Genomic DNA, 57,671 nt, shown 5'->3' with positions numbered 1-57,671 from the left:
AGCAAAAACCATTTGTACACCTAGTAATATTAATAGACCCCCGCCTAATAAAGTCGCGATTGTTCCAAAGGTGTCACTTAATACTCTGCCAATTAACATTCCTGCTAATGGCATCCAGATATGAAAAATACCAATTGTAATACCTATGTATAAAATCTGTCTGGCCCTTAGTCTGATTAATCCCATTCCGAGTCCAACAGAAAATGCATCCATTCCTAAAGCCAGTGCCATTATTAATAATGTAAGTAGTTCTCCCAAGATCGCTTCAACATTCATAAATACCCTCCTCGGACACGCCTACTTAACTTTATGCGTACCCGATTTGGATTAGAACTTAGAATAATGATAGGAGATTAGGCTTGTTTTTTTCTTAATTGAATATGAAGAAAAGAATAAAATAACTTCCTCTCCTTGCAAATTGGTTCAATACTCTTCGATCACCTGATTACCTGCAGCTTTAAGTAAGCGATTCATAATCGCCTCGCCAACTCCAATCTGGGGAAAGCTTTCACTAAAAATGATATCCACTTCTTCATCATCAAATTTTCTTAGTACATCATAAAGCTCTGCTGCAACTGTCTGCAAATTTGCACGGCGCCCACAAGCAATGACCTTATTTGCCTGCAGCTGGTTAATGTTTTCTTCAGTTGTTAACACACCAACCTTCTTTCCTTCTTTTTGATGCTTGTTGATAATCTTCTGCAAAAATTCAAGTCGACCATTTACGAGCACGACAGGAGCATTAGGCGCATAATGAGTATATTTCATTCCAGGAGATTTCGGTGCAAGCCCTTCTTCGATAAGAGCTTGATCTAGTTGCACTTCTCCGATAACAGATTCTAGTTGCTCTTTCGTAACACCGCCTGGTCGCAAAATCGTTGGAACAGTTGACGAACAATCTAGTACAGTTGATTCAACGCCAACTCCAGTCGCACCTCCATCAATAATCCCGCTTATTTTCCCATTCAGATCATGATAAACATGTGAGGCATGGGTTGGGCTTGGTTTTCCTGACTGATTCGCACTAGGTGCTGCAATTGGTACATCTGCCTCACGTATAAGTGAAAGCGCAATTGGATGGCTTGGCATTCTCACACCAACTGTTTCAAGACCTGCTGTTACAAGTGTGGATAGCCGATCCCCTTTTTTCGGTAAAATTAGTGTTAACGGACCTGGCCAAAATTCATTTATTAATTTGTAAGCATAATCGGGGATATCTTTAACAATTTCATCTAGCTTGTTAACAGATGCAATGTGGACAATCAGTGGATTATCACTAGGTCTCCCTTTTGCCTGATAAATTTTACGAACAGCTTCGTCTGAACAAGCATTTGCTCCTAAGCCGTAAACTGTTTCAGTTGGAAAAGCAACCACTTCATTTTCTCTCAATAAATGGGCTGCCTGTGTAATATGTGGGTAAGTTGTGGATAAGTTAGTAATTTTGTCCACAACCCATAACTTTGTATTCATATGTTCTAACTCCCTTGTTTACCGATCATTTTTACCAATACTTTTCACTATCATTAGGTGAATAACTCCTTGAAAGTATATAAAAAGAATACCAACAAAACAAGCCTTATCCACAATTTGTGGATAAGGCTGTGGTTTTTGTGGAAAACTATGTGGATATATCCACTTTATGAAGACTTTACCATGATCATTACATTGGTTTGTTCAAGAGATCCCTTCATATGCTCCAATGTTAGTAGTTGATTGGGGATAGATGACTGATTGATCTCTTCAAAGCCCATTAGCGATAGAAACTGAACAGAAGCCTCTTTATTTGTAATTAAAAATAAATGCTTGATTCCCTTTTGCTCTGCTAACGTTTGAATGCTTTGAAAAAGTGTTAAAATATGCGCCTGTTTTAGCTTGTCCGACACAACAAGCGAACGCAATAAACCATATTCACCCACCGGCTCTACACCAATACAAGCTACAACCTCATGCTCACCATTTTCCATCATGACAAAATAATCTATTAAACTTTCAAACCCTTCCGAACTAACCCCTGCCTTTTCAACAAAGCCAATTAGCTTCCCAAGGTCCTTTTCTTCCGCAATCTTTAATTGATAAAACATATTTTATCTTCACCCCATTTTATATTCCTACATCAACTCTATGAGGGGGGAAGTAAATTTATTCTTTTTATTTTGGGGACATTATTTTGGGGACATATTTTGGGGACAGTCCCCGAAACACTTCATATTCGCAACTTTCTTATCACAAAAGCTGTTAAAAGAGGCATGAAAAAAGGTGGGGACTGTCCCCCACCTTTCAACCGCACCTTAAGAAAATAAACCTTCGAACCATTCTACAATAAAGAATTTCACTTCTACTTCTTCTTTTTCTTCCTCTTCGTCCACAACGAGTGAGGCAAGTTTTTCATTAGTTTTATCTTTGTCGTTCACTGTTTCAGTTTCTACTTCTTCTGCTTCAGCTGCTTGTACAGCTTCACCATTTGAGAAGTCTAAGAAGCATAGTGGCGGAAATAGCACACACCACCAATTTGCACCTTTCGCTTCACCTAAACTAATTAAAATCGCTTCATATTCACCTGCTGGATAAATGAAATTACCATATAGCTTTGTTGGAAAGCTTACATTATCAAAATTAACTGAGTATGATTGCGGTTTGTTTTCTCTTTCTAATACATCTTCAACGATTGCTTCAATGTCAGGAAGTCTTGACTGAATTAATTGTCTAGCAGTTTCAACTGAAGTTAACTCTGCAACCCATTGCGTAATTTCTTTGTTTACTTCATCACGAATCATTCTTTTTAACTCTTGATCTTCATCAGAATTACTATTTGCTAGAATACGTAAACGTATCGCCTCATCAGGAATAACAACTGGCTCCTGTGTACTCGCAGCCACCGGTTCTCTATATACGTTCACAATTGCTCCTATTAATAATAAGAATATATATATAAATGCTAATTGTTGTTTTTTCATCTTCTCTCACGCTCCCTTGGTAAACAGTATGGACAGCATGAGAGATTCTTAAACTATGTTTTTGAAAAAATAGTTTACTAGTTTGGGGACTGTCCCCAAAACGATGTTAAAACGACTTCCCATTGTCTTGAAATTGGTAATCTATATATAAATTATTGGATGGGGGACTGTCCCCCATTTTTTGATTTCTCCATCATGAGAGACATTCCACCTAAGAATGGGGACTGTCCCCATTACTTTGTCCCCATTCCTTCACTCCACTCACTCTTATAAAGTCGCAAACACCATTCGATCTTTCCTATTTATATCATATACAATTTCAACTTCAGCCATTGGTAGGGCTTGTGTGAGTAGGTTTTTTACGTCTTGGCCTTGTCCAGCTCCGATTTCAAAGGCGATGATTGCTGCCCCGTTTAGTAGTGGTTGCATGTCTTTAATGAGCCTTCTGTAAAAGTCTAATCCGTCTTTTCCGCCTGCTAAGGCACGCATTGGTTCGTGATCTTTTACGACTGGGGATAGTGTTTCTATTTCCCAATCAGGGATGTAGGGCGGGTTTGATACTAGTATATCGATCTTTTTCATTTTAGAATCTTTTGAAATGGGCTCTAGTAAATCACCGTGCAGCCATTGAACATTTGCTTGTAGTTCATTCGCGTTTTTCTCAGCAACTTGTAAGGATTCCTTTGCAATATCAATTGCACTTACGCGGAATCTGGGATTTTCCAACGCTAATGTAATAGCTATAGCTCCACTACCTGTCCCAACATCTACTACGTGTAGTTCATCATTTCCGTGAAAATAATTAGCAGCACGCTGAAGGATCCCTTCGACGAGTTCTTCTGTTTCAGGTCGAGGAATGAGCACTTCTTCATTCACATTAAACCGCCTGCCGTAGAATTCTTCATAGCCAATTAAGTATTGAACAGGAGTTCCCTCAGCATGTTTTATGACATCAGACTTAAAAGCTTGTAGTTGTTCGTTTGAGAGGACCAGTCTCAAGTTTGAAAGAAGTGTTGCTCGTTCCATGTTTAAATGGTGACGCAACAGTAGTTCACCCGCATTTTCATCTCTTTCCGCTTCCTTTAAAAAAGAAGAAGCCCATTTGAGGGCTTCAAATACATAGTTCATATTGTTTACTCTTCCGCATCTTGAAGTCTGCTTGATTGATCTTCAACGATCAATGTTTCAACAATCTCATCAAGCTTTCCTTCAAGAATTTGATCTAGCTTTTGAATCGTTAAGCCAATTCTGTGGTCCGTTACTCGGTTTTGCGGGAAGTTATATGTTCTAATACGTTCTGATCGGTCACCTGTACCAACTGCAAGCTTACGGGTTTGATCATACTCAGCCTGTGCTTCGCGTTGGAACTTATCATAAACACGCGCACGTAATACTTTCATCGCTTTTTCCTTGTTTTTGATCTGCGATTTTTCATCCTGACACGAAACAACTGTCCCTGTTGGTAAATGTGTTAATCGTACAGCTGACATTGTCGTATTAACACTTTGTCCGCCTGGACCACTTGATGTAAAGGTATCTACACGTACATCCTTGTCATGAATTTCAACCTCTACCTCTTCTGCCTCAGGTAAAACAGCAACAGTTGCTGTTGACGTATGAATACGTCCACCTGACTCCGTTTCAGGTACACGTTGAACACGATGGGCACCATTTTCGAACTTTAATTTCGAATATGCGCCTTTACCATTAATCATAAAGATAATTTCCTTATATCCGCCTGTACCTGTATGGCTAGCTTCCATTACTTCAGTTTTCCAGCCTTGCACCTCTGCAAATTTGCTATACATACGATATAAATTCGCCGCAAATAAAGCAGCCTCTTCTCCACCAGCAGCTCCACGGATCTCCATAATAACGTTTTTATCATCGTTCGGGTCCTTAGGTACAAGAAGGATTTTTAGACGTGCTACTAATTCTCCTTGACGAGCCTCTAATTCAGAAAGCTCTTCTTTCGCCATTTCACGCATTTCAGCATCAAGCTTTTCATCAAGCATTGATTTTGTATCAGAAATTTGGTCGCGAACCTCTTTATATTCACGATATACTTCAACTGTTTCCTGTATATCAGATTGTTCTTTTGAATATTCGCGCAGCTTTTTAGAATCACTAATAATATCTGGATCCATCAAAAGCTGATTTAATTTTTCATAACGGTCTTCTACCGATTGTAAACGATCTAACACACATGTTCACCTCAATTTTCATGCATAACGTTTTAATTATAGTATAGGTCACATAAAGCGTCAAAAGCAAATTGAATTAGAAAAGCGCAAGCGACCGTTTAGCGGCGTATGGACTAAGAGTGCGACCATTAAGGACTCGATACTGGAGCAAAACCTAGAAACTAAGTACAATAAATACTGATACTAAAACGAAAAGAGGTCATCACATTGAACATCAATAAAATCCATCATGTTGCCATTATCTGCTCAAATTATGATCTTTCAAAAACCTTCTATACAAAGACACTCGGTTTTAAAGTGTTAGCTGAGGTTTTTCGTGAAGAACGAAACTCTTACAAATTAGACTTAATGGTCAATGATACTTATCAAATTGAATTATTTTCTTTTCCAAATCCACCAGAGCGGCCTACTACACCCGAAGCCGTTGGACTTAGACATCTAGCTTTTGAAGTTTCTAATATTGATGAAGCAGTCAAAGAACTTATTCAAAAAGGTGTAGCAGTTGAACCGATCAGAGTTGACCCACATACAGATAAAAAATTCACGTTCTTCAAGGACCCAGACGGCTTACCACTTGAACTTTATGAAGCTTAGGTCAAGTATCGACAAAGAGAATTGGTAATATGTAAAACCTCCACTTTCTTTGCCGAATCGATACTTGTTTTGTCTAACGTGAAGGTAACTAGCTTCGGAAGTCGAAAACGTAAAACAGAAGGTCACAAATCGGGATCTGTTCCTTATTTTCATTGTTGACAGTTGGCGTCGTTTTTGGATTGTACTTAAACATTGGGGAGGAATAAAGATATGAGTACAGCAGCCGTTGCAAAGTTACTTGGGGTTTCGAGAAGAACTGTAATGAGATGGGTTAGTCAGTTAAATATGGATTTGGATAAAAATGAACTAGGTCACTATCAATTTACTGAAGCAGATGTTGATCGATTAAAAGAAATACAAGAACAAACAAACTATCAATCACTCCCACAACCTATACAAACGAGTCACACAAGCAGATCAGGTACTTTAAAAAGTGAAACGTCTGTAGATGCGAGTAAAGTCGCTGCACTAAACGAACGAGTGGATGAACTTGAACGGAAAATGCAAAGCAAAGCTGATGATGTTGTTTCCTATCAACTTCTTCAACACCGTAGAGAGATGGAAGAATTGATCAACAAAATTTCCTCTTTAGAGAAAAAAGTTGAAGAGCTTGAAAAATCACAGCAAAAACGTGAACCAATCAAAGACAATGTTTTAGTCTTTGATCAGTCATCTGCACCAAAAAAACCGCGAAGAAAAAATTTAATCAGCTCAATTTTTAGCTTTTGAGGGGTCTTCAGTCCCCTCTTTTATTTTACATCTAAGTCCACATCAATTTGGTATCTTGGCAAAGCACTGACCATTTTGCTGTGAATTTCCCTTATCTTCTGCAGCTTTTGATCTTCTGTCAATTCCTCGGTTGTGTATACTTTTACATTTATGTAATGTCCGATAATGATCATTGGTCCTAATGATAACTCTTCCTCATTCATAATGGCCTCTTCCAGATGAAATTTTAGAACTTCACTTGTTTTTACTAATAGTATGGCTTTTACATCAAAAAACCTTACTCACTAATTAAATGGAGTAAGGTTTTAAACATTAAACTATTATTGATTCAAACTTGTTCTTTTTTGGTGAGAAAGGACTATCGCTATGCCTGTCAAACTATTCAGTAAGCCTATTAGCAGCATATTAACTATATTTGCGGCAGTGCTAGGTAAGTCGAAATGACCAATTCCATTAACAAGTTAGTCTGTACCATCTCATGGCTTATCTTTTCCGTTACCTGGTTTTTCTTTTCCATTACCTGGGTCAGGTTGTTCGCCCTTCCCTTTTGTAAATGTCCAAATATCTGAAACTGCTTTTCCTGTATAATCGTCTTCTGCGACTGCATACCATGAGTACGTATTATTTTTGGAAAGTCCTTTCCACTTAACTTCTGCTTCGGTTCCGCTTTTAACATTTTCTTGTTTGCCAATTTCTGTATCTGTCTTCACATTTACAGAAAAATAATCAGTAGCAACTCGTTTTTCATCAACTTGTAAGTCTAAATTAATGACTAACTCATCTTTACCAGGGAATTCACTTGGGTCATAGAAATTGTAATCATCTAAATACGGTGAATACGTATTGACGATAATTCTGTTATTGTCTTGATCAAAATGAAGCAATTTCATGTAGCCTTGACCGCCTTCAGGGCCACCTTGATAGTCCCCAAGCATTTGATATACTTCGCGGTCTGCAACGCCATCACCATCATCGTCAATTTCACTTACAAGCGTTTCAGAATCGTGATAGTGACCACTTAGTACCGCTACTACGTTTTCATTCGTTTCCACAACTTGCGAGTAAATTTTGTCACCAAGCGGACTGCGATTTCCTGAAACTAAGAGATATTCATGAAAATTAAGAATCGCTTTTCGGTTCGGATATTGTTTTAGAATATCATTTATCCATTCTAAATCTTCATCCTGTACACCCCATCCCATATAGACCATGATAAAATCATTACCGTTAGATGAGATTAGGTCATAGTGTCCTCGGTTGTTTTTGTATGTGTCACCATAATACGATTTGTCTTCAAACCTGTCTGCACCAAAATATTTGCTGTATTCAGTGTAGTCGTTTGATAGTTGATCTACATCATGGTTCCCTGCTAAAACACCATATGGGATATTGTTTTGATCAAGTACTCCCATGTACTCGTCGGCAAATTGCCATTGCTCTACCTTATCAAATTCATCGACAAGGTCTCCTGTATGGAATACATATTTAATTTTCAACTCTTCTTGCTTCTCTGCAATCCAATTTGTTTGTCTTTCAAAAATGTATGGATAGCTTTCAGCGTAATATTGCGTATCTGACATCCAAACAAATGTATAATCATATTCCTCTGGGCTCTTTGGAATCTCATCTTGAATGATTACATTGATTTTCGCGTCTTTTACATACTCATTGACTGCAACAGTTCCTTTTAATTCAAAGTCTTCGGTTCCAGCGATGTTATATGTGATCAATGTCCATTTACCGCTTTGGTGATTCCAAGCGTACATTGATACTTTTCTGCCTTCAAGAGATTTACCACTCCAAGACAGTTCAACAACATCATTTTCATCAATTGTTGGATCAACCTTTACATCGAAACGATGGTATGGGAATTGTGTACTTGAATCAGTCGTTAGGTAGTTGCCATCCTTTTCTGATACTAAAGAGATGTCATCTGCCGAAAAGGCCGCTTCACCTTCTGGAACCATCATTTGCGGTGGTTCAACATCAGTTGCATTCTTAAATGCTTTTACCTCACTAGTATTGCTTGCATCATATTTATACCCTTTATAGAAGGTTACATCTAGGTCGTCACCTGTTGGATCTGTTACCTTGACTTTTAATTTTGGATTACCATTTATAGATGCAGCACCATCAGCTGGTGAAATAAGCTCAGGCTTAGTTGGATTTTCATTATTTACTGAGAATGGAACAGTTAACTCTGCTTTATTTCCAACTTTATCTTCTGCGACAATGATAAGCTTATGCTCACCAGGAGTAAGCTTTGATGATGACGTTTCATATGGCACTTTGATTTGCTCATCATCTAACATGACTTGAACAGAATTGACACCAGCTATTTCGTCCGTAACATCGGTATCAATTGTAAAAGCACCTTTGTATTCTTTTCCTTCAATGATGTTTGTTTTTACAACTGGTGCAGTATTATCAATTAGCACGTTAGAAGTAACTTCATTGTCAGAATCTAAAGCTTTGACAACATGTTTACCATCTTCAACAGTTGTTGTATCCCATATAAACGTTTTTGATGGAGTATGTTGTTCTGTAATCGTAAATGTGAAATCTTCAAATGGTCGGAATGTGCCATCATCACCCATATCATATACTTTCGTTGGATCATTCTTTGCTGGATCTGTTAAAACTGTTCCATCTGCCAAAATTAGACGAACATTTCGCAAGCTATAATCGTCGCGATTTTCTTCATCTTCTTCTAACTGGAATGGCGAGGCTTTATTTCCAGCACGAACGGTGATGATATTTTCTCCGACCTGGAGACGGTCCGCTTCTACTGGTACAGTGAATGTCTTCCAATGTGACAGCCAATCTTTATCCAATAAGTAAAGAATGTCATCACCCATTGTTACTGCGTTTTGGAAATACGTATTAAGACCATTTACTTCAAAAGCAAAGTAGGCCCCATTTTCTATTGCTTTATACGTATCGGCCTGCAATTCTGAGTTATCAATGAATAGCTTCACATTTTCAGCCGGTTCATTCTTAGATGTACCTTTTAGAATTTTTTCACCTGAAAGGATATCATCATCTTTAACATTTAAACGTAGATCAGAATTGTCAATCTCATTATTAATAGAAATCTTATACGTGTCACTTTTTACTTCATTTGAACCATCTGAAACGACAAAGAAATATTCTACATATTCTTTTGCAATAAGGTCTGAAGCGTAAATCATATTTTTATATAAATGAGTTTCTGAATCAAGTCCTAAAAGTGTTTCTTTGAAATCTGCTTGATCATTTGTACGATAATATAACCTAACAGATTTGACGCCTTTATCATCTGATGCTGATGCAGCGATCTCGATATCATCTGTTTGATTAACGTCTGTAACAGCTGTCTTATTTTCAATCGTCGGAGCAACTGTGTCTTCAATAATGTGGATCGGTTGTTTCGGGACCTGGAATGCTTCAACAGCACCTGGTGTAGCGTCTTGGATACCTGCACTTACCTTCATTGATTGGGTTGAACCATCTTCAGGGTACTTGTAAACAATCCCTTTGTTAGGCACAGTATCATCTGTGTTTGCCACTTCGTTATAATAAGAAACTGTGATTTCTTCCTTTGTATTTGTGGCTACGACAAGTCCTCTTGGGCTTCCATTTGCCATACCATCACTATGAATTTTGACGATATCTTTGTTTTCAATTAAGCTTGTACCGAAATTTCCATTAAAATCTGCAACTGTTTGTTCACCATTCATCGAATTGATGATCCAGAATACGAGTGTTCTTTTTGAAGGAATGACAACATCATCTGGTACTGAAGGCCAAACAACATCACTTGCCGGATCTGTTCCATAGCGATATTGAAGTTTATAATCCTTAAAGTTTAAATCCTTGTCTGTATTATTGTAGATCTCAATAAATTCATAGCCATCTGCTGAACCTACATTCTCTGAATCAGGGACAACTTCTGTTACAAGGAATTTAGGCATCTTACTATAATCCACTTCATCTTTCTTAACAGCAATTACATATTCCTCAGTTTTAACTGTATTTGTTCCATCTGCTGCTTCGATATAGTACGTAATGTTTGAATCAACATTAATTCCAGGGATTTCAGCTATGTAACTTGCTGGATCAGCGCTTGCATTCATTGATAAGGAAGTGAATGTTTCATCCCCCTCTTTTTTATAATGCAAGGTAGCAAATGGGACAGCCATGTTATCTGTTATATTTGCTTCAATGCTGATCGGAGAAAATGCATCGGTTTCTGTCAGCGGCGTATGCGTGATCACTGGCGCCTCCGTATCAACAGGTATTTCATCAAGCTCAACTGGCTTTGTTGGGACTTGAACAGCTTCAACTGTACCAAGTGAAGGTGCTGCTAGTACTTTAAGCTTTTCCATTTCCGTACCTTCGCTTGGAAACATATATTGAATAACAGCGCCTGTGTTATCATTGTCAGTTCCAAGATAACTTGCAGAAACAACTTCTGAGCTTGTGTTATCTTTTATCACGATTCCTCGGTTTCCACCATTTGCAAAACCTGGGAAACTATCTTTATATGTAATTACTTGTTCACTTGATAAATTCAATCCAAAATGAGTGTTAAAATCCGCTAGAGTACGATCACCATTATTAAACCAAAAAACAAGTGTTTCTTGAGGATCAATTGTAGTAGCAGGAACTTGAAAGACTAGTTCGTTACCAGTATCCGTATATTTGTAGACAAAGGAATAATTCATTAAGGATAGAGGTTGATTCGTATTATTATAGAGTTCAAAATACTCGTAATAATCCGTTCCACCACCTTCTGTATTTGGTGACAGCTCGGTAATTAATAGCGTTTGTTCGCTATAGGTTTCTTGAGGAATCTCAACAGAAATTGTATATTCCTCACTCTTTGCTTTATTGCTACCATCTGTTGCTTCAATATAGTACGTAATATTTGAATCCACACTAGCGCCTGGAATTTCTGCTGAAAAATTTGTCCAGTCGTCTGAACTTACATTCATTGTGGCAGATGTAAAGGTCTCTTCTTTAGTAGTTTTGTAGTAAAGTGTCAGAGTTGGTATCGCTGCCAAATTATCTGTTACCTTTGCTTCAATCATGACAGAAGAAGCTACTTTGCTTTCTGTAACAGGTGTGTGAGTGATCACCGGTGACTCGTTGTCAGCTGAGATCTCTGTTAGTTCTACCGGCTTTGTTGGAACTTGAACAGAGTCAATTGTTCCTGGAGTTGGTGCTGCCAATACTTGATGCTTGTCCATCGCCGTTTTTGCTAAAGCATATTTAAATTGAACACCTAATCCACTATTATCTGTTTCACCTGGTAAATAACCTGCAGATGTTACTTCATTTCCTTCTTTATCTTTGATAACAGCCGCTCTGTTCCCACTATTTGCAAAACCCGGGAATACATCCTTAAATTCGATGACTTGATCAGATGTTAACTCAAGTCCATAATGTGAATTAAAATCGGCTAAAGAAAGTCCGCCATTATTAAACCAAAATACTAGAGTTTCTTGTGAAGCGATCGTTGTATGAGGGACTTGAAATACTACTTCTTTTCCAGTATCCGTATAACGGTAAATAAACGCATAATTAGTTAAAGATAATGGCTGATTCGTATTATTGTACACTTCAAAAAACTCGTAGTTATCTGTGCCATTTGAGTTTGGCGATACTTCAGTAATTAGTAAGGGTGAATTGCTATTAAAATCTTCTTCTACTAAACTAGCAGAAGTCTCTTGTTGTGCTTTAAGGTCTTCTATTTCTTCTTTTTCCTGCACAATAGGAGCTGACTCTGTTTCCATAGGCTCCTCTACTGTTTGAGTGGAATTTTCGCGTGTAGCATCTGGTTGTTGTGCAGGTGCAGGTTCAGTTTCTTTTGTGACTTCTTCCTTTTCTGCTATAGGTTTTTCTTCTTCAGTAAGAGGTTTTTCATCTAGAGTTGATTCCTCTGCAGGTTCAGTACTTTCTTCATTTTCTTTTTCTATAGCTTCCTCTTGAATAAGGTTAGCTTCATTTTTAGCTTCTTGATCATCCTCAACTGTATCGTTTGTTCCTGTCTCAGCTGGATTTGTAGAATTAGTAGGGTCAATCACTTCTTCTGCATAAATCCTTTTAACAGGAATAACCGTGGTAAAGTTGGATAGTACAATTGAAACCATACATAATAATAAAAACATTTTATTCAATTTTCGTCGAACTTCTCGCTTATTCATGGCTTCCTCCTTTAGTTCTATTACATTCATGTCAATATTAATCGAATTTTGTAAACGAAAATTAAAAGCAGTATTAATTTTTGTTAATATTTCAATTAATTATTAATTTTCTGTAAATAGAATTATCTGATTTTTCAGGAGGAAGATCTTATTTTTTGGTCAAATATACGATTATTTACCTAACTTACTTTTATGATTTTTAATTTATATAGTATAAAAGCATTATTTCATTTGAATTTTTCAAGATTTCATTCAAATCGAAGGAATTAACATTACCTTTACAACTAATAAATAATTCTTTTACAAAATTCTAATAGAATGACACATATGGCGAAATTGGCGAGGTAAAAGGTAGGAGAGATTGAATAGGGTCTTCATTTGATGCATGTATTCCCTTATTAAAGCATTTGCGAATCGCACGCAGGAGACCAATGTTCAACAATGAATTGAAACTCATTTATTTTGTTCCAAATAATAGATGAGGGTGACTCTAAACCAAAGGTAAAAGACCCTTATCTAAAGTCACCCTCAACTATTTATGTTTAATTACAGTAAATCCATTTGTTCGCAACAATATTATCTTCATTCCACTCATCCGGCATTGGCACATCACTCAAGATATAATCAATATCTTGTATATTAGCGATGCGATAGCTTGCTTTTACACCTATCTTTGAATGGTCTAACAATAAAAAGCTCTTTGTTGCATTTTCCAAATAGATTTGTGAAAGCAACGTTTTTTCCAAGTCATAGCTCATGACACCTTTATTAAGGATTAGTCCATCAGCTGATAGAAATACTTTGTCAGGGAAAAATTCTTTTGCCATTTTTTCCGACAATGAGCTTGATGAACGAAAATGATTGAACTGCACTTTTCCACCTATGAAAATTAACTCTCCATTGAACAGCTCTCTATTTGCGTAAGAAATCAACAAAGATGCCGTAGGAAACGAGTTGGTTATGACTGTAATTCCCTTTTTCTCACATAGGCCGTTTACCATTTGGAAGTTGGTCGTTCCTTCATCAAGGACGATGACATCGCCGTCTTCAATAAAATCCAATGCTCGATTGGCAATTAGCTTTTTTTCTTCAATTCGCATTATTTCCCGTTCAAATAAGGAAGGTTCTATCTCTTCGCTTGATACTTTTACCGCTCCACCGTACACTTTTTTCAATTTATTTTCAGCTTCTAAATCTTCAAGATACCTGCGAATTGTCTCTGTTGAAACATTGAATTGCAACGCCAAATCAGCAACTTTTACTTGGTCACTTTCTTCGAGTAGTTCGAGGATAATCTTTTTTCTCTCTTCTGCTAATAAAGACATTTTCAAAACTCCCTAATGACAATTGTTAGACATGAACAGATGATTGTATGACTTCAATGTTCTCATGAACGAGTATACCACGCTTTTCTAATTCGTTAAAAAAGCTTTGTGGATGCTTAAACGCCTCTTCCGGAATGATAATTCCCTTATTTTCCACATAGCCTTTCGCAATCATATCAGTTGCAATCGCAAATGGAATGGCAACATTTCGTGTATATGCGCGCAATTCTTCCCAGCCTGGGACAGAGCCATCTGATTTCGGATGCGTATGAGTAAGTACGTGCCTTACCTTCTGTCCGTCCTTTTCACCAATAACCTCGATGTGAAGGGCATACCCGTACAACTCCGTCTCCGAACCTTCCTTTGATTGATATAAATACTGAGCAATACAATCCATGATGCCGACTTCTGTTCCACCGATTTCAATTGGTACGTTTCTCAAAATTCCATATTCATATAATGCACGAACTAGTTTCATATTTTTCTGTGGCCATGTGCCTCTGACTTCAATTAGGTTCACGCCTTTATGGTGCAAAGCTTTCGCTAATGTTTTCGTTTCGGCATGTGGAATGATATATTGAACCCCTTTCCCATACGGCTCCGGTAATTCAATTTCTCTCGGTCTTGCAAATGGAGGGACTTGAATAAACTCTCCATTTTCATAAACGATTCGGCCAGGTAGGTCTGGATCATATTCATATGTTGTTGTTTCTGTTATCGATTTTGAAAAGGCAATTGGGCGATAAGAACCATGACTAACTCTTACCGTTTCGACCTTGTCTAATTGGTTAGCAGCATGCATAGCCATTAGCTGAGTTAAGCCAGGTGTCATTCCAAATCCCGGTAAGCATGTTTTTCCATTTTCAATAAACAGTTCATGATACTGATCTTCTTCCCCAAAGCCATTTAAGTTAATACCGTGACAGCCCGCTTCAGCAATGCATGCTGTTGTTTTACCATTAAGAGTAATTGTCGTACCATCCATTACGATGTCATAGCCCTTCATTTTCTGAACTGTATCATCATGATCATGTACATTTACTTTGACAAAATCCACACGTGGATCATTTAACCACTCAACGACTTTACGGCCCTCTTCCTCATTAAAATCAGCTACAGTAATTTTCTCAAAGCTTGAATATGTGACTAAATCAAGCACAGCTTCCCTTGCAATTTTTCCAGCGCCACCTAAACAAAAAACCTTCAACATTTTAAATTCTCCCTTAATATTCCCATTTTTTGATTGCTTGTAATAATCTTTCAATATCTTGCATACATACATCACCAATCGTCCCAATCCTAAATGTCGACACTTTCGAGACTTTTCCTGGGTAAATTACAAATCCTTCTTGTTTAAGATGTTGATAGAAAGGCTCAAACTTAAATCGATCATTCGGAAATAAAAATGATGTTATAATTGGCGATTGGTTCTTCCGCTCCACATAAGACTCAAAGCCTAAGTCATACATGCCTTCAACAAGTGTTTGTTGATTTTCAGCATATCTTTCGCTTCTTGCTCTAACACCACCTTCTTGCTCTAGCTCAATAAGTGCTTGATGGAATGCTCTAACAATGTGTGTAGGTGATGTAAATCGCCATTTCCCACTCAATTCCTCCATTGTTTTCCACTGATCATATAAATCCAATGATAGCGAATGGGAGATCCCTTCACATTTCTCGAGCTCCTCTTTTTTCGCAATGACAAACCCAAAACCAGGTACTCCTTGAATGCATTTGTTTGCACTACTAATTAAAAAGTCAATTTGACTTTCATGGACATCCATTTCAATTCCGCCAAAGCTGCTCATTGCATCGACAATCGTTTTCTTGCCATATACTTTTGCTAATTTACATACAGCTTCAACTGGATTTAAAATTCCTGTAGTCGTTTCGCAATGTACGACAATAACATGTGTGATATCTCGATCTGTTTGTAAAATACCTTCCATTTCATGTAGATTAGTAGGTTCTTTTTCGCTTGTCCTGCAGATCACTGTTTGTATGCCCAGAATATTGGCCATTTGTATGATCCGATCTCCATAGGCACCATTCGTGGCAATTAATAGTTTTGAGGAATCCCGTCGTATGACTGATCCGATTACGGACTCAACCGTAAACGTGCCGCTACCTTGCATTAAAACAGACGTATATTCATGACGTTGATGGGTCGCTATATCCACCAAGGTTCGACGGATTTTTTGAACTAATTGCATATATTCTTGATCCCAAGTACACCAATCTTTTTGCATGGCCAATCTAACTGTATCAGTTGTACTTAATGGTCCTGGAGTTAATAATAAATATGGATTATTCATGTTCGCTTCCCCCCGTTAATTAAGCGTGCACAGTCTCTGTAATTGCTTCAATTTTTTCAATTAATTGCGGTAAGTTCTTTATAGAGTCAATGACATAGTGTGCTCCAGCGTCGTAAAGTTCTTTTCTAGCCACTTCCTTTTTTTGCTCCAATAATGCAGCATCCATTGAATTCACTTCTTCTTCGGTTAAACCAAGAGTACTACTGCCTAGTATCACACCAACTGTCCACATCCCTGCGTTTCTTCCTTCGAGCATATCAGTTGTTGTATCGCCGATCTTCATTAAGTGATTCATTGGATATATCCCAAGCTTCATCGCAACGTAGTAACACATCCATGGATATGGTCTGCCTTCCTTAACAAGATCAGATGTTGCGATCACATCTGGAGTATACCCCTTCTTTTTAGCATTTTCAGCTACGATCTCGATCATTTCCCCTGTATATCCAGTTGTAGAGCCGATCTTTATCCCTTTTTTTCGTAACGAATCAATGACAGCTAATACCCCTGGTATAGGTGTTGTAAATTCAGATAAGCTTTTAAACAGTTTTTCTTCAAATTTCAGATACAACTCTTGAACATCGGCTTCTTTAGGAACTGTACCATGAACGTTTTGCCATTCTTGTTTTACTCTCGGCATTTCCAATATGGCGCGGATATGTTCAATTTTTAATAATCCCATTGGTTTTCTTGCTTCATCTAATGTGATGGATACATTCTTTTCTTTAAAAACCTCAATAAAGACATGCAATGGAGCAAAGCATCCATAATCAACTGTTGTTCCTGCCCAATCAAAAATAACACCTTCAATTTTATTCATGTTTATCATCCTTCCCTGCCATTAAGCAGCTTTGATTTTTGTTGTTTTCCATTTTTCCGATTTTGATGTTAAACCCTTGACGGCTGCCTCATACGATACTCTGATAACAATATTTGTGATGACAATTAGGAAACTCATCGCTGCGGCTGAAGCTAAATTTCCCGCATCATCCATATTGACAATTGATATCGCTGCAAGCTTAAAGTCTGCAGTGTACAAAAAGACAACAGCGGAAATAGTCACCATGCTATTCACAAAGTAATACATCGCCATTTCCAAGATAGCAGGCAAACACATAGGTACCGTCACCTTAAAAAATGTCCGATAGAACTGAACACCCATTGACTCTGACACTAGTTCAAATTCTTTATCTAGCTTCTTCAAAGATGTTGTCGCTGTAACAAAGGCGACAGAATAGAAGTGTAAGATATTCGCAATGACGATAATGGCAATCGAGCCATATAGGAAATTCAACGGATTTGTTAATGTCATTCCGAATATAGTAAGTTCAGGCTTGCTAAAGAAGAAGATATAACTTATCCCAATCACCAGTCCCGGTAATGCGAGGGGAATGATGGATAACAAATTCCCAACCTTCCGTAACCCAACATGCTTACGCAGCTTTTCAATTGCATAAGCAAAAATAAATGTAATGATCGTTCCAAAAACTGCCGTTAATGCAGCTGCAATTAAACTATTTTTATAGGCGACTAAACCATCACCTGTAAAACTTGAAAATGTAAAATGATCAAGCGTAAAGCTTAAGTTATATGGCCACATTTTAGTGCAGGCAGCGATCAAAACGGCAAGGATGAGCAATAAGAAAAATCCTGAGATCGCAAAACAATATAAGAAGGCGACCCAATCTCTCCCTTTATTCTTGTTAATTCGATAAGGTATCGATTTTGCTGTGAGGTAAGATGCCTGCTTTTGCTGAGTTATTTGGTCAACCAAAAACGCAAACAGCGCAGGAATCATTAAGATCACACCGACAGTAGCACCCATTGATAAGTTTTGCTGCCCTACAACTTGCTTATAAATATCTGTTGCTAGGACATTGAATTGGCCACCAACTACTTTTGGCGCCCCGTAATCAGTAAAGCTTAACGTAAACACAACAAACATCGAGCTAATTAATCCATATTTGGAGCTGGGCAGTGTAATCGTTAAGAATTGCTTCCACTTATTTGTACCAAGCGTGTTAGCTGCTTCATATAACCGATAATCTGTTTGTTGCAATGTAATATATAAAATTAAAAACGCCTGTGGAAAGGTATAAATAACTTCTGCTATGATAATGCCCGTAGCACCATATAGCTCAATATCAACTCCTGGTAAGTAACCAAAGAACCCGTTCGTTACAATCCCTTGATTACCGAATATGTACATTAAGGCAATTCCATGCATCATCGTAGGAGCAAACAAGGGAAGCAAAGCAATATATCGAAACCATGTTTTCCCTTTTATTTCTGTTCTTGTAAGGCAATACGCATAGTAAAATGCTAAACTCACAGAAATGACCAACGTCATCGTTGAAGTGAATAATGTATTCTTCAAGGACGTGACAAGTGATGGTGTTTGGAAGTACTCAATAAAATTCTGAAGTCCTATAAACTCTCCTTCATTATTTAATACCGTTTGTGAAAACAATGTACTAACCGGTACCACTAATGCAGCAAAAAATGACAGAAGTACAAAGAGAATTAAGACTGTTTGTAGTCTTTCATTCGCACTATTTTTTTGCTTGATCTTTCCAAATGGAACACCATCCTGTGATCTGAAACCCACCGTTAGATCACCGCCTGTTCTTCATATGTTAATAAGTGCGTTTCCGGAAAGTTTAGCGATACAATTGAACCCTTTATTAGCTTAAATTCACTAATCGTCGACGCAGAAACATCCACTTTTATACGTTTATTATTCAAATATGAATTAGCATCCTCCACATGTAGTTGTAGTCGATAAATCGCCCCTCTAAATTCAAGACTTTCTACACGAGCTTTGACTCCACCTTGATGTGAAAGTTGAATATGCTCCGGTCGAATTCCGATCAACTTATTATTTCCTTGTTCTTGCTTCCACATATTGATTGAACCGATAAAATCAGCTACAAATGGATGTTGTGGCTGATTGTAGATGACTTGCGGAGATCCAATCTGCATGATTTTCGCATTGTTCATAACAACCACTTTATCTGCCATTGTTAATGCTTCTTCTTGATCATGCGTAACCATTATTGTTGTGATCCCAAGCTTTTCTTGAATCGCTCGAATTTCATATCTAAGCCTATCTCTTACCTTTGCATCCAGTGCAGAAAGTGGTTCATCTAAAAGTAAGAATTTTGGAGATAATGCAATCGCCCTTGCAAGTGCAACACGCTGTTGCTGACCTCCTGAAAGCTGTGTGGGATATTTCTTCTGAATATTCACTAAATCAACCATCTTAAGAGCTTCATGGACACGCTCTTGTCTTACTGATTTCTTCATATTTCGATTTTTCAACCCATATTCCACGTTTTGATAGGCCGTTAAATTAGGAAAGAGCGCATATGATTGAAAGACAATTCCGAAGTCACGCTTTGAAGGTGGTAAACTCGTAATATCTTTTCCTTCTAGTTTGATATAACCATTGTTAGGCGTATCCAGCCCAGCGATAATTCGTAATAACGTTGTTTTCCCGCAGCCACTTGGACCTAGTAAACAAACAAACTCATTTTTATCGATGGTAAAATGTATATCTTCTAATGCTGTAAAATTCCCATATTGCTTAGAGATTTGACCTATTTCCAAAAAGGGATGTTTCATGAGGAAGATCCTCCTTTTCTACTTTTAATATACTTTTTAAACACCTATTTCAATTTGCATGTAACGATGAATCAACTATGGCAATCTAGAGACTCATGGACTTGGAGATCAAGTCGCCACTTCATTTTTCATCATCAATGCAAGAACGGGGGAGCCCTTGCATTGACTTGTAGGACAAAGTGTTACCTTGGTTGTTTGTGTCTTACATTGTTGTCTTGTCCTTTTTTAAGGTGAACAAATTTAGTAAAAGTCACATTATTTCTTGGTTTTTCCGATTGGAAAACGATATTAAAATCAAAAAATGTGGTTTCTTATTGTTTCACCTATAGTATCTATGTAACACCTTATAAATACAATATAAATCCACAATGTTAAGTTAGTATGAAGACAATGTAAAGATTTTGTATTGTGTTGTTTTTCGGGTGAACTTTTACTATTTTTTGTGGTTTTTTGTGATTTTTCTTAAGCTAGATATGTAAAGCCTTTGTTTACTCCTAACCCTCTGAACAAACAAAATTAAACTAAATACTAATTTAAAGAGCAAAACAGCCTGGAGGATACTCCAGGCTGTAAATGACCGTTCAAATGAATAGCTTCTTCCTTATCGTTTTTCTTCAGCTTTCAGGTTCAGCATAATATCTTTCCCATCTGATGAAGTCACATAAGCTTCAGAAATCGTTAATTTATTTGGTGCATTTTTGTTGTTAGCTGTTTTCAATTCAATTAACGGCTTCTTCAATGATACTGTCGAATCAATCATTGCAACTATTTTAATGGTATCACCATTTTCTTGGGCAGAATGGATTTTCACACCCTTTTGAGACTTGATTTTTTTAATTTCAACATTATTTATATTAATATCTATTTCTACTGCCTTCTGTCCAGTTGAATAAAGCTTATCCATACCATCAAATAACACATGATAAGTCTTTTTATCACGTTGTAGTGTAAGAGTTGGCGCATTTTCATTATTTATATCGCTTTGTTCGACAAACATCCCATCAAGCACAGTTCCGTCACCGATTGTCGGATCGTTTAGATCAAGTCCATATAAAATAGTCGTTGCTACATCTACATTGCTTCCACCAGTAAGAATTTTTTCTCCATTTTCCTCAGTTGCAACGGTACGGCCGTTAGCACCTAAATAAATCGTTTTTGCAAGTTCTGAATCTTGCCCATGAGATCCTTCGCTTGTATTTCCACCCTCTTCTGTTTCAGTACCACCACCATGATCCGAGGTTAATAAGATCAGCGTTTCTTCTCTTATACCAGCTTCATCAATAGCTCCAACGATGGTATTTACATGTTTATCAATATCATTGTTTAATTTTTCGTAATATGCTTTCGAATAGAAGCCATACGTATGACCAACACCATCTAATTCATCAAGCTGAATAAAGATAAGTGAAGTATCTCTCATTTTCTCACTTGTAACGTATTGGCTAACTTGTTGTGCTACTGTTGCATCATTTCCATTATATGTCTCTACCCCTACAGAAGGTTCAATATGACCTTGAGTGATGTTTTTCCAATTTGAAAATGCTGCCATTTTACTATCTGGCATTTGTTCGCGAATTTTTTTGAATACAGTTGGATATTCATTTAGATGATAATACCACTTACCACTCTCGGTGTTATAAATTTGATGCTTATCATAGCCTACCCCAGAAATCATTGCTCCCCAGTTTGGTGATGATGAAGATGGTAAGACAGCTTGAGCGGTATATGAAACAGCCCCTCCCTCAACAAGTGAGCGAATATGCGGGATATTCAAAACATCACCAACCTCTTGTCGAAATGAATTTTTAGTTTCGAAATAAGGTGCTTTCTTATGAATGCCTTCTCCCCCACCGTCTATGCCTATTACCACAACATGTTTATAAGGTTTCGTATCAATATTTTCAGCAATTTGCTGTTTCAGTTCATCCGAAAGATCTGATCCAAAAAGATCGCTGATCGTAATCGAGCCATCTTCATTCTTATCCAATTGGTCCTTCCCATGAATCGTCACTGTCGCACTAGATTGTTCTAAACTCTCAATCTCATATTTTTCATTAGACGTATAAAATTCACTGTCAGTTATTTCAAATTCACCAGTTCCAGTTTCTACTTTTGATTTAAAACGAAGCTCGGCAATTTTTGTATTTGCATAATCATAAGCTAACTTATCATTGAAATTCTTTCCACCATCCACATCAATTTCAAGAACACCTGGTTGTTTTTCAGTTACTCCCTCTGGCCCTGAAACAAATTCGAATTTACTTGCATCAAAGTTTACGAAGGAATGAATTTTATCGACACCGTTTTCCATATTATTCGTACGCAGATGAAGATTTAACGTAAATTCCGCACCATTTACTGTGTGCTCAGCACCTACAAAATCTACTTTCCCATTAAACTTTTCCGTTAATGGCGGATTAGCCGCATCTTTATATTCATTGTACAATGTCTGAACACTTTCCTGATTCAGTACTGTATTTGTTATACCCATTTCATCAATGATCCCATTTTTCAATTGGTAGTGATTGTTTCCATCAGCTCCAATGTTTAATTCCAAACCTGTATTAATGTCACCTTTGCCAGCAATGTTCATTTCATGCTCTAATTGTCCATCTTTATAAAACTTTGCTGTCTGATCCCGGTCATGCGTAACAACAATATGATGCCATTTATTATCAGCTACGACAATTTTCTTTTGTTGTTTTAAATCTAAACGATTTGAATTAGAACCTTTCCAATTCCATAGTAAAAAATTATTCTCAATTCCTATTAACCATCCTTGATTTGCACCAGAATCCCAGTTCTTGTTGGAAATAATGACATCATCGTCCGTAGGAGACGCTTTCAGCCAAAATGAAACACTGAAATCTTGATCTGCTCCAAATTGGAGTTCATTTTTAGGTAATGTGATTTTTCCTCCATTAAAACTTGCTGCTTTTCCAGACAAACCATTAACAAAAGAAATATTTCCAGCTAAAACCCCATGATGATTTTCCCCTGATGAATCAGAGGCATTATCTTCAAACGAATAAGAGGCAATCCGTTGAATTGCTTCGTTATAAACACTTAATTCTTCTGCATAAACATTTACAGGTACTAAATTGCTTAAAGTAACGGATGGAGCTACAACTGCAACACATAAAGAGGATAAAGCTAGTTTTTTCAACAACTTTTTATTCTTCATTATTTCCACTCCTATTTTTTATTCTTATAAGCAGTACTTACTGACACTTCTTTCGCTCGTAAAGTGATATGTACAAGGCTGTTTTCGCAAACTTTGTTGCTTTTAAATAGTATTGGGTTGGTTGATTGGCGCTCCAGGATGCTCGCTTTCCGTGGGGCGGGTGATGAGCCTCCTCAGCGCAAAGCGCCTGCGGGGTCTCATCTATCCCGCTACTCCCACAGGAGTCTCGCATATCCGTTCCAATCAACCTAATCAGTTTTGTTCAAAAACAACAATCTTTTAGAAAAGAGCCATGTACAAAAAAAGGTCATTCATGCGGGAACCGCACCTTTCCTCACATGACTCTTCTTATTTAGCCCTACTCTTCTTGCTCTGCTTTAGCGTTAAATTTGGCATCCCAATCCTTAAGAATAGAATCGCGATTTTCAGCAGCCCAATTCAAATTATTTTCAGAGTACATTTTTTCATCTACATTTGCAGGGAATCCTTCAGGGATTTCAAAATCGTTTTCCATTGTTGAAAATCCATTGGCATCATAATACTTTTTCATAACATCATCCGTAAGTGCCCAATCAAGAAATGCTTTTGCAAGCTCTTCATTTTTTGCATCTTCTTTGTTGATTAATGCATTTGCTTCTACTTCCCATCCAAGTCCTTCAGACGGTAAAATCACCTCTACTGGTGCTCCCTCTTGCTTTTGCTGTACACCACTGTATACTAATGAAATACCAATAGGATATTCACCAGCTGCAGCTAATTTTGCAGGTTTAGAACCTGAGTGAGTATATGTTGCAACGTTTTCATGTAATTTCTCCATATACTCCCAACCCTTCTCTTCGCCCATCATTTGCAGCCAAGCCGATACTGTTAAAAAGCCTGTCCCAGAAGATGCTGGGTGCGGCATAACAATCATATCTTTGTATTCAGGCTTTAATAATTCTTCAAATGTTTTTGGAACAGGGATATTTTTTTTCTTTAATTCTTCTGTATTCACAACAACACCTGTCATAAATGCTGTATTTCCAACCCATTTAAGCGGTTCCTTAGAATCTTTAAAAGAAGCGCCAATTTTGTCACTAGCTTCTGGAGTATAACCAGCAAGCAGATCTTTTTGATCTAACGCAAGCAGACTTGATGCTGCAAGTCCCCACACTACATCTGCACTCGTATTTTTACCTTCTGATAAAAGCTTAGCTGTAATTACCCCCGTCGAATCACGTACAATATTTAATTTTACATCTGGATACTGAGCCTCAAACGTTTCTATATATTGTGGAATAAGTTCCTCCTCAATTGCTGTGTAAACTGTTAATTCACCAGATAAATCACTGCCCTCGTTGTTGTCTAAAGAGGAGGACTGGTTTGAATTTCCACAACCCGCTAAAAGCATTAAAGCTAGTACTAAAACAAATTTCGTAATGTGTTTTATCATTGATTTACACTCCATTTCTTTAACATCGTTTATAAGTACAATATAAACACACAATATTAATTCTGTATGAAGGAAATGTAAAGGTTTTGTATTATGTTGTTTTATCATTAAAAAAACATTGATTCTTGTTGTTTAACTCTGTTCAGCCAACCAAACTAACGAAAAAACACAATAAACTTCATCTAGTTTCTTCTAAAATATGAAAATAAGTAAACTCTACTAAAGGATGGTTTTAATTTGAAGCTTTCACTAAAGGTATTATCTTAGGACATTCACAGTGTTGGTTGGTCATGTAAGGATTCATTTCCATATTTCAAACCAACGAACAAAAGCGCACGCTCCTTAAACATCCCTGACAAGCATAAGACGCTCATGAATAGAAAGTCTTTTTTACCTTCATTTCATGAATGGCTTATGACCTATAGGTGCTAGGCGCTGGATCTGGATGCCTAGCGCTTAGCCACAGTACTAGCATTTTATAATTTTCTAGACAAAAAAAAACACCATGCCAATATAGTCGGCATGGTGTAACTTGTATTATTAATTCATTGCACTATTTTCTTTTTTATAATCCTTCACGGGTGAGCCAGGAACCTCGTGATGATGTCTGCATCTCGGCTCATAGGACTCTGATGCCCCCACAAGAATAATTGGATCATCATATAACGCAGGCTTACCATTAATCAGTCTTTGCGTGCGACTTGCCGGTGATCCACAAACAGAGCAAACAGCTTGAAGCTTTGTGACTAATTCAGCAATTGCCATTAATTGTGGTACAACACTAAAAGGTTCGCCTCTAAAATCTTGATCTAACCCTGCAGCTATTACACGGTAACCTTGATTAGCTAAGAGTGTTAGCACATCACAAATATGTTCATCAAAGAACTGTACTTCATCAACAGCAATAACGTCTGTTTTCTCAGTAATATATTCTAAAATTTCAATAGAGGAAGCCACTGGTTTACTAATAATCGCCGTACCATTATGTGAAACTACCTCTTCTTCACTATAGCGGTTATCTATACTAGGCTTAAACACCTTTACTTCTTGTTTCGCAAATTGCGCACGTCGAACTCTGCGAATGAGTTCCTCTGATTTACCTGAAAACATGCTTCCGCAAATAATTTCAAGCCATCCACTTTGTTTCATTACATACATTAAAACGGCCTCTCCCTTCGTCATCATATTCCCGAGTCGATTGACCGTACCGTTTATATTGGTACTTTACCATCTATATAAAACATGAAACTTCATGCATCACATACGTTCAAAAATCCCTACCAATATATGTAGGATACCCTAAAGTAAAACTTCCACGAGTGAGGTTTCTTTCCACTCTCACCGAAGCTAGATAAACTTATCTAACACTCACTAAAGTGATCAAATTCTCCAAATAATATGGGTTAAAGCCTAAAAATCACAAAAGTTGGCGTGAAAAAACAGGCAAGAGCAGTTTCGTCTTGCCTGTTGGAAAAAGCCTTTATTGTTGCTGTTGCTTAATGCCGTATTTTTTATTGAATTTATCTACACGTCCACCTGCATCTGCAAATTTTTGACGTCCTGTGTAGAATGGATGACACTCAGAACAAACCTCAACTTTGATCTCTTTCATTACAGAGCCAGTTTCGAATTCGTTACCACAAGCGCAGTTCACCATAACCTTATTAAAGTTTGGATGAATTCCTGTTTTCATTCTTTTCATCTCCTTCCGCCCTGAATCATTCGAAACAGAGTTAAATATCTAGGTGTAACTCGTCCGATTGACGAACCATCACTAGAAAAGCACATGATGAAATTATAACAAGTGCCAAGTTTAAAAGCAAGCTGAAGTTAAATATTACTAATTCGAAAAGCGGAAGCGACCGTTTAGCGACGTAGAAAAAAGAGCACTCCGTATGAGATAAAGGAAACACGAAGAGCACTAGCGATTCGATGTTGACTTATCGTAAGGAGGAGTGTGAAGTTCACTAGTCGCTGGGAGCTGGAGCTAGACAATTCGAAAAGCGCAGGTGCCTTGTTCAGCCCCGACAGGCATAAGACACTCACGAATAGAAGGTGTTCTTTACCTTCAATTCGTGAGTGGCTTATGACCCCAAGGGGCTAGGCACCGGAGCTAGACAATTCGAAAAGCGCAGGTGCCTTGCTCCCCGCTAATACTACTTAGTTACTTTCCTAGCTGATTTCATTTCAACATCTAAATTACTAAAGAATTCTTCGTTTGATTTTGTTTGACGAAGCTTTCTTAGGAACTTTTCAACAAAGTCTGGAGAATCTGTCATTGACTTGCGAATTGCCCATAATTTATCAAGATGATCTTTTGGAACAAGCAGCTCTTCTTTTCTTGTACCAGAACGACGGATATCGATTGCTGGGAAGATACGCTTTTCTGCAAGTGAGCGGTCTAAATGAAGCTCCATGTTACCAGTTCCTTTGAATTCCTCATAAATAACGTCATCCATACGAGAACCTGTATCGACTAGCGCTGTTGCAAGGATTGTTAAGCTTCCACCCTCTTCAATGTTACGTGCTGCACCAAAGAAACGTTTAGGGCGATGGAAAGCAGCTGGATCAATACCACCAGATAATGTTCGACCACTTGGAGGAATGACCAGATTGTATGCACGTGCTAAACGTGTAATGCTATCCATTAAAATAATAACATCCTTTTTATGTTCAACAAGACGCATCGCTCGCTCAAGCACTAACTCTGCTACTTTAATATGATTTTCTGGAACTTCATCAAACGTCGAGCTAACCACGTCTCCAGCTACAGAACGTTCAATATCAGTTACTTCTTCAGGTCTCTCATCGATTAATAAAACGATTAGTTCTGCTTCAGGATTGTTCGTTGTAACACTGTTCGCAATTTCTTTTAACAGCATTGTCTTCCCTGCCTTAGGAGGGGCAACAATCAATCCACGTTGACCAAAACCAACTGGTGCGATTAGGTCCATAATTCTTGTGGATAAATAATTTGGTTTTGTTTCTAGGTAAATTTGTCTATCTGGATAGAGAGGAGTTAATGCTGGGAAGTGAACACGTTCCTTTGCCGTCTCTGGATCTTCGCCGTTAACCGCTTCTACATGAAGCAAACCGTAATAGCGTTCATTTTCTTTTGGAGGACGAACCTTACCAGATACTTTGTCCCCATTTCGCAAATCAAAACGCCTAATTTGGGAAGCTGAAATATAAATATCTTCTGAGCTTGGTGAATAGTTAATTGGTCTTAAGAAGCCAAAGCCTTCAGACTGGATGATTTCTAAGACACCTTCCATAAATAATAAATCCTCTTGTTCAGCATTTGCTTTTAATATAGCAAAAATTAATTCTTTTTTCGTCAGCTTGCTGTAATAGGAAACTTTATAATGACGGGCAAGCTCATATAATTCTTTCAGTTTCATATGTTCTAATGAAGAAATTGAAACTTGATTCATAAAAACACCACTCTTTTTAATTTTCAATTTTTTACAATTGTTTTCCATCTATCGATTGTCAAATTCATTTCTACTGGTAATGAAAACGTAATTAGATAGCAAATTTCACATATTAGAAGATTTACCATCAGTTGCATTAATGAAGAAAAAACTATCACGTTTGGATCGAGAAGGAAAATGAAGGTGAGCTTGAAGTAGATTTGCAGTAATTCATGCAGCACTCTTTATTTTTACCCTATTTTAGAGATTTAATCAATCATTTTTGGAAAATCTATTTGAAGTTAGAGGTTTTTATAGAAGGAAAGTGAGATTTTATTCCCTCACTTTCCAAAATGTAGATATCTTTATCTTTTTTTATTAGGCTGACTCGCCAAAATTTGTTGCTATTTACCAAGTAGTGCGGTGGGTTGGTTTTTTCTTAAAGCTATGTGTTCCATCAAATAAACAAGGCGCATGCCCTCTTCTTATGAATTTTGCAGTTGCTCGATTTCTTTATCTGTTAATTTTTCACGCCAGATCGTAGCTCCTAGTCCTGATAGCTTTTCCTCTAACTGACTATATCCACGATCGATATGCTCTAAACCAGTTATTTCTGTTACTCCTTCAGCCATAAGGCCCGCACATACTAAAGCTGCTCCTGCTCGTAAATCACTTGCTTTAACTCTAGCACCTTGAAGTCTTGTTGGGCCAGAGACAATTGCAGAACGGCCTTCAACTTTTATTATAGCGCCCATTCTTCTTAGCTCATCTATATGTTTAAATCTAGCAGAGTAAATTGTATCAGTTACAACACTCGTTCCTGTAGCTCTTGTTAAGAATGAAGTGAACGGCTGTTGAAGATCAGTTGGAAATCCTGGGTAAACGAGGGTTTTAATATCAACAGCCTTTAGTTCCTTTTGACCGCCGATAATTAATATTTGATCATTGCTCGTTTCAATATGAAGACCCATTTCTCTTAGCTTTGCAATTAGTGATTCTAAATGAAGTGGGATGACATTATCGATCATCACTTCTCTTCCCATTGCTGCTCCGATAATCATGTAAGTTCCAGCTTCAATCCGGTCAGGAATAATTGAATGACGGCAGCCATGCAGTCTCTCAACTCCATCGATTCGAATGACGTCTGTTCCTGCCCCTTTAATTTTTGCCCCCATGCTCGTAAGCAATGTTGCTACATCAATAATTTCTGGTTCCTTTGCAGCGTTTTCAATAATCGTTCTACCTTTTGCTAAAACAGCAGCAAGCATAATGTTAATTGTTGCTCCTACACTTACAACATCTAAATAAATTCGCGCACCACGCAGTTCATCTGCCCGCAAATAGATTGCACCTTGTTCATTCGTTATTTGCGCACCTAATGCTTCAAAACCTTTAATATGCTGATCAATTGGTCGCGGTCCTAGATGACAGCCACCAGGAAGGCCAATAACTGCCTTTTTAAAACGACCAAGCATTGCTCCCATTAAATAATAGGATGCACGTAGCTTCTTAACTTTTCCATTCGGCAAAGGCATTGAAATCATCGATGACGGGTCAACAATCATTTCATTATTTTTCAATAGCACCTTTCCACCGATTTCCTCCAATAAATCTCCAAGTATATTTACATCAGAAATGTTTGGTAATCCTTCGATTGTGACTGGTGATTCAGCTAATATGGTTGCAGGAATTAAAGCTACTGCACTATTTTTTGCCCCGCTTATATTTACTGTACCTTTCAGTAAATCTCCACCGGCAACTTTTAACTTTTCCATAATAGTCTCCCTTCTTCAGAAGTTGACTTTCCGGAAAGAACATGGAGGGTGAGCTTTGCGCAATTTTCGCACACATATGTATTCACTTTACACGAAACACGCTTAAACATTCATTAGCCATCATGTTTTCCGAATAATACATCTCTTGTCAACAAATATTTCGGATTTTATTGCTTCGAAAAGCTTGAGGTGTCGCCAAGCTCTAAATGGCGAAAGCCTTTTTCTTTACGATCATCCATTTTGATACAAATTCTGGTGATAGTAAAAAAATACTACCTGTTTATCTCTTTTATTTCCTTTTATGCCTTAGTAAATACATCACAATACTAGATAAGTGAAACTTCCTTTAATGTTGGTTTCTATGATTGCTTTCACCTAGAGTTTAATGATTGACTATTTATAAATAATCTCTCTTATTATTAAACCATCTATTAAGCAGGACAACAATGTTTAAGTTTAAGAATTCTTCTTGGAATTTAGGATGGGTGATGATCACACTAAAGGAGGAGGTATTAACAAAACGGACAAGGCTTATTCTTGTCCGTTACTCTATGAGTCTATTATCTCTAGTCAGCTAGGTTAAGGTTAGAGAAGGTCTTCACACCGCTTGTTAGCGCTTTCTTATTATTCAGAATATAACCGCCTCTTATAAAAGGCGGTTATATGTAAAGCTGTATTATGCTTGGTTTGAAGAACCAAATTCGCGCATTTTGCCGATTACTGTTGCTTTAATAGCGTCACGAGCTGGTCCTAAATATTTACGTGGATCATATTCTTCAGGTTTTGCAGCTAACGTTTCACGAACCGCTTTTGCAGAAGCAATTTGGTTTTCAGTGTTAACGTTGATTTTCGCTGTACCGAAAGAGATAGCTTTTTGGATATCGTGTGTTGGAATACCAGTACCACCGTGAAGTACTAATGGCATATCCGTTAGGTTAGCGATTTCTTCCATCTCTTTGTAGCCTAAGTTTGGTTCACCTTTGTACGGTCCATGAACAGAACCAAGTGCTGGTGCTAAGCAGTCAATACCAGTACGTTGTACAAGTTCATTACATTCTTGTGGATTTGCGTAAATTACGCCTTCTGCTATAACGTCATCTTCTTGTCCACCAACAGTTCCTAACTCAGCTTCAACAGAAACACCTTTTGAATGAGCATATTCAACAACTTGTTTCGTTGTTTCAACATTTTCTTCAAATGGGTGATGTGAAGCATCGATCATAACAGATGTAAATCCAGCATCAATTGCTTCTTTACACTTATCATAGCTTGAACCATGGTCAAGGTGAATCGCTACCGGTACAGTAACTTTGTAATCCTCAAGTAGACCTTCAACCATTTTTACAACAGTTTTAAATCCACCCATGTAGCGTGCTGCACCTTCAGAAACACCAAGAATAACTGGTGACTTCTCTTCTTGAGCTGCTTGTAGGATCGCTTGAGTGAACTCAAGATTATTTAAGTTAAATTGACCTACTGCATATCCTTTGTCTTTTGCTGTTTTCAGCATTTCTGTCATTGAAACTAAAGGCATGTCGAAAAATCCTCCTAATGAACCTTATTTTCTGATACAGAAAAGTATATCATACCTAGCTTGACCAGAATATTCACTAATATGTAGAGTCTGCATGATACTTTTCACATCTAATAGCATACCAATTTCTTCGAAAATCAGCAACAATTCGACAGATATTTGGGTAATATAATGTTTTAGTTCGTTTTTAATGGTAAATATTTCTTTACTGCATCACGAATTTCATCGATATCAAAAGGTTTAGCAAAATGTGTCAATGCACCTAAATCCTTCGCTTCTTGAATCATATCTAATTCCCCATAAGCCGTCATAATGATAACACGAATATCTTGGTCGACAACTTTCATTCGTTTTAAAATTTCAATCCCATCCATACCCGGGATTTTCATATCTAATAATACTAAGTCTGGGGAATGCTTTTCGACGATTTCTAAGGCTTGAAAACCGTTTGCTGCCTGAAATGTTTGATACCCCTCTTTTTGAAAAACTTCATTCAATAAAATTCGAATCCCATATTGATCGTCAACAATTAATATTTTTTCCTTCAACATATCATTACACCTCTTAGTTTATTTTTCCATACTTAATCCCAATGGCATTATGCCATCTTAAAAGCGAAATAAATTTTGTGTTTTGCTTTAAGCACTAGACGTTACAAGCTAGCTATGTACAAAGTTTATCAGCACTTTCTGTTCTTTACTTAATCTAGCTTGCTTCTACTAACCCAGTTTAAGCAATCGGTACTAAAGACCGGAGCTTTTTAACCAATTAACTAGGGTTTTTCATTAACATTCGTCCACTTTGTTGATTAAATTATCTATATCATAACTTAAGTAATTCTTTTCTTACTTATTATTTCCTGCAAAATTACTCGAATCATTTGTCGACAATTTCTGCTTAACATTGTCATATTTTGCTGGATCTAATGACATTTAAGTAATATCTAATCTTCCCCTACAAGTCTCACGGAAAACTGGTTCTCTTTTAGATTTTACTACTTTTCGTTATAATACCTTATACATGTGAAATGTGAAAGGAGATCTTTGCTACTTATGATGAAAATTTTCACGACACAATTAACTGGTCACTTTAATCGAATACTAGACCAAGAAGAAATAAATATAGAAGATAGTGCAAGACTTCTTGCGCAAGCTTTAATCGGAGAAGGAACCCTATATATTTATGGGGTTAACGAGCTTCATGGTATTGTCTTGGAGGCTTTAATGAGTAGTGAGCCCTTTAATCGTGCTGAGGCACTTCTTGATCAAAATGGACAAGTTAAAAAGCTTTCTTCAGAAGATCGAGTGCTTCTTTTTACATATCGATCAACAGATGAAGAAGCAATCTCTATTGCCAAAACTCTTTCAAACCAGGGAGTGCAAACAGTTGGTGTTTCTGCTTTAGTTAAAAATGCTGATCCAGGGTTGGAATCTATTACAGACCTTCATGTAGATGCTAAGCTACGTCAGCCACTAATTCCTGGTGATGACGGGGAAAGATACGGATTCCCTGCGTTAATGACATCGTTATATGTATATTATGCGATCACCTTCACTATTAAAGAGATGTTAAATGAATATGAGGATGAATATTAAGCAATTGGCAATAGCTAGTTGCTTTTTTTATATCTTTATTGCAAAAAGTAAGTTTTTTTTGCAACTTTCATGAGGAATCTTGCAATTTTTAATCAAAATCTTGCAACTTCAGAAAACAATCTTGCAAATTAACATTACACAAAAAAGCTAACTTATCCTTTTAAGATAAGTTAGCTCAATTCCTATACTAAAAAAGCTATTTAACTATTTTTTACCAGTGTATTGTTAATTTTTCCCTGATTCAGATAATGACGCACGAACAAAATCACGGAATAATGGTTGTGGTTTAGTTGGTCTAGATGTGAATTCCGGGTGGAATTGTGATGCCACAAACCATGGATGATCTTTAATTTCAATAATTTCAACAAGGCGTCCATCAGGAGTTGTCCCAGAGAAAACAAAGCCTGCTTCTTCCATTGCTTGACGGTATTCATTGTTAAATTCATAACGATGACGATGACGCTCATACACAACTTCATCTTTGTATGCTTCATAAGCACGTGAGTTCTCGATCAACTTACTTGGAGATAATCCTAGACGCAATGTTCCACCTAAATCTTCAATGTCCTTTTGCTCCGGAAGTAAGTCAATAACAGGGTATTGCGTGTTAGGATCAATTTCAGATGAATTGGCACCTTTTAAGCCTACAACATTACGTGCAAATTCAATTGATGCAACCTGCATACCAAGACAAATTCCTAAGAATGGAACCTTGTTCACACGTGCATATGTTGTAGCAAGGATTTTTCCTTCTACCCCACGGTCACCAAATCCGCCAGGAACTAAAATTCCATCGACATCTTCAAGTTCTTCCTTCACATTGTCTTCATTCAATGTTTCTGCATTAATCCATTTGATCTCAATGTCTGAATCATATTCATAACCCGCATGACGAAGTGCCTCTACAACAGAGATATAAGCGTCTTGTAATTCAACATATTTTCCAACTAGACCAATCTTTGTTGTTTTAGAAAGATTTGTCACACGTTTTACTAGTTCTTTCCACTCAGTCATATCTGCTTCATTACATTGAAGCTTCAAGTGTTTACATACGATAGAATCTAAATGTTGATCTTGTAAAGCCAATGGAATTGAATAAAGTGTTTCTGCATCACGGCACTCGATCACAGCATTTGTATCGATGTCACAGAATAAGGCAATTTTATCCTTCATATCTTGAGAAACCGGCATTTCAGTACGAACAACGATCACGTTTGGTTGAATACCTAAACTACGAAGTTCTTTTACACTATGCTGTGTTGGTTTTGTTTTCATTTCACCTGCTGCTTTGATATATGGAATGAGTGTACAGTGAATGTACATAACATTATCACGGCCGACATCACTCTTAATTTGACGAATTGCTTCTAAAAATGGTAATGATTCGATATCACCAACAGTTCCACCAATTTCAGTAATTACAACGTCTGCACCTGTTTCTTTCCCAGCACGGAAAACACGATCCTTAATTTCGTTCGTGATGTGAGGAATAACTTGAACTGTTCCGCCAAGATAATCGCCACGACGTTCTTTCTTTAATACCGTTGAATATATTCTACCTGTTGTCACATTGTTAAACTTAGTTAGATTAACATCAATAAAACGCTCATAGTGACCTAAATCAAGATCAGTCTCAGCGCCATCACCTGTTACAAAAACCTCACCATGCTGATAGGGACTCATTGTTCCTGGATCCACATTTATGTAAGGATCAAACTTTTGAATTGTCACACTTACACCGCGGTTTTTCAATAATCTACCTAATGAAGCAGCTGTTATTCCTTTTCCTAATGATGATACAACTCCACCTGTTACAAAAATATACTTTGTCATGATTTTCCCCCTAAAGAAGCTATATATGTTATTTTGTACAAAAACTTAAAAATCTTACTAGAAAAGCGAAAAGCGCCTTGCTCAGCCTCATGCAAATTGGCTTATGACCTCAAGGGTCTAGGGTCTAGACACTAGAGCTAAATAAAAAACTAAGCTCAAAATCCTCATTTTCCACATAAAAATAGAAAGCCCCCTTCCAAACAAGTTGAAAGGGAGCTGTAAATGTATAATAAATACAAAACGATTGCTTTTTTAAGAGCCCAAAATAGATTCTACCTAGTTGAAAAAAGAAAGTCAAGACGATTTACGCTTATTTTTCTTCCTCTTCATCATCTAGTTCATCTTCATCATCGTCTTCATCATCATCTAAATCATAATCTTCATCGTCATCATCAATGAGATCATCATCATCATCGTCGTCTAAATCTACATCGTCTATATCATCGAAATCATCATCATCGTCGTCATCGTCAGTCGTGTCATCAAAGTCATCGTAATCTAGATCTTCATCAATAACATCGAAGTCATCCTCAAGATCATCCTCGACACCTTTTTTCGCCTTTTTCTTTTTAGGCTTCGCAACTGGCACAATTTCTTCTTCAATTTGCTCATAAGGATACCAAGTACGTAATCCCCACATGTTTTCTCCTACACAAATAAAACGGCCATCAATATTAATATCTGTATAGAATTGAGCGATTTTATCTTCTACTTGTTTTTTTGTTAACCCAAGAAGCGAAGAAACTTCCTCTACTAATTCACTAAAAATGTACGGTTTTTTACCTTCTACAAAAAGTTCATAGGCAACCTCTACCATTGCCATTTCTTTTATTTGTTCGTCTGTTAATTGCTTTAGACTCAAAGCTCGGCACTCCCTTTCTAGGTAAATCATCTATTTAATACGTAAATATGTATAAATCTAAAGTCAAGTCTGCAAATCATACCATTCATTATAAACAAATTCTAGCAGTTTATGCCACATTTATCACGTAAAAAATATTCAAAAGAACTTTTTGCGCTTTGAATTTAATAGAAGGTCACATAATCTGGCCTCTAACCTCTAAATTCGGGGTGTTCTTGCAACTTTGAAGTGGAATCTTGCAACTTTATGTACTTATTTTGCAACTATAGAAGAGAATTTTGCAAGTTTGGGTAATAATCTTGCAATTTTTTCATTTAAACTACGATTAAAAACTCATGATTAGCAGCCTGCTAATCATGAGCTAGATATATTACTACATATTCCGTCTATACTGTCCGCCAACTTCGTAGAGTGCTTGTGTTATTTGACCAAGACTTGCTACCTTTACTGTTTCCATAAGCTCTGCAAAGATATTACCATTTTCAATTGCGGTTTTCTTTAATCTTAGTAACGCCTCATCGACTTTCTTGGCATTTGCTTGCTGGAAAGCACTTAAATTATTTATTTGGGTTTCTTTCTCCTCTTTTGTTGCACGAGCAAGCTCCATATTATCAACCGATTCCTGTGATGGTGGATTTGGATTAAGGTACGTATTGACGCCAATAATCGGCAGTTCACCAGTGTGTTTTTTCATTTCGTAATGCATTGATTCATCCTGGATTTTCCCCCGCTGATATTGGGTTTCCATGGCGCCAAGTACACCGCCGCGTTCATTGATTCGATCAAATTCCTGAAGAACTGCTTCCTCTACTAAATCCGTTAATTCCTCGATAATAAAAGAGCCTTGCAGCGGATTTTCATTTTTGGTTAAGCCGTGTTCTTTTGTAATAATCATTTGGATCGCCATTGCTCTACGAACAGATTCTTCTGTCGGAGTTGTAATTGCTTCATCGTAAGCATTTGTGTGAAGGGAGTTACAGTTATCATGTAACGCCATTAGAGCCTGTAATGTCGTACGAATATCATTAAAATCAATTTCTTGAGCATGTAAAGAACGCCCTGATGTTTGAACATGATATTTAAGCTTTTGACTTCGTTCATTTGCACCATACTTATCTCTCATAACAGTAGCCCATATTCTTCTTGCGACCCGACCAATTACTGTATATTCTGGATCAAGTCCATTACTAAAGAAGAAGGACAGGTTTGGCGCAAATGAGTTTATATCCATGCCTCTACTTAAATAATATTCCACATACGTAAAGCCATTTGATAGTGTAAACGCTAGCTGAGAAATTGGGTTTGCCCCAGCTTCTGCGATATGATAGCCAGAAATCGAGACAGAATAATAATTTCTCACCTTTTGATCAATGAAATATTGTTGAATATCCCCCATGAGCCTCAATGCGAATTCTGTTGAGAAAATACATGTATTTTGTCCTTGGTCTTCTTTTAAAATATCTGCTTGGACTGTTCCTCTAACAGTTTGTAGGGTTAAGGATTTTACTGCATCATATTCGTGCTCGGTAAGGGAGCGATTATGCTCTACTTCTTTTTTCTCTACTTGCTGTTCAATTGCCGCATTCATAAACATTGCTAAGATGATCGGTGCCGGACCATTTATCGTCATCGACACTGATGTAGAAGGAGCACAAAGGTCAAAGCCGCTATATAGCTTTTTCATATCATCTAATGTACAAATGCTTACTCCACTCTCACCAATTTTCCCATAAATATCTGGGCGATGTGCTGGATCTTCGCCATATAAAGTCACCGAATCAAAAGCTGTACTTAACCGTTTTGCAGTATCATCCTTTGATAAATAATGGAAACGGCGATTTGTTCGTTCCGGCGTTCCTTCACCTGCAAATTGTCGTTTTGGGTCTTCACCTTCGCGTTTAAAAGGGAATACTCCAGCAGTGTAAGGGAAAGAACCTGGTACATTTTCTTTATAAAGCCAGGATAAAATGTCGCCATCATTCTTATATTTAGGTAGTGACACCTTTGGGATGGATAAACCGGATAATGAAACAGTCTTTAATTTAGTAACAATTTCTCTGTCTCGAATAACAGTTGTAAACTCATTTTGAGCATATTTCTCTTTCATTTCTTCCCATTGTTTTAGATGTGTTTTAGATTGTGTCGTTAAATTTTCTTCAAGTCTTGCTTGTAATTCCTGTAAAGAGCGGATCACTTCTTCGTTTCCTTCTTGGCTTGCAAGAGTCTCTACTGTTCCTTTTACTTGAAAGAGCTTTGTTGCTGCATTTGCTTGTTCTTCTGATTGCTTGTGGTAGCTTCTTACTGTTTCACTAATTTCTCGTAAATAATATCTTCTTTCTGGGGGAATAATTACGTTTTGCTTTTCAACATCATCCGCGACTGGCAAGGACGTTTGCCACTTTTTATTTGCCTTTTCATTAATTAACTCCAAAAGTCTAGCAAATAATGTGTTTGTGCCAAGGTCATTGAATTGACTAGCAATTGTTCCAAACACTGGCATAGCATCTAGCGGCTGATCAAATAATTGCCGACTTCGTTGATATTGCTTCTGCACCTGGCGTTTTGCATCCTCAGAGCCTTTGCGCTCAAATTTATTAATGACGATTAAATCTGCATAGTCGATCATATCGATTTTTTCTAGCTGTGATGGTGCACCGAACTCACTTGTCATGACGTAGAGAGATAGATCACAAATTTCCGCTATTTCAGCATCTCCTTGACCAATTCCGCTCGTCTCAACAATAACTAAGCCAAAGCCAGCACCTTTTACAACTGAAATGGCGTCTTGGATCGCTAAGGAAAGCTCGGTTTTTGATTTCCGAGTCGCTAGGCTCCTCATATACACTCTTGGTGAAAAAATCGCATTCATTCGGATTCGATCTCCTAAAAGCGCACCACCCGTTTTTTGCTTAGTCGGATCAACAGAAAGCACAGCAATTTTCAATTCAGGTACTTCATTTAGAAACCTTCTGATTAATTCATCGGTTAATGAGCTTTTTCCAGCTCCTCCTGTACCCGTTATACCGATAACTGGTGCTTTTGATTCGAGTTGATTAACTTGCTTAAAAAGTGATTCAACACCAGCAGATGCTTCATTATGAAGAACCTTTGCTTCTGCATAGGAAATGAACGTTGCAACAGCTTTAGGCTCTCCTATTTTCAGGTTCTCAAGGTCCATGTCACTTTCATTTACAGTTGAAAAATCACATTCCTTTAACATATAATTGATCATTCCTTGCAGACCTAATTCCCTACCATCCTCAGGTGAAAAGATCTTTGCAATCCCATACTCATGTAATTCTCTTATTTCCCGAGGAATGATGACGCCACCGCCGCCACCAAAAAGACGTATATGCCCGGCTCCTCTTTCAGCTAAAAGATCATACATATATTTGAAAAATTCAACATGTCCCCCTTGATACGAGGAAATGGCAATTCCTTGTGCATCCTCTTGAATAGCAGCTGATACAATTTCTTCTACTGATCTGTTATGACCAAGATGAATGACCTCAGCACCACTCCCTTGTAGAATACGACGCATAATATTTATCGAAGCATCATGTCCATCAAATAAGCTTGATGCCGTTACAAAGCGAACTGGGTGCTTCGGTTTGTAGATTTCGATTGTTGCCATCTATATACCCCCCTTTTATTTTCAATTGTGTAAAATTAATTTTTTTAGTTCGGATGAATTGTAGCTCTTGATGTGAAAGGCTAGGATGAAATTTGGTGATATCGGCGAACTTCGATATCTTTTCATGGCATTCTGTGAGAAATGAATACTATTTCTCACCAACGCCTTGTAAAATCACCTTTGTTTGCAGCTCAATATATTGGTCAATCGTATAGTTTTTTTGAATCGTCCATCTTCTAAAAGCCCACATTTGCCCTTGAACGATTATGTTATGGGAGATTAGTTCTGATTCTTGCTCTGTTAGTGTTAATTCACCATTTTTGATGCAGCTTTCAATAATCTTCTTAAACATTGCAGCCATTTCAGCTTCTTTTTTCAATACATATGGAAGTGCATCTTTTGATAAGGACTTTGCTTCTTGGTACATAACAAGAACTTCATCCTGCATGTCATCGACTACTTTAAAATAATTTTTTATCGCTAGCTTTAAGCTTTCGATTGTTCCTTGCTTCATATCAATATCCTGTTCAAGCCGGATGTGTACCTGATCATAGATCGTATCACAAACTAAGTACAACACATCCTCTTTTTGCCGAATGTATTCATATAATGTCCCGATACTAAAACCTGCAGAGCGAGCAATTTCTCTAGTAGTTGTCCGGTGAAACCCCTTTTCTTTAAAAAGGGTTACCGCACCTTTAACCATCTGATCCCGTCGCTTTTCTATTAATCTCTCATCCTTGACAGATGCAAGCACCTCACGCTTTTTCATCTACCTCCCACCAATCTTATAGAGGTAAGTGGCCGGATCCGCTTTACCTCTTTTTATAAAGCTAAAATTGTTCCACAAACTTAATGTTTTCACCCTAGAACACTTTGTTTATTTCGTTAACATACGGGAAATAACCAGGCGTTGGATTTCCTGTGTACCTTCGTAAATTTGCGTAATCTTCGCATCCCTCATATAACGTTCAACGGGATAATCCTTTGTATAACCATAGCCGCCAAATACTTGGACCGCTTCAGTCGTTACTTTCATCGCAGTATCCCCAGAGAATAGCTTTGACATCGCTGATTCTTTGCCATATGGTAGGCCAACGGATTCAAGCCATGCCGCTTGATAGGTTAAGAGCCGTGCCGCTTCGATATTTGTTGCCATATCAGCAAGCTTAAAGCTGATTCCCTGTTGTGCGGCAATTGGTTTTCCGAACTGCTCTCGCTCCTTCGCATAAGCAACAGCTGCATCTAATGCTCCTTGCGCAATTCCAACTGCTTGGGCGGCAATTCCATTTCGACCGCCATCTAATGTCATCATCGCAATTTTAAAGCCTTCTCCTATTTCGCCTAACACATTTTCCTTTGGTACCTTACATTCTTCAAAAATGATTTCTGTTGTTGGTGAAGATCGAATCCCGAGCTTGCTCTCTTTTTTCCCTACAGAGAATCCTTTAAAGTCTTTTTCAATGATAAAGGCTGTTGTTCCTTTATGCTTACTAGAAGGATCTGTTATCGCAAACACGATATAAATATCAGCAATACCACCATTTGTAATGAAAATCTTCGAGCCATTTAAGACATAATGGTCTCCTTCTAATCTAGCATTTGTTCTCATTCCGCCAGCATCAGAACCCGAGCTAGGCTCTGTTAAACCGTACGCACCAATTTTCTCCCCTAAAGCCATTGGTTTTAAGTATTTTTGCTTTTGCTCTTCTGTTCCAAACTTGAATAAAGGAAAGCACGCTAAAGATGTGTGGGCAGATAGTGTCACACCAGTTGAAGCACAGACTCTTGATAGCTCCTCAACAGCAATGACATATGCTAAATAATCACTACCGATGCCGCCATACTCCTCTGGCCACGGAATCCCTAGCAATCCTAAATCAGCCATTTTTCTGAAAATGTCCATATCAAAACGTTCCTGCTCATCACGCTCAGCTGCCGTTGGTTCTACTTCCTTTTTCGCAAAGTCTCTAACCATCTTTCTTAACATTTCGTGTTCATCAGATAAATTAAAATACATGTGATCATCCCCCGAGTCATCATACTTTTCTTTTGGTTCTGTTAAACTTGGTTGTTGATTTCCGCGGGCGGTACGTGAGCCTCCAATCAACAAAGTGCAAGAAACAACAGTGAGCTTTAACTGAACCTTTCTTTTAGTAGGTGCTTACTGATAACAATTCGTTGTATTTCACTCGTACCTTCATAAATTTCACATACCTTTGCATCGCGAAAATATCGTTCTACCGGATAATCCTTTGTATAGCCATAGCCACCGAAGATTTGGACAGCTTCAGTCGCTACCTCCATCGCTGTTTTAGAAGCAAATAGCTTTGCCATTGCTGCCTGTTTTCCACATGGCAGGTTATTTCCCTTTAAGTATGCAGCTTGATAGACTAATAGTTTTGCCGCTTCCACATTTGTCGCCATATCTGCTAGTTTAAAAGCAATACCTTGTTGGCTAGCAATTGGTTTTCCAAATTGATGTCGCTCTTTTGCATATAATGTTGCCTTTTCAAGCGCCGCCTCAGCAATTCCAAGCGACTGTGCTGCGATGCCAATTCTGCCACCGTCAAGGTTTGCCATCGCAATTTTAAACCCTTGACCCTCTTCACCAAGAAGATTTTCTATAGGTACCTGGGCATTCTCAAAGATCAATTGAACGGTTCTAGAGCCATTCAATCCCATTTTGTGTTCGTCTTTCCCAATTATTAATCCTTGAGCATCCTTATCAACAATAAATGCGGAAATCCCAGCGCTTCCAGATCCACTCGAAGTTCTTGCAAAAACAATGTACGTATCGGCTTCACCGCCATTTGTGATAAACATTTTTGAGCCATTTAATAGATAATGATTTCCACTTTTAACTGCACGTGTTTTCATGCTAGCGGCATCTGAGCCAGAGCTTGGTTCCGTTAGGCAAAACGCTGCCAATTTCTCACCCTTTGCTAGCTTCGTCACATAGTTTTTCTTTTGCTTTTCTGATCCGAACGCTAAAATCGGGAGGGTTCCAACTGATGTATGAACAGAAAGAATCACTCCTAGTGCTGCACTTACTTTTGAAATTTCATGGATTGCGATCATATATGAAGTAAAGTCCATGCCAGCGCCCTCGTACTCTTCAGGAATAGGGATTCCCATTAGCCCAAGCTCTCCCATCTTTTTTAGGATTACTCGCGGGAATACTCCTTTTTCCATACTTTCAACAAACGGCTCTATCTCAGACTTTGCAAATTCGCGAACCATCTTCCGCATCATGATTTGTTCTTCTGTAAAATGTAATTTCACTTGATGCCACCCCTTTGGAATAGGTCAAACCTTACTTTTCGAATTCAAAAAGCCGACAAACTAGAAGCAAGCAGGGCACGACAGTTTTCGGACATTTTATCCGCAAAAACCGAGTAACCCGGTGCTATGCTGCTTATCATTTAGTGACTTTTTTGAATAACCTCTAATAGCTATAAAATCCTCTACCTGCCTTCTTCCCTAACCATCCTGCCTTGACGTATTTACGAAGTAATGGGCATGGTCGGTATTTATCATCACCAAAGCCCTCGTGAAGTGTTTCCATAATAAAAAGACATGTATCTAGACCAATAAAGTCGGCCAATGTAAGTGGCCCCATTGGATGATTCATCCCAAGCTTCATGACCTCGTCGACTGCCTCTGGTGAAGCAACCCCTTCATAAACGGTATAAATTGCTTCATTAATCATTGGCATTAAGATTCGATTGGATACAAAGCCTGGAAAATCATTTACTTCAACTGGGACTTTATTTAATTTTTTCGTCAAGTCGTAGATGTTCTGAAATACCTCATCAGCTGTTGCAAGCCCGCGAATAATTTCAACTAGCTTCATGACTGGCACTGGATTCATAAAATGCATACCAATTACTTTTTCTGGGCGCTTTGTTGCCGCAGCAATTTCAGTAATCGGCAATGATGATGTGTTGGTTGCTAAAATGGCATGGTCTGGTGCTAATTGATCAAGCTCATGAAAAAGGGTTGTTTTCACATCCATTTTTTCAATAACTGCTTCAATGGCGATGTCGACAAAACGTGCGTTTGAGATTTCTACAGAGGGTGTAATTCTTTGAAGTGTTTCATCTTTTTCTTGTGGTGTTAGTCGGCCTTTTTCCACTTGCCTTTGCAGCTGTTTTTCAATGGAGTGATAGCCTTTATTTACAAATTCCTCTTTTATATCATGTAAAATGACATCGAAGCCCGCACTTGCACATACCTGGGCAATACCTGAGCCCATTTGCCCAGCCCCGATGACCATTATCTTTTGAATCTCCATATCCATCCCCCTTGGTTTTAAATGGGGGACTGTCCCCACAGAGCAATTGGGGACTGTCCCCATCGCTAGATTACACTTCAATCATAATTGCGTCGCCTTGACCTCCGCCGCTGCAAATCGCCGCAACACCAATTCCTCCGCCTTTGCGCTTTAATTCATGAATAAGGGTAATAATGATTCTTGCCCCACTTGCGCCAATCGGATGTCCTAGCGCTACAGCTCCACCGTTTACATTGACCTTTTCTGGATCAAGATTTGAAATTTGGTTAGCTGCTAATGCTACTGTTGCAAATGCTTCATTAATTTCAAATAAGTCAATATCGCTGACGGTTTTTCCTGTTTTCTTTAAAAGCTCATTAATGACAAGTCCCGGTGTTTTTGGAAAATCCTTCGCTTCTACTGCAACTGCTGTATGTCCAATGATGGTAGCTAGCGGAATATGCCCTTCCTTTTGCGCTTTTTCATCACTCATGAGAACAAGTGCTGCAGCTCCATCATTAATTCCAGGGGCATTACCTGCTGTAATTGTACCGTCATGATCAAAAACAGGGGCAAGACTTGAGAGACGCTCAATTGATGTATCTTTACGTGGTGCTTCATCTTTTTCAACTACAATTGGTTCACCTTTACGCTGTGGAACCGCTACTGGTACAATCTCTTCACTTAGTAAACCAGACTCTTGTGCATGAACGGCACGCTGATGGCTTCTTAGTGCCCATTCATCCTGTTGTTCTCGAGTAAGATTTAATTCTGCTGATGTGCTATTACCGTATGTGCCCATATGAACACCTGTGAAACTACAAGTTAGCCCATCATGGATCATTAAATCCTTTACAGTACCATCACCCATTCTTAGTCCAAAGCGTGCCTTTGGTAAAAGGTATGGTGCATTGCTCATCGATTCCATCCCACCAGCTACGATAACCTCCTCATCCCCGGCTCGGATGATTTGATCTGCTAAAGTGACACTTCTTAATCCTGATGCACAAACTTTATTAATTGTCTCCGTTTTTACATTCCACGGGAGGCCTGCTTGCCGCGCAGCTTGGCGTGACGGGATTTGTCCTTGCCCACCTTGAAGAACATTTCCAAAAATCACTTCATTAACTTGTTCGCCAGCAACATTAGCACGTTTTAGCGCTTCTTTTATAGCGATACCACCAAGCTCAGATGCCGTTAACGTTGAAAGTGATCCACCAAATTTCCCTACCGGTGTTCTTACTCCACTTAAAATCACTGTTTTTGCCATGTTATCTCTCCCCTTTTTGATTATTGGGGACTGTCCCCAAACATTGTATTGTTGATTGTTGGGGACTGTCCCCGAAATCTGTCAAACTTATTATTTAAATTCCCACTCGATATTTCAGTAACCGTTTACAATCCTAGCTTGACTGACCGAACGCTCGCTCAACTTGTACTCATTGTCAAAGAGGGGACTGTCCCCCTCTTCTTAAAGAATTGATTTCTCCAATAGTTCTGCTACGTCATATGTGCTTACTTGCTCTTCTACTTCTTTAGCTTTTGTTCCGTCGCTAAGCATTGTTAAGCAGTATGGGCATCCTGAGCTGATGACAGTTGGGTTTGCAGCTAGGGCTTGCTCTGTTCTTGCTACGTTTATGCGACTTCCTGTGTCTTCCTCCATCCACATCAAGCCACCGCCTGCACCACAGCACATTCCCTTTTCACGATTGCGTTCCATTTCAACGAGTTTTACACCAGGAATCGCTTTTAAAATTGTTCGAGGTGCCTCGTATACTTCATTGTATCTTCCAAGATAACAGGAATCGTGGAAGGTAATGGTTTCATTGACAGGCTGTTGTGGATTCAATCTTCCTTCCTCCACTAATTTTGCAAGTAGTTCTGTATGATGATAGACTTCAGCTTCTAGACCAAAGTCAGGGTACTCATTTTTAAAGATGTTATAGGCATGCGGATCGATGGTGACAATCTTTTTCACATCATTTTTCGCAAATTCATCAATGTTTTTAGTCGCAAGCTCTTGGAATAAAAACTCATTTCCGAGACGACGTGGTGTATCACCAGAGTTCTTTTCCTTATTACCTAGAATGGCAAATGTCACTCCTGCTTTATTTAGAAGCTTTGCGAATGATAAGGCTATTTTTTGGCTGCGATTATCATATGAGCCCATTGAGCCGACCCAGAATAGATATTCAAACTCTTCACCAGCCTTGTTCATTTCTTTTACGGTAGGTACGATAACATCTTCACGAGCCTCACGCCATGTTTCACGCTCTTTGCGGTTTAATCCCCATGGGTTGCCTTGACGTTCAATATTTGTCATTGCACGCTTTCCATCAGCATCCATTTTTCCTTCTGTTAACACAAGATATCTCCGCATATCGATGATTTTATCAACATGCTCATTCATTACTGGGCATTGATCTTCACAGTTCCGACAAGTTGTACAGGCCCAGATTTCTTCTTCTGTGATGACATCACCGATTAAGGATGGATTGTAATCAACAGCTGCTGCTGCAGACTCTTGTGCGCCAGAACCTGCTGCCATCATCGCAATTTGGTTCCCCTTTGTATTGTTAAATGCTACAGCTGGTACCCATGGCTGTTTTTGTGTAACAGCAGCACCGGTAAGGGTTAAATGATCGCGAAGCTTAAGAATTAAGTCCATTGGCGAAAGAATTTTCCCAGTTCCTGTAGCAGGACACATATTTGTACAACGTCCACATTCAACACATGCATACAAATCAATTAATTGTGGCTGAGTAAAGTCTTGAATTTTCCCAACACCAAATGTTTCTTGTGTTTCGTCTTCAAAATCAATTTTTTCAAGTTTGCCAGGATTTGAAACTCTGTTAAAATACACATTTGCTGGTCCTGCAATTAGATGGGCATGCTTTGATTGCGGCACATATACTAGGAATGTTAGTAAGAATAATAAGTGAATCCACCATGCTATGTAGAAGACGACAATTGATCCAGTATCTCCTACAAAGCTAAGTAAAAAGGCTAATGATGAGGCAATTGGTTCTGACCATGTAAGCTCATGTCCATGCCAGATAATCCCCATTCCATTACCAAGAAGGACAGATAACATAAGTCCGCCAATAAAAATTAAGACTAATCCTGATTTAAAGCCACGTTTTAGTCGAACAAGCTTTTCAACATAGCGCCGATGAAACGCCCAAACGACAGCTACTAAAATCATGAACGTAACCATCTCTTGAAAAAAGGTGAAAGCCGGATAGAGCGGTCCAAGTGGTAAATGAGCACCAGGAATCAGCCCTTTTACAATAAAATCAATCGCTCCAAATTGAACAAGGATAAACCCATAGAAAAACATTACGTGGATGATCCCGCTCTTCTTATCCTTTAACAACTTTTTCTGTCCAAAAACATTCACCCATATTTTTTGAAGTCTCTCTTTTACCTCACCATCGAATTCAACTTTTTTCCCTAGCTTAATGTAGGCCATTCTCGTTCGAATTAAGTAGATAAATAAGTGTACTGCGTAAGCGGTTACAATTAAGAATGCAATAAAATTAACCCATAGTAATGCATCCATTCCTTTTCCCCCAATCTCCCAGTTGTTGCAGGCCATTTTTTACTTGGTAATTCTCCCCTTTGGTCATAACGCTTCTAAAATTCTGCATTTACATTATACTACTATGATAATAAATGAATGAGCATTCAGTCAATACTTTTTCATACTGAATGTATAAATGATTGTTCCAAATGTATTCAATTAAAAACAAAATATGCGTCGTGTGGATCAATACATAAAAAATGCACCTCAAGCCAAGACTATTGTAAATATAGCTTGCTACTAGGAGGAATGAAATTTGGCTATCTTCATTACCATATGTTTGATATTAGTGGCACTTATTTGTTGGTTCACAATCGACTATCATCTTGGAAGAAGAGATCATCTTTCCAAATCCAAATATACTCAATATCCTTTGAGGAAAAGTGAGATTAACCTGTTTATCGACGGGGAAAAACTATATGAGGACTTATTTGAGCGAATTAAAAATAGTCAACATAGCATTCATGTTTTATTTTTTATTGTAAAAAATGATGAGGTTAGTAACGAATTTCTTTCATTATTAGGTGAAAAGGCAAATCAAGGAATTGAAGTACGCCTATTACTTGATTATGTAGGATGCTTTAAGCTTAAAAAACACAAAATTAACGAACTAAAGGATAAAGGTGTTAACTTTGCCTATTCACACAAAGTAAAATTCCCTTATTTTTTTTACACACTTCAAGCTAGAAATCATCGTAAAATAACTGTTATTGATGGGAAATTCGCCTATTCAGGAGGATTTAATATTGCAAGAGAGTATATTGGAAAGGATCCTAAATTCGGTTATTGGAGAGATTATCATCTTAAAATTACTGGCACAGGGGTAAACGATTTACAAGAACAATTTTTTAAGGATTGGTATGATGCTACTGAGGAAGATAAACGTAAGGATACTCGTTATTTCCCTAGTCAGCCTGAGGGGACAAAGACACATAAGTTCATTTCAACTTATGGCGAACATTTAAATGACCATTTTATTTCATTCATTAGAGATGCCCAACAGGAAATCATTATTTGCTCCCCCTATTTTATTCCAGGTAAAACAATACTTAATGAACTGTTAGCCGCAATCGCAAGAGGAGTAAACGTAAAAATTATGGTGCCGATGAAAGAGGATCATCCCCTTGTTCAGGAAGCCTCCTACCCTTACTTTGGCAAGCTTTTACTTGCAGGCTGTGAAATTTATCAATTTTACTATGGATTTTATCATTCGAAGTGCATCGTAATCGATGACCATCTTTGTGACATTGGAACAGCTAATTTTGATAAACGAAGCTTATATTTGAACGATGAAATGAATTGTTTAATCTTTGATCAAGAGTTTATCCAAATTGTTAAAAAACAAATCAGTGAAGATTTTCGTCGATCTGAGCTTTTAACCTATGAGGCTTATAAAAAGCGTTCCTATCTAAAACGAGGCAAAGAAGTATTTGCAACGATAATTTCTCACTTTTTATAAAGAGTCTCTTGATTAGTATACAAGGGGGAATTGGATGATTATTCGATTTGGATATGTTTCACATGCACTTTCTCTTTGGGATTGCTCTCCAGCAAAAGCATTAACGTTTACTCGCTGGAAAAAACTTGATGAAAATGAGAGAAAACAGCAGCTTCTTTATGTGACGAGAAAAAATCTTGAGCACACGCTACGAATGATTCATTATAATATTGCTCAAGAAATTTATTTGTACCGCTTTTCATCATCGATTGTGCCGTTAGCAACACATCCTGAGGTGCTTTGGGATTACAGAACTCCTTTTAAGGATTTACTGTCTGAAATTGGACAACTTGTGAAAAAACATAAGCTTCGTACTAGTTTTCATCCAAATCAATTTACCCTGTTTACGAGTGATAAACCACATATCACTGACAATGCAGTTGGTGATATGACATACCATTATGACGTTTTAGAGGCAATGGGACTTGCCAATGAAGCGATTATTAATATCCATGTTGGTGGTGCATATGGAAACAAGCAGGCTGCAACCGAACGTTTTCACACCAATATTAAGAAACTCCCTAATTATATTAAGAAGCGCATGACACTTGAAAACGATGATAAAACCTATACTGCAACCGAAACGTTAGCTATATGTAAAAAAGAGAGAATCCCTTTGCTTTTTGACTATCATCATTTTATGGCTAATAAAGAGGATGATGAGGCTGTTGAAGACTTATTACCTGACATTTTTAAAACATGGTCTTGGATTGGCATCCAGCCCAAAATTCATGTATCCTCACCTAAATCTGAAAAGGAATACAGAAGTCATTCCGACTATGTCGATGCTGAATTTTTGCTGCCTTTAGTGAAGGTGTTGAAGGAAATGAATGTGGATTTAGACTTTATGATTGAAGCAAAGCAAAAGGATAAAGCCGCTCTTAGACTTTGTGAGGATCTTAGCAAGATTAGAGGTGTAAAACGGGTTGGGGGTGCTACGATTCAGTTTTAGATGTATAGAATTTGGTAGTTGCAAGATTATTTGGTTAAGTTGCAAAATTCCTCTTTGGATTTGCAAGATTATTTGGCCAAGTTGCAAAATCACTCTTTAGATTTGCAAGATTAGTCGCTAAGATTGCAAAATCACTCTTCTATCTTGAAAAACTAGTGGCTATTTTGCCAAAATTCATCTTCATACTTGCAAAAATATTGACCAAGATTGCAAAGTCACCATTAAATTTTACATAAAAAAACTCAGATGAGAATTCTCATCTGAGTTTTTACCTAATTACATTTTTTCAGGCGACGAAACGCCAATCAATGTAAGAGCGTTCTGTAATGTTGTTTGTGTTGCTTTCATTAAACCGAGTCTTGCACGACTTTTCTCTGTATTTTCAGGATCTAACACCTTTTCAGCATTGTAAAAGCTGTGTAGTGTTGAAGCTAAATCGTAAATATAATTTGTGATGCGATGTGGGATTCGTTTTTGTGCTGCTTCTGCAACTGCTTGAGGGAACTCACCTAGCTTCTTCAAAAGGTCAAATTCCTTTTCAGATGAAATTTCATCAAGTTTTAAGTTATCGTCAAATGTTAAGCCTTGCTCTTCCCCTTGGCGAAGCATGCTGCAAATACGCGCATGTGCATATTGAGCATAGTAAACAGGGTTTTCATTTGATTTTGAAACAGCAAGATCTAGATCAAAATCCATATGTGTATCAGCACTTCTCATCGCGAAGAAGTAGCGAACTGCGTCAAGACCAACCTCTTCAATTAAATCTCTCATTGTAACTGCTTTACCAGTACGCTTACTCATTTTCATTTTTTCACCGTTTTTATATAGGTGAACAAGTTGAATAATCTCTACTTCAAGTGTTTCCTTGCCATAGCCAAGCGCCTCAATGGCAGCTTTCATACGTGGGATATAGCCATGGTGATCTGCTCCCCATACGTTGATAAGCTTTGTAAATCCGCGGTCAAGCTTGTCCTTGTGGTAAGCAATATCTGGTGTTAAATACGTATAAGAACCGTCATTTTTGATGAGTACACGGTCTTTGTCATCTCCAAATGTTGTTGAGCGGAACCAAGTTGCGCCTTCTTCTTCATAGATATGGCCTTTTTCCTTAAGTGCCGCCAGAGCTTCATCAATTTTCCCATTATGGTAAAGCGATGTTTCTGAATACCAAACATCAAATGCGACACGGAACTCTTCTAGGTCTGCTTTTAGCTTGCCCATTTCATATTTTAAGCCATATTCTCTAAAGAATCCTAAACGTTCCTCACTGTCCTGCTCAGCAAATCTGTCGTCAAATTCTTCAGCAAGCTTTTTCCCAATTCCGATAATATCTGCACCATGATAGCCATCCTCAGGCATTTCAGCGTCCTTACCTAAAGCTTGTAAATAACGCGCTTCAACTGAACGAGCTAGGTTGTTAATTTGATTTCCAGCGTCATTGATGTAATATTCACGTGACACATCATAGCCTGCTTTTGTTAGAACATTACATAAGGAATCGCCAACTGCAGCACCACGAGCATGACCTAGATGAAGGTCACCTGTTGGGTTTGCAGAAACAAATTCAACTTGAACCTTTTCTTTGTTCCCAATATTTGTTTCACCATAGTTAGCCCCTGCTTTTAAAATAGATGGGACTAATTCTGTTAAATAGCTATTGTTCATATAAAAATTAATAAAGCCTGGACCAGCGATTTCAATCTTTTCAATCGACCCTTTTTCTTTATCAAAATTTGCGACAATGTCATCCGCGATCATACGTGGTGCTTTTTTTGCTATACGAGCCAATTGCATCGCCATGTTTGTCGAATAATCCCCATGTGCTTTTTCTTTTGGAATTTCTAAAAGAACGTCAGGTACCTGTGCTTCTTCTGCAAGACCTGCTTTGATCACAGCGGCCTTGATTTCATCCTTTAATCGTTCTTTAACTTGTTCAACGATATTCATTTTTGTTCCTCCTTATATGTCAACATTAGTTTATGTACATGCTTCTCTTTTTCATCTATTTGCAAATCATATAAAATAACGAGCTTACCTTCAAGCTCATGTGTTTCAAATGATAGCGATTTTGTATTTGTTTCTAGTTGAAGCCTGCCAAAAGGTGTAGAGTAGTTTGTTAAGGTTTGCGCATCTTGAATAAAGCGTTGCTTCATTGTTACAGCTCCTGAGCGCATCACAACAACCTCATTTTGCGTTACTTTTACTGTTGTTTTTACAAAGCCAAGCTCATGCTCTTCTTCATATCGTAAATAAATGGTCTTTCCCTTTAGGACATGCTCTCCTGTTGTATGGACCTCAATTATTTCTTTTTCATGATCATGCTCATTGTGGATTTCCGATATAACATGGATTTGAACAGGTGTGCTTTCTGACATGTAGACACTCCCTTTTCATCATTCTTCTATAACTTTACTATTGTAAAGAACCATTTGCAACAACGCAAGAGATAACTTCTTACACACTATAAAAAATATAGGTTTGTCCCTTGCTTTAAGCCACTTTTGTTTCTATTTATTTAAGAATTGATAATGTTAAATTCTCAAATGAACTTCGGTACAGTTTTATGTAAATTCTAATAATAATGATCACTTTACTTCACTTCAATGCCCTTTATACCTTCTTTCCCTAATAATTGATCCCTCAAAGGGAATATTAGCTAATATATATTGAATCTAGGAGGCTATAATCTTGAGCACAAAAGAGAATGTATTATCTATTTTCGCTTTAGGTGGCTTAAATGAAGTTGGAAAGAACATGTATGCAATTGAATATTCCAATTATATTGTGATTATCGACTGTGGTAATAAGTTCCCAGATGAAAGTTTATTAGGAATTGATTTGATTATTCCTGATATTACCTACTTACTAGAAAATAAAGATAAAATAACAGCATTAATCGTTACTCATGGACATGAAGATCATATCGGAGGAATCCCGTTCTTCTTAAAAAAATTAAATGTACCCGTATATGCAACACGTTTCACACTAGGTTTAATTGAATTAAAATTAGAAGAACATAAACTCTTAAGGGATACTGAACTGATTGAAATTGACTCTAGCTCAAATTTAAATTTCGATGACATCAATGTAACTTTTTTCAAAGTAAATCATAGTATTCCTGATTGCTTAGGGGTTGTTTTTAACACACCAGAGGGAAAAATCGTACATACTGGAGACTTCAAGTTCGATTTGACCCCCGCGAATAATGAACATTCGGATATTCATAAAATGGCAGAAATCGGAAGAGATGGCGTCTTCCTTCTACTATCTGAAAGTACCAACTCAGAACGTCCTGGTTTAACCCCATCAGAGCAAATGGTAGGTAAACATGTTGAGGACGCCTTCATGAAAGCAGAACGCAAAGTAATTCTTTCAACGTTCGCTTCTAATATTAATCGCATTCAGCAAGTTGTGGATGCTGCAAAAAAAACAAATCGAAAGATATCGTTACTTGGACGCAGTATGGTAAATGTAGTGGATATTGCAATTGAACGTGGTTATTTAACAGTTCCTGATGGGATGATCATTGAACAACATGAAATCAATGAATTGGCCCCTGAAAAGGTAGCCATCTTATGTACGGGGAGCCAAGGCGAACCTTTAGCAGCCCTTGCCCGATTATCTACTGGAAACTTTCGGGGTGTTGACATTTTACCAGAGGATACGGTTATTTTTGCAGCAGGTCCAATACCAGGGAATGAACGGAATGTCACACGGATCGTAGACAACTTACTCACACTTGGAGCCAAAGTGATTTACGGAACGGGAAGTACATCAGGAATGCATGTATCTGGCCATGGCTATCAAGAAGATTTAAAACTAATGCTTACACTAATGAAGCCAAAATACTTTATACCCATCCACGGTGAGTATAGAATGTTACACCATCATCGATTATTAGCCGAATCTGTTGGAGTAGAACAAGGAAACACATTTATTATGAACAATGGTGATGTTGTAGATATTACAAATTCTATTGCCCGCCAAACTCGCAAAATACCAGCAGGCAATACCTATGTGGATGGAATAGGTGTAGGTGATGTCGGGGACATGGTGTTAAGAGATCGCAAACAACTTTCTGAAGACGGAATGCTCGTGATTGTTTTAACGATGAGTAAAAGGGAAGGAAAGCTAGTTTCTGAACCAGACACCATTTCACGTGGGTTCGTGTTTAATAGAGATTCTGAGGAACTCATAAGAGAAGTTAATCGCCTTATTACAAAAACTGTTAACGATCTACAAAAAGGGAATAAAATTCAGTGGAACGTGATTAAACAAAGCATAAAAAAATCAGTAGGCCAATATTTATTTACTCAAACTAAGAGAAAGCCAATGATCCTTCCTATAATTATTGAAATTTAACAGGATAAATTTTCGTTAAACCGAAGAAACCCTTAGACATATTCTGTAGAACAAATGGCATAAAAAGAGAGCTGGTCAAATGAATATCTAGACTAAAAAAAGAGTCAGCCTTTGCTAACTCTTTTTGATTTGCCTGGCAACGTCCTACTCTCACAGGGGGAAACCCCCAACTACCATCGGCGCTGAAAGCTTAACTTCCGTGTTCGGATATCGGCTTGCGATAAGCGGCGAATCTCTTCGTCAGCTTGTTCATTCAGATCCTCATGTGGCAAGAACGCACATTCCGATCTTCACTCTCTGCGCTTTCTCACTTGCACAGGATGTGCTGACTTCTACGTTGCCACAGGACGTGGCGGTTTTTAGTAGAAGTTCCTTTATATGCTTCTCCCAAGCCTCAGGCTAGTAGGTTAAATTTGTCTTCAGTTTTAAATAATAAACCTTTCGGTTTAAAAAATATTAAAAAAGATCAGTATCTCTACTGATCTTTTTCTCTCTTACCTGGCAACGTCCTACTCTCACAGGGGGAAACCCCCAACTACCATCGGCGCTGAAGAGCTTAACTTCCGTGTTCGGCATGGGAACGGGTGTGGCCTCTTCGCCATCATTACCAGATAATTTATGAAATTGAAGGGTTATTCCTTCAAAACTAGATAACGATTCACAATTCAATTCACTAAGCTTCTCTTGCTTTTACAGGAGCCGTTAGGCTGCTGTATATTTTGTGGTTAAGTCCTCGATCGATTAGTATCTGTCAGCTCCACACGTCACCGCGCTTCCACCTCAGACCTATCAACCTGATCATCTTTCAGGGATCTTACTAGCTTACGCTATGGGAAATCTCATCTTGAGGGGGGCTTCATGCTTAGATGCTTTCAGCACTTATCCCTTCCGCACATAGCTACCCAGCTATGCCTTTGGCAAGACAACTGGTACACCAGCGGTGCGTCCATCCCGGTCCTCTCGTACTAAGGACAGCTCCTCTCAAATTTCCTACGCCCACGACGGATAGGGACCGAACTGTCTCACGACGTTCTGAACCCAGCTCGCGTACCGCTTTAATGGGCGAACAGCCCAACCCTTGGGACCGACTACAGCCCCAGGATGCGATGAGCCGACATCGAGGTGCCAAACCTCCCCGTCGATGTGGACTCTTGGGGGAGATAAGCCTGTTATCCCCGGGGTAGCTTTTATCCGTTGAGCGATGGCCCTTCCATGCGGAACCACCGGATCACTAAGCCCGACTTTCGTCCCTGCTCGACTTGTAGGTCTCGCAGTCAAGCTCCCTTGTGCCTTTACACTCTACGAATGATTTCCAACCATTCTGAGGGAACCTTTGGGCGCCTCCGTTACATTTTAGGAGGCGACCGCCCCAGTCAAACTGCCCACCTGACACTGTCTCCCAGCCCGATAAGGGCTGTGGGTTAGAATTTCAATACAGCCAGGGTAGTATCCCACCGACGCCTCCACCGAAGCTAGCGCTCCGGCTTCTCAGGCTCCTACCTATCCTGTACAAGCTGTACCAAAATTCAATATCAGGCTACAGTAAAGCTCCACGGGGTCTTTCCGTCCTGTCGCGGGTAACCTGCATCTTCACAGGTACTATAATTTCACCGAGTCTCTCGTTGAGACAGTGCCCAGATCGTTACGCCTTTCGTGCGGGTCGGAACTTACCCGACAAGGAATTTCGCTACCTTAGGACCGTTATAGTTACGGCCGCCGTTTACTGGGGCTTCGGTTCAAAGCTTCGCTTACGCTAACCTCTCCCCTTAACCTTCCAGCACCGGGCAGGCGTCAGCCCCTATACTTCGCCTTGCGGCTTCGCAGAGACCTGTGTTTTTGCTAAACAGTCGCCTGGGCCTATTCACTGCGGCTTTTCCGGGCTATTCACCCTAAAAAGCACCCCTTCTCCCGAAGTTACGGGGTCATTTTGCCGAGTTCCTTAACGAGAGTTCTCTCGCTCACCTTAGGATTCTCTCCTCGCCTACCTGTGTCGGTTTGCGGTACGGGCACCTCTCACCTCGCTAGAGGCTTTTCTTGGCAGTGTGGAATCAGGAACTTCGGTACTATAGTTCCCTCGCCATCACAGCTCAGCCTTATATGACAACGGGATTTGCCTCGTTGTCAGCCTAACTGCTTGGACGCGCATATCCAACAGCGCGCTTACCCTATCCTTCTGCGTCCCCCCATTGCTCAAATGGTGAGGAGGTGGTACAGGAATTTCAACCTGTTGTCCATCGCCTACGCCTTTCGGCCTCGGCTTAGGTCCCGACTTACCCTGAGCGGACGAGCCTTCCTCAGGAAACCTTAGGCATTCGGTGGAGGGGATTCTCACCCCTCTTTCGCTACTCATACCGGCATTCTCACTTCTAAGCGCTCCACTAGTCCTTACGGTCTAGCTTCACAGCCCTTAGAACGCTCTCCTACCACTGTTCTAAAAGAACAGTCCACAGCTTCGGTGATACGTTTAGCCCCGGTACATTTTCGGCGCAGAGTCACTCGACCAGTGAGCTATTACGCACTCTTTAAATGGTGGCTGCTTCTAAGCCAACATCCTGGTTGTCTAAGCAACTCCACATCCTTTTCCACTTAACGTATACTTTGGGACCTTAGCTGGTGGTCTGGGCTGTTTCCCTCTTGACTACGGATCTTATCACTCGCAGTCTGACTCCTGAATATAAGTCTTTGGCATTCGGAGTTTGACTGAATTCGGTAACCCGTTGGGGGCCCCTAGTCCAATCAGTGCTCTACCTCCAAGACTCTAAATTCAAGGCTAGCCCTAAAGCTATTTCGGAGAGAACCAGCTATCTCCAGGTTCGATTGGAATTTCTCCGCTACCCACACCTCATCCCCGCACTTTTCAACGTGCGTGGGTTCGGGCCTCCATTCAGTGTTACCTGAACTTCACCCTGGACATGGGTAGATCACCTGGTTTCGGGTCTACGACCACGTACTCTTTCGCCCTATTCAGACTCGCTTTCGCTGCGGCTCCGTCTCATCAACTTAACCTTGCACGGGATCGTAACTCGCCGGTTCATTCTACAAAAGGCACGCCATTACCCATTAACGGGCTTTGACTACTTGTAGGCACACGGTTTCAGGATCTATTTCACTCCCCTTCCGGGGTGCTTTTCACCTTTCCCTCACGGTACTGGTTCACTATCGGTCACTAGGGAGTATTTAGCCTTGGGAGATGGTCCTCCCTGCTTCCGACGGGATTTCTCGTGTCCCGCCGTACTCAGGATCCACTCTGGAGGGAACGAAGTTTCAACTACAGGGTTGTTACCTTCTTTGACGGGCCTTTCCAGACCTCTTCATTTACTTCGTTCCTTTGTAACTCCGTATAGAGTGTCCTACAACCCCAAGAGGCAAGCCTCTTGGTTTGGGCTAATTCCGTTTCGCTCGCCGCTACTCAGGAAATCGCGTTTGCTTTCTCTTCCTCCGGGTACTTAGATGTTTCAGTTCCCCGGGTCTGCCTTTATTACCCTATGTATTCAGGTAAAAATACTACTCCATTACGAGCAGTGGGTTTCCCCATTCGGAAATCTCCGGATCAAAGCTTACTTACAGCTCCCCGAAGCATATCGGTGTTAGTACCGTCCTTCATCGGCTCCTAGTGCCAAGGCATCCACCGTGCGCCCTTAACAACTTAACCTTCTTCGACGAATGATAAGCTTCGAATTTCTTCGTTGACTTCGTGTTCTGCGGTGCTTATGTACACAAAACGCACATTCCGCTCCTCGACCACTCATCGCCTCGAACTTCTCGCTTCTCCTTCGTCTTTAGGATATCAGTACTTACTGAATAT

39 protein-coding genes and 2 rRNA genes (1 of these 41 only partly in view) are annotated in these 57,671 nt (G+C 38.6%); 6 read left to right on the top strand and 35 right to left on the bottom strand.

Annotated features, from left to right (window positions below; genetic code table 11):
• From WCV66_RS04770 to prfA, 6 genes are all read right to left on the bottom strand, one after another.
• A protein-coding gene (locus tag WCV66_RS04770; RefSeq protein WP_066328561.1) for a manganese efflux pump MntP family protein crosses the window boundary here: on the bottom strand, nucleotides 1-276 show its beginning. Its footprint begins 285 nt before the window's first position; 276 of the gene's 561 nt are visible here — the first part of the coding sequence; the start codon lies at nucleotides 274-276; the stop codon falls past the left edge of the window.
• 147 nt (nucleotides 277-423) lie between these two features.
• On the bottom strand, nucleotides 424-1,470 hold the full coding sequence (locus WCV66_RS04765) for an L-threonylcarbamoyladenylate synthase (protein ID WP_338788066.1): 1,047 nt from the start codon (nucleotides 1,468-1,470) through the stop codon (nucleotides 424-426).
• 167 nt (nucleotides 1,471-1,637) lie between these two features.
• Nucleotides 1,638-2,081, bottom strand: coding sequence for a GNAT family N-acetyltransferase (locus tag WCV66_RS04760; protein ID WP_066328559.1), 444 nt, complete (start codon nucleotides 2,079-2,081; stop codon nucleotides 1,638-1,640).
• A gap of 207 nt (nucleotides 2,082-2,288) precedes the next feature.
• Nucleotides 2,289-2,954 carry a stage II sporulation protein R gene (spoIIR, locus tag WCV66_RS04755; protein WP_066328553.1) on the bottom strand — a complete coding sequence of 222 codons (666 nt, stop codon included), beginning with the start codon at nucleotides 2,952-2,954 and terminating at the stop codon, nucleotides 2,289-2,291.
• Between the two features lie 267 nt (nucleotides 2,955-3,221).
• Entirely contained in the window at nucleotides 3,222-4,082 is an 861-nt protein-coding gene (prmC, locus tag WCV66_RS04750) for a peptide chain release factor N(5)-glutamine methyltransferase (protein ID WP_338788065.1), read from the bottom strand.
• A 5-nt stretch (nucleotides 4,083-4,087) separates the two neighbouring features.
• A complete protein-coding gene (prfA, locus tag WCV66_RS04745) occupies nucleotides 4,088-5,158 on the bottom strand; it encodes a peptide chain release factor 1 (RefSeq protein WP_066328547.1) in 1,071 nt (356 codons plus the stop codon).
• 207 nt (nucleotides 5,159-5,365) lie between these two features.
• Between prfA and WCV66_RS04740 the strand changes: the two genes are divergently transcribed.
• Nucleotides 5,366-5,752 carry a VOC family protein gene (locus WCV66_RS04740; RefSeq protein ID WP_338788064.1) on the top strand — a complete coding sequence of 129 codons (387 nt, stop codon included), beginning with the start codon at nucleotides 5,366-5,368 and terminating at the stop codon, nucleotides 5,750-5,752.
• 210 nt (nucleotides 5,753-5,962) lie between these two features.
• Complete coding sequence (locus WCV66_RS04735) at nucleotides 5,963-6,481, top strand: MerR family transcriptional regulator (protein WP_338788063.1); 519 nt, start codon at nucleotides 5,963-5,965, stop codon at nucleotides 6,479-6,481.
• Nucleotides 6,482-6,501: 20 nt separating this feature from the next.
• On the opposite strand, the gene WCV66_RS04730 is transcribed toward WCV66_RS04735, so the two are convergent.
• The 16 genes from WCV66_RS04730 to WCV66_RS04655 all read right to left on the bottom strand — a co-directional run bounded on the left by WCV66_RS04730 (nucleotide 6,502) and on the right by WCV66_RS04655 (nucleotide 31,822).
• Complete coding sequence (locus WCV66_RS04730; protein ID WP_066328539.1) at nucleotides 6,502-6,684, bottom strand: hypothetical protein; 183 nt, start codon at nucleotides 6,682-6,684, stop codon at nucleotides 6,502-6,504.
• A gap of 273 nt (nucleotides 6,685-6,957) precedes the next feature.
• On the bottom strand, nucleotides 6,958-12,669 hold the full coding sequence (locus WCV66_RS04725) for a lamin tail domain-containing protein (RefSeq protein WP_338788062.1): 5,712 nt from the start codon (nucleotides 12,667-12,669) through the stop codon (nucleotides 6,958-6,960).
• 542 nt (nucleotides 12,670-13,211) lie between these two features.
• Nucleotides 13,212-13,994: a DeoR/GlpR family DNA-binding transcription regulator gene (locus tag WCV66_RS04720; RefSeq protein ID WP_338788061.1), complete on the bottom strand. Its 783-nt coding sequence runs from the start codon at nucleotides 13,992-13,994 to the stop codon at nucleotides 13,212-13,214.
• Between the two features lie 25 nt (nucleotides 13,995-14,019).
• Nucleotides 14,020-15,201: a saccharopine dehydrogenase family protein gene (locus WCV66_RS04715; protein ID WP_338789397.1), complete on the bottom strand. Its 1,182-nt coding sequence runs from the start codon at nucleotides 15,199-15,201 to the stop codon at nucleotides 14,020-14,022.
• Nucleotides 15,202-15,217: 16 nt separating this feature from the next.
• A complete protein-coding gene (phnW, locus tag WCV66_RS04710) occupies nucleotides 15,218-16,309 on the bottom strand; it encodes a 2-aminoethylphosphonate--pyruvate transaminase (RefSeq protein WP_338788060.1) in 1,092 nt (363 codons plus the stop codon).
• 19 nt (nucleotides 16,310-16,328) lie between these two features.
• Complete coding sequence (gene phnX, locus WCV66_RS04705; protein WP_338788059.1) at nucleotides 16,329-17,138, bottom strand: phosphonoacetaldehyde hydrolase; 810 nt, start codon at nucleotides 17,136-17,138, stop codon at nucleotides 16,329-16,331.
• A 12-nt stretch (nucleotides 17,139-17,150) separates the two neighbouring features.
• Nucleotides 17,151-18,917 carry a putative 2-aminoethylphosphonate ABC transporter permease subunit gene (locus tag WCV66_RS04700; RefSeq protein ID WP_338788058.1) on the bottom strand — a complete coding sequence of 589 codons (1,767 nt, stop codon included), beginning with the start codon at nucleotides 18,915-18,917 and terminating at the stop codon, nucleotides 17,151-17,153.
• Nucleotides 18,918-18,919: 2 nt separating this feature from the next.
• The gene (locus WCV66_RS04695) at nucleotides 18,920-19,933 is read right to left on the bottom strand and encodes an ATP-binding cassette domain-containing protein (RefSeq protein WP_338788057.1); all 1,014 of its coding nucleotides are present in this window, start codon (nucleotides 19,931-19,933) and stop codon (nucleotides 18,920-18,922) included.
• A 601-nt stretch (nucleotides 19,934-20,534) separates the two neighbouring features.
• Nucleotides 20,535-23,117, bottom strand: a complete 2,583-nt coding sequence (locus WCV66_RS04690) for a LamG-like jellyroll fold domain-containing protein (RefSeq protein ID WP_338788056.1) — start codon at nucleotides 23,115-23,117, stop codon at nucleotides 20,535-20,537.
• A gap of 358 nt (nucleotides 23,118-23,475) precedes the next feature.
• Nucleotides 23,476-24,549 carry a putative 2-aminoethylphosphonate ABC transporter substrate-binding protein gene (locus WCV66_RS04685; RefSeq protein WP_338788055.1) on the bottom strand — a complete coding sequence of 358 codons (1,074 nt, stop codon included), beginning with the start codon at nucleotides 24,547-24,549 and terminating at the stop codon, nucleotides 23,476-23,478.
• A gap of 540 nt (nucleotides 24,550-25,089) precedes the next feature.
• Nucleotides 25,090-25,707 (bottom strand): thymidine kinase, encoded by a 618-nt coding sequence (locus tag WCV66_RS04680; protein ID WP_338788054.1) that lies wholly within the window; start codon nucleotides 25,705-25,707, stop codon nucleotides 25,090-25,092.
• A 322-nt stretch (nucleotides 25,708-26,029) separates the two neighbouring features.
• Entirely contained in the window at nucleotides 26,030-26,242 is a 213-nt protein-coding gene (gene rpmE, locus WCV66_RS04675) for a 50S ribosomal protein L31 (protein ID WP_066328533.1), read from the bottom strand.
• 463 nt (nucleotides 26,243-26,705) lie between these two features.
• Nucleotides 26,706-27,983 (bottom strand): transcription termination factor Rho, encoded by a 1,278-nt coding sequence (gene rho, locus WCV66_RS04670; protein ID WP_066328530.1) that lies wholly within the window; start codon nucleotides 27,981-27,983, stop codon nucleotides 26,706-26,708.
• Nucleotides 27,984-28,447: 464 nt separating this feature from the next.
• Nucleotides 28,448-29,737 (bottom strand): UDP-N-acetylglucosamine 1-carboxyvinyltransferase, encoded by a 1,290-nt coding sequence (locus WCV66_RS04665; RefSeq protein WP_066328529.1) that lies wholly within the window; start codon nucleotides 29,735-29,737, stop codon nucleotides 28,448-28,450.
• Between the two features lie 676 nt (nucleotides 29,738-30,413).
• Nucleotides 30,414-31,271 carry a class II fructose-bisphosphate aldolase gene (locus tag WCV66_RS04660; protein WP_066328528.1) on the bottom strand — a complete coding sequence of 286 codons (858 nt, stop codon included), beginning with the start codon at nucleotides 31,269-31,271 and terminating at the stop codon, nucleotides 30,414-30,416.
• Between the two features lie 176 nt (nucleotides 31,272-31,447).
• Nucleotides 31,448-31,822: a response regulator gene (locus WCV66_RS04655; protein ID WP_157094309.1), complete on the bottom strand. Its 375-nt coding sequence runs from the start codon at nucleotides 31,820-31,822 to the stop codon at nucleotides 31,448-31,450.
• Between the two features lie 501 nt (nucleotides 31,823-32,323).
• Here WCV66_RS04655 and WCV66_RS04650 point away from each other — a divergent pair.
• Nucleotides 32,324-32,866, top strand: a complete 543-nt coding sequence (locus WCV66_RS04650; protein WP_066328527.1) for a DUF2529 family protein — start codon at nucleotides 32,324-32,326, stop codon at nucleotides 32,864-32,866.
• Between the two features lie 225 nt (nucleotides 32,867-33,091).
• Here WCV66_RS04650 and WCV66_RS04645 read toward each other — a convergent pair whose 3' ends face one another.
• From WCV66_RS04645 to WCV66_RS04605, 9 genes are all read right to left on the bottom strand, one after another.
• Nucleotides 33,092-34,699 carry a CTP synthase gene (locus WCV66_RS04645; protein ID WP_066328522.1) on the bottom strand — a complete coding sequence of 536 codons (1,608 nt, stop codon included), beginning with the start codon at nucleotides 34,697-34,699 and terminating at the stop codon, nucleotides 33,092-33,094.
• Nucleotides 34,700-35,009: 310 nt separating this feature from the next.
• On the bottom strand, nucleotides 35,010-35,561 hold the full coding sequence (rpoE, locus tag WCV66_RS04640) for a DNA-directed RNA polymerase subunit delta (protein WP_338788052.1): 552 nt from the start codon (nucleotides 35,559-35,561) through the stop codon (nucleotides 35,010-35,012).
• A 373-nt stretch (nucleotides 35,562-35,934) separates the two neighbouring features.
• Nucleotides 35,935-39,195: a fused isobutyryl-CoA mutase/GTPase IcmF gene (icmF, locus tag WCV66_RS04635; protein WP_338788051.1), complete on the bottom strand. Its 3,261-nt coding sequence runs from the start codon at nucleotides 39,193-39,195 to the stop codon at nucleotides 35,935-35,937.
• 148 nt (nucleotides 39,196-39,343) lie between these two features.
• Nucleotides 39,344-39,967, bottom strand: coding sequence for a TetR/AcrR family transcriptional regulator (locus tag WCV66_RS04630; protein WP_338788050.1), 624 nt, complete (start codon nucleotides 39,965-39,967; stop codon nucleotides 39,344-39,346).
• A 108-nt stretch (nucleotides 39,968-40,075) separates the two neighbouring features.
• Nucleotides 40,076-41,215 (bottom strand): acyl-CoA dehydrogenase, encoded by a 1,140-nt coding sequence (locus WCV66_RS04625; protein ID WP_338788049.1) that lies wholly within the window; start codon nucleotides 41,213-41,215, stop codon nucleotides 40,076-40,078.
• 116 nt (nucleotides 41,216-41,331) lie between these two features.
• Nucleotides 41,332-42,480, bottom strand: a complete 1,149-nt coding sequence (locus WCV66_RS04620; RefSeq protein WP_185653822.1) for an acyl-CoA dehydrogenase — start codon at nucleotides 42,478-42,480, stop codon at nucleotides 41,332-41,334.
• Between the two features lie 163 nt (nucleotides 42,481-42,643).
• The gene (locus WCV66_RS04615; RefSeq protein WP_338788048.1) at nucleotides 42,644-43,492 is read right to left on the bottom strand and encodes a 3-hydroxybutyryl-CoA dehydrogenase; all 849 of its coding nucleotides are present in this window, start codon (nucleotides 43,490-43,492) and stop codon (nucleotides 42,644-42,646) included.
• 70 nt (nucleotides 43,493-43,562) lie between these two features.
• On the bottom strand, nucleotides 43,563-44,741 hold the full coding sequence (locus WCV66_RS04610) for an acetyl-CoA C-acetyltransferase (protein WP_338788047.1): 1,179 nt from the start codon (nucleotides 44,739-44,741) through the stop codon (nucleotides 43,563-43,565).
• A 201-nt stretch (nucleotides 44,742-44,942) separates the two neighbouring features.
• Complete coding sequence (locus tag WCV66_RS04605) at nucleotides 44,943-47,033, bottom strand: (Fe-S)-binding protein (protein WP_338788046.1); 2,091 nt, start codon at nucleotides 47,031-47,033, stop codon at nucleotides 44,943-44,945.
• 277 nt (nucleotides 47,034-47,310) lie between these two features.
• Between WCV66_RS04605 and cls the strand changes: the two genes are divergently transcribed.
• Together cls and uvsE are read left to right on the top strand one after the other, a co-directional pair.
• A complete protein-coding gene (gene cls, locus WCV66_RS04600; RefSeq protein WP_338788045.1) occupies nucleotides 47,311-48,513 on the top strand; it encodes a cardiolipin synthase in 1,203 nt (400 codons plus the stop codon).
• Nucleotides 48,514-48,547: 34 nt separating this feature from the next.
• Nucleotides 48,548-49,504: a UV DNA damage repair endonuclease UvsE gene (gene uvsE, locus WCV66_RS04595; protein ID WP_338788043.1), complete on the top strand. Its 957-nt coding sequence runs from the start codon at nucleotides 48,548-48,550 to the stop codon at nucleotides 49,502-49,504.
• A gap of 276 nt (nucleotides 49,505-49,780) precedes the next feature.
• On the opposite strand, the gene argS is transcribed toward uvsE, so the two are convergent.
• Nucleotides 49,781-51,451: an arginine--tRNA ligase gene (gene argS / locus WCV66_RS04590; RefSeq protein WP_338788041.1), complete on the bottom strand. Its 1,671-nt coding sequence runs from the start codon at nucleotides 51,449-51,451 to the stop codon at nucleotides 49,781-49,783.
• On the bottom strand, nucleotides 51,448-51,879 hold the full coding sequence (locus WCV66_RS04585; protein ID WP_338788039.1) for a DUF1934 domain-containing protein: 432 nt from the start codon (nucleotides 51,877-51,879) through the stop codon (nucleotides 51,448-51,450). The genes argS and WCV66_RS04585 overlap by 4 nt, the downstream gene beginning before the upstream one ends.
• Before the next feature lie 313 nt (nucleotides 51,880-52,192).
• Here WCV66_RS04585 and WCV66_RS04580 point away from each other — a divergent pair, with 313 nt between their 5' ends.
• A complete protein-coding gene (locus tag WCV66_RS04580; protein ID WP_338788038.1) occupies nucleotides 52,193-53,866 on the top strand; it encodes a ribonuclease J in 1,674 nt (557 codons plus the stop codon).
• Between the two features lie 496 nt (nucleotides 53,867-54,362).
• On the opposite strand, the gene rrf is transcribed toward WCV66_RS04580, so the two are convergent.
• Both rrf and WCV66_RS04570 read right to left on the bottom strand, forming a co-directional pair.
• Nucleotides 54,363-54,478 (bottom strand): 5S ribosomal RNA (gene rrf, locus WCV66_RS04575).
• A 109-nt stretch (nucleotides 54,479-54,587) separates the two neighbouring features.
• Nucleotides 54,588-57,518, bottom strand: a 23S ribosomal RNA gene (locus WCV66_RS04570).
• Between the last annotated feature and the right edge of the window lie 153 nt (nucleotides 57,519-57,671).

Source organism: Metabacillus rhizosphaerae, from assembly GCF_037201795.1.
GTDB lineage: Bacteria > Bacillota > Bacilli > Bacillales > Bacillaceae > Metabacillus > Metabacillus rhizosphaerae.
Note: the sequence above shows the minus strand (reverse complement) of the source record. Positions and strands in the feature narration are given on the sequence as shown.

What these genes read in the sequence shown, in the direction of transcription:
- WCV66_RS04610 (WP_338788047.1), bottom strand. Translation starts at nt 44,741, where the DNA reads ATGGCAAAAACAGTGATTTTAAGTGGAGTAAGAACACCGGTAGGGAAA.
- WCV66_RS04685 (WP_338788055.1), bottom strand. Translation starts at nt 24,549, where the DNA reads ATGATAAAACACATTACGAAATTTGTTTTAGTACTAGCTTTAATGCTT.
- uvsE (WP_338788043.1), top strand. Translation starts at nt 48,548, where the DNA reads ATGATTATTCGATTTGGATATGTTTCACATGCACTTTCTCTTTGGGAT.
- WCV66_RS04615 (WP_338788048.1), bottom strand. Translation starts at nt 43,492, where the DNA reads ATGGAGATTCAAAAGATAATGGTCATCGGGGCTGGGCAAATGGGCTCA.
- phnW (WP_338788060.1), bottom strand. Translation starts at nt 16,309, where the DNA reads ATGAATAATCCATATTTATTATTAACTCCAGGACCATTAAGTACAACT.
- WCV66_RS04665 (WP_066328529.1), bottom strand. Translation starts at nt 29,737, where the DNA reads ATGGAAAAGTTAAAAGTTGCCGGTGGAGATTTACTGAAAGGTACAGTA.
- phnX (WP_338788059.1), bottom strand. Translation starts at nt 17,138, where the DNA reads ATGATAAACATGAATAAAATTGAAGGTGTTATTTTTGATTGGGCAGGA.
- WCV66_RS04625 (WP_338788049.1), bottom strand. Translation starts at nt 41,215, where the DNA reads ATGTATTTTAATTTATCTGATGAACACGAAATGTTAAGAAAGATGGTT.
- rho (WP_066328530.1), bottom strand. Translation starts at nt 27,983, where the DNA reads ATGAATCAAGTTTCAATTTCTTCATTAGAACATATGAAACTGAAAGAA.
- WCV66_RS04645 (WP_066328522.1), bottom strand. Translation starts at nt 34,699, where the DNA reads ATGACAAAGTATATTTTTGTAACAGGTGGAGTTGTATCATCATTAGGA.
- prmC (WP_338788065.1), bottom strand. Translation starts at nt 4,082, where the DNA reads ATGAACTATGTATTTGAAGCCCTCAAATGGGCTTCTTCTTTTTTAAAG.
- WCV66_RS04660 (WP_066328528.1), bottom strand. Translation starts at nt 31,271, where the DNA reads ATGCCTTTAGTTTCAATGACAGAAATGCTGAAAACAGCAAAAGACAAA.
- WCV66_RS04720 (WP_338788061.1), bottom strand. Translation starts at nt 13,994, where the DNA reads ATGTCTTTATTAGCAGAAGAGAGAAAAAAGATTATCCTCGAACTACTC.
- WCV66_RS04630 (WP_338788050.1), bottom strand. Translation starts at nt 39,967, where the DNA reads ATGAAAAAGCGTGAGGTGCTTGCATCTGTCAAGGATGAGAGATTAATA.
- WCV66_RS04730 (WP_066328539.1), bottom strand. Translation starts at nt 6,684, where the DNA reads ATGAATGAGGAAGAGTTATCATTAGGACCAATGATCATTATCGGACAT.
- WCV66_RS04680 (WP_338788054.1), bottom strand. Translation starts at nt 25,707, where the DNA reads ATGTATGTAATGAAACAAAGTGGATGGCTTGAAATTATTTGCGGAAGC.
- WCV66_RS04695 (WP_338788057.1), bottom strand. Translation starts at nt 19,933, where the DNA reads ATGAAACATCCCTTTTTGGAAATAGGTCAAATCTCTAAGCAATATGGG.
- WCV66_RS04725 (WP_338788062.1), bottom strand. Translation starts at nt 12,669, where the DNA reads ATGAATAAGCGAGAAGTTCGACGAAAATTGAATAAAATGTTTTTATTA.
- WCV66_RS04690 (WP_338788056.1), bottom strand. Translation starts at nt 23,117, where the DNA reads ATGAAGAATAAAAAGTTGTTGAAAAAACTAGCTTTATCCTCTTTATGT.
- WCV66_RS04650 (WP_066328527.1), top strand. Translation starts at nt 32,324, where the DNA reads ATGATGAAAATTTTCACGACACAATTAACTGGTCACTTTAATCGAATA.
- rpmE (WP_066328533.1), bottom strand. Translation starts at nt 26,242, where the DNA reads ATGAAAACAGGAATTCATCCAAACTTTAATAAGGTTATGGTGAACTGC.
- WCV66_RS04765 (WP_338788066.1), bottom strand. Translation starts at nt 1,470, where the DNA reads ATGAATACAAAGTTATGGGTTGTGGACAAAATTACTAACTTATCCACA.
- WCV66_RS04605 (WP_338788046.1), bottom strand. Translation starts at nt 47,033, where the DNA reads ATGGATGCATTACTATGGGTTAATTTTATTGCATTCTTAATTGTAACC.
- argS (WP_338788041.1), bottom strand. Translation starts at nt 51,451, where the DNA reads ATGAATATCGTTGAACAAGTTAAAGAACGATTAAAGGATGAAATCAAG.
- WCV66_RS04585 (WP_338788039.1), bottom strand. Translation starts at nt 51,879, where the DNA reads ATGTCAGAAAGCACACCTGTTCAAATCCATGTTATATCGGAAATCCAC.
- WCV66_RS04735 (WP_338788063.1), top strand. Translation starts at nt 5,963, where the DNA reads ATGAGTACAGCAGCCGTTGCAAAGTTACTTGGGGTTTCGAGAAGAACT.
- spoIIR (WP_066328553.1), bottom strand. Translation starts at nt 2,954, where the DNA reads ATGAAAAAACAACAATTAGCATTTATATATATATTCTTATTATTAATA.
- WCV66_RS04760 (WP_066328559.1), bottom strand. Translation starts at nt 2,081, where the DNA reads ATGTTTTATCAATTAAAGATTGCGGAAGAAAAGGACCTTGGGAAGCTA.
- WCV66_RS04655 (WP_157094309.1), bottom strand. Translation starts at nt 31,822, where the DNA reads ATGTTGAAGGAAAAAATATTAATTGTTGACGATCAATATGGGATTCGA.
- icmF (WP_338788051.1), bottom strand. Translation starts at nt 39,195, where the DNA reads ATGGCAACAATCGAAATCTACAAACCGAAGCACCCAGTTCGCTTTGTA.